The 57,671-nt window shown below is 70.8% G+C and carries 46 protein-coding genes (1 of these 46 running past the window's edge); 14 read left to right on the top strand and 32 right to left on the bottom strand.

Translation table 11 applies throughout. The features are described from left to right. Together ACFYWX_RS30750 and ACFYWX_RS30745 are read right to left on the bottom strand one after the other, a co-directional pair. On the bottom strand, positions 1-803 hold the 5' portion of the coding sequence (locus ACFYWX_RS30750; protein ID WP_389427808.1) for a cytochrome bc complex cytochrome b subunit. 631 nt of this gene lie to the left of the window's left edge; only the first 803 of its 1,434 coding nucleotides appear in the window; it begins with the start codon at positions 801-803; the stop codon falls past the left edge of the window. 229 nt (positions 804-1,032) lie between these two features. After that, positions 1,033-1,233 (bottom strand): hypothetical protein, encoded by a 201-nt coding sequence (locus ACFYWX_RS30745; protein ID WP_389427610.1) that lies wholly within the window; start codon positions 1,231-1,233, stop codon positions 1,033-1,035. A gap of 80 nt (positions 1,234-1,313) precedes the next feature. Between ACFYWX_RS30745 and ACFYWX_RS30740 the strand changes: the two genes are divergently transcribed. Next, entirely contained in the window at positions 1,314-2,321 is a 1,008-nt protein-coding gene (locus ACFYWX_RS30740; RefSeq protein WP_389427608.1) for a Ppx/GppA family phosphatase, read from the top strand. Positions 2,322-2,812: 491 nt separating this feature from the next. Here the strand turns inward: ACFYWX_RS30740 and ACFYWX_RS30735 are convergent, their stop codons facing one another. The 11 genes from ACFYWX_RS30735 to ACFYWX_RS30685 all read right to left on the bottom strand — a co-directional run bounded on the left by ACFYWX_RS30735 (position 2,813) and on the right by ACFYWX_RS30685 (position 12,807). Continuing rightward, positions 2,813-3,181, bottom strand: a complete 369-nt coding sequence (locus tag ACFYWX_RS30735) for a DUF3040 domain-containing protein (protein ID WP_389427606.1) — start codon at positions 3,179-3,181, stop codon at positions 2,813-2,815. 126 nt (positions 3,182-3,307) lie between these two features. After that, positions 3,308-4,885 (bottom strand): MFS transporter, encoded by a 1,578-nt coding sequence (locus ACFYWX_RS30730; protein ID WP_389427604.1) that lies wholly within the window; start codon positions 4,883-4,885, stop codon positions 3,308-3,310. After that, positions 4,882-5,361 carry a type II toxin-antitoxin system RatA family toxin gene (locus ACFYWX_RS30725; protein ID WP_389427602.1) on the bottom strand — a complete coding sequence of 160 codons (480 nt, stop codon included), beginning with the start codon at positions 5,359-5,361 and terminating at the stop codon, positions 4,882-4,884. The genes ACFYWX_RS30730 and ACFYWX_RS30725 overlap by 4 nt, the downstream gene beginning before the upstream one ends. 91 nt (positions 5,362-5,452) lie before the next feature. Then, entirely contained in the window at positions 5,453-6,583 is a 1,131-nt protein-coding gene (locus ACFYWX_RS30720; RefSeq protein WP_389427600.1) for an acyl-CoA dehydrogenase family protein, read from the bottom strand. Continuing rightward, positions 6,570-7,478, bottom strand: a complete 909-nt coding sequence (locus ACFYWX_RS30715; protein ID WP_389427598.1) for an alpha/beta fold hydrolase — start codon at positions 7,476-7,478, stop codon at positions 6,570-6,572. Before ACFYWX_RS30715 ends, ACFYWX_RS30720 begins: the two co-directional genes overlap by 14 nt. Continuing rightward, entirely contained in the window at positions 7,475-8,425 is a 951-nt protein-coding gene (locus tag ACFYWX_RS30710; protein WP_389427596.1) for a VlmB-like protein, read from the bottom strand. The genes ACFYWX_RS30715 and ACFYWX_RS30710 overlap by 4 nt, the downstream gene beginning before the upstream one ends. 25 nt (positions 8,426-8,450) lie before the next feature. Then, positions 8,451-9,428, bottom strand: a complete 978-nt coding sequence (locus ACFYWX_RS30705) for a bifunctional lysylphosphatidylglycerol flippase/synthetase MprF (protein ID WP_389427594.1) — start codon at positions 9,426-9,428, stop codon at positions 8,451-8,453. Next, the gene (locus ACFYWX_RS30700; RefSeq protein ID WP_389427592.1) at positions 9,425-9,877 is read right to left on the bottom strand and encodes a hypothetical protein; all 453 of its coding nucleotides are present in this window, start codon (positions 9,875-9,877) and stop codon (positions 9,425-9,427) included. The genes ACFYWX_RS30705 and ACFYWX_RS30700 overlap by 4 nt, the downstream gene beginning before the upstream one ends. 31 nt (positions 9,878-9,908) lie before the next feature. Beyond that, the gene (locus tag ACFYWX_RS30695) at positions 9,909-10,955 is read right to left on the bottom strand and encodes an SDR family oxidoreductase (protein WP_389427590.1); all 1,047 of its coding nucleotides are present in this window, start codon (positions 10,953-10,955) and stop codon (positions 9,909-9,911) included. Between the two features lie 52 nt (positions 10,956-11,007). Next, positions 11,008-12,204 (bottom strand): aspartate aminotransferase family protein, encoded by a 1,197-nt coding sequence (locus ACFYWX_RS30690; protein ID WP_389427588.1) that lies wholly within the window; start codon positions 12,202-12,204, stop codon positions 11,008-11,010. 99 nt (positions 12,205-12,303) lie between these two features. Then, positions 12,304-12,807 (bottom strand): SRPBCC family protein, encoded by a 504-nt coding sequence (locus ACFYWX_RS30685; RefSeq protein WP_389427586.1) that lies wholly within the window; start codon positions 12,805-12,807, stop codon positions 12,304-12,306. A gap of 298 nt (positions 12,808-13,105) precedes the next feature. On the opposite strand from ACFYWX_RS30685, the gene ACFYWX_RS30680 reads away from it, so the two are divergent. The 3 genes from ACFYWX_RS30680 to ACFYWX_RS30670 all read left to right on the top strand — a co-directional run bounded on the left by ACFYWX_RS30680 (position 13,106) and on the right by ACFYWX_RS30670 (position 16,559). After that, positions 13,106-14,503 (top strand): Tat pathway signal sequence domain protein, encoded by a 1,398-nt coding sequence (locus tag ACFYWX_RS30680; protein ID WP_389427584.1) that lies wholly within the window; start codon positions 13,106-13,108, stop codon positions 14,501-14,503. A gap of 51 nt (positions 14,504-14,554) precedes the next feature. Continuing rightward, entirely contained in the window at positions 14,555-14,821 is a 267-nt protein-coding gene (locus ACFYWX_RS30675) for a hypothetical protein (protein WP_389427582.1), read from the top strand. 88 nt (positions 14,822-14,909) lie between these two features. Next, complete coding sequence (locus ACFYWX_RS30670; protein WP_389427580.1) at positions 14,910-16,559, top strand: NAD-dependent malic enzyme; 1,650 nt, start codon at positions 14,910-14,912, stop codon at positions 16,557-16,559. 13 nt (positions 16,560-16,572) lie between these two features. Here the strand turns inward: ACFYWX_RS30670 and ACFYWX_RS30665 are convergent, their stop codons facing one another. The 3 genes from ACFYWX_RS30665 to ACFYWX_RS30655 form a co-directional block, all read right to left on the bottom strand. Next, positions 16,573-18,636 carry a discoidin domain-containing protein gene (locus ACFYWX_RS30665; protein ID WP_389427578.1) on the bottom strand — a complete coding sequence of 688 codons (2,064 nt, stop codon included), beginning with the start codon at positions 18,634-18,636 and terminating at the stop codon, positions 16,573-16,575. 110 nt (positions 18,637-18,746) lie between these two features. Beyond that, on the bottom strand, positions 18,747-19,832 hold the full coding sequence (locus ACFYWX_RS30660; RefSeq protein ID WP_389427576.1) for a sugar ABC transporter substrate-binding protein: 1,086 nt from the start codon (positions 19,830-19,832) through the stop codon (positions 18,747-18,749). Next, positions 19,829-22,360 (bottom strand): SpoIIE family protein phosphatase, encoded by a 2,532-nt coding sequence (locus ACFYWX_RS30655; RefSeq protein WP_389427574.1) that lies wholly within the window; start codon positions 22,358-22,360, stop codon positions 19,829-19,831. Before ACFYWX_RS30655 ends, ACFYWX_RS30660 begins: the two co-directional genes overlap by 4 nt. A gap of 479 nt (positions 22,361-22,839) precedes the next feature. On the opposite strand from ACFYWX_RS30655, the gene ACFYWX_RS30650 reads away from it, so the two are divergent. Genes ACFYWX_RS30650 through ACFYWX_RS30640 form a run of 3 tightly spaced genes read left to right on the top strand, consistent with a single transcriptional unit; the run spans position 22,840 to position 25,958 of the window. Further along, positions 22,840-23,937, top strand: a complete 1,098-nt coding sequence (locus ACFYWX_RS30650) for a substrate-binding domain-containing protein (protein ID WP_389427572.1) — start codon at positions 22,840-22,842, stop codon at positions 23,935-23,937. 45 nt (positions 23,938-23,982) lie between these two features. Further along, on the top strand, positions 23,983-24,756 hold the full coding sequence (locus tag ACFYWX_RS30645) for an ATP-binding cassette domain-containing protein (protein WP_389427570.1): 774 nt from the start codon (positions 23,983-23,985) through the stop codon (positions 24,754-24,756). Then, a complete protein-coding gene (locus tag ACFYWX_RS30640) occupies positions 24,750-25,958 on the top strand; it encodes a sugar ABC transporter permease (RefSeq protein WP_389427568.1) in 1,209 nt (402 codons plus the stop codon). Before ACFYWX_RS30645 ends, ACFYWX_RS30640 begins: the two co-directional genes overlap by 7 nt. Positions 25,959-26,064: 106 nt before the next feature. On the opposite strand, the gene ACFYWX_RS30635 is transcribed toward ACFYWX_RS30640, so the two are convergent. The 8 genes from ACFYWX_RS30635 to ACFYWX_RS30600 form a co-directional block, all read right to left on the bottom strand. Beyond that, positions 26,065-27,183: a transporter gene (locus ACFYWX_RS30635; protein WP_389427566.1), complete on the bottom strand. Its 1,119-nt coding sequence runs from the start codon at positions 27,181-27,183 to the stop codon at positions 26,065-26,067. Next, the gene (locus ACFYWX_RS30630) at positions 27,159-27,371 is read right to left on the bottom strand and encodes a FadR/GntR family transcriptional regulator (protein ID WP_389427564.1); all 213 of its coding nucleotides are present in this window, start codon (positions 27,369-27,371) and stop codon (positions 27,159-27,161) included. The genes ACFYWX_RS30635 and ACFYWX_RS30630 overlap by 25 nt, the downstream gene beginning before the upstream one ends. Positions 27,372-27,453: 82 nt before the next feature. Then, on the bottom strand, positions 27,454-29,601 hold the full coding sequence (locus tag ACFYWX_RS30625; protein WP_389427562.1) for a glycoside hydrolase family 127 protein: 2,148 nt from the start codon (positions 29,599-29,601) through the stop codon (positions 27,454-27,456). Between the two features lie 63 nt (positions 29,602-29,664). Next, complete coding sequence (locus ACFYWX_RS30620) at positions 29,665-33,852, bottom strand: Ig-like domain-containing protein (RefSeq protein WP_389427560.1); 4,188 nt, start codon at positions 33,850-33,852, stop codon at positions 29,665-29,667. Next, positions 33,819-35,798, bottom strand: a complete 1,980-nt coding sequence (locus tag ACFYWX_RS30615; RefSeq protein WP_389427558.1) for a glycoside hydrolase family 127 protein — start codon at positions 35,796-35,798, stop codon at positions 33,819-33,821. The genes ACFYWX_RS30620 and ACFYWX_RS30615 overlap by 34 nt, the downstream gene beginning before the upstream one ends. Positions 35,799-35,819: 21 nt before the next feature. Beyond that, positions 35,820-36,641 carry a carbohydrate ABC transporter permease gene (locus tag ACFYWX_RS30610; RefSeq protein ID WP_389427556.1) on the bottom strand — a complete coding sequence of 274 codons (822 nt, stop codon included), beginning with the start codon at positions 36,639-36,641 and terminating at the stop codon, positions 35,820-35,822. A 29-nt stretch (positions 36,642-36,670) separates the two neighbouring features. Next, positions 36,671-37,633: a carbohydrate ABC transporter permease gene (locus ACFYWX_RS30605; RefSeq protein ID WP_389427554.1), complete on the bottom strand. Its 963-nt coding sequence runs from the start codon at positions 37,631-37,633 to the stop codon at positions 36,671-36,673. 97 nt (positions 37,634-37,730) lie between these two features. After that, positions 37,731-39,047, bottom strand: coding sequence for an ABC transporter substrate-binding protein (locus ACFYWX_RS30600; RefSeq protein WP_389427552.1), 1,317 nt, complete (start codon positions 39,045-39,047; stop codon positions 37,731-37,733). Between the two features lie 393 nt (positions 39,048-39,440). Here ACFYWX_RS30600 and ACFYWX_RS30595 point away from each other — a divergent pair, with 393 nt between their 5' ends. The 3 genes from ACFYWX_RS30595 to ACFYWX_RS30585 all read left to right on the top strand — a co-directional run bounded on the left by ACFYWX_RS30595 (position 39,441) and on the right by ACFYWX_RS30585 (position 45,415). Then, a complete protein-coding gene (locus ACFYWX_RS30595) occupies positions 39,441-40,469 on the top strand; it encodes a LacI family DNA-binding transcriptional regulator (protein WP_389427550.1) in 1,029 nt (342 codons plus the stop codon). 162 nt (positions 40,470-40,631) lie between these two features. Continuing rightward, entirely contained in the window at positions 40,632-43,922 is a 3,291-nt protein-coding gene (locus ACFYWX_RS30590) for a discoidin domain-containing protein (protein WP_389427548.1), read from the top strand. Next, on the top strand, positions 43,919-45,415 hold the full coding sequence (locus ACFYWX_RS30585; RefSeq protein WP_389427546.1) for a family 43 glycosylhydrolase: 1,497 nt from the start codon (positions 43,919-43,921) through the stop codon (positions 45,413-45,415). Before ACFYWX_RS30590 ends, ACFYWX_RS30585 begins: the two co-directional genes overlap by 4 nt. Positions 45,416-45,470: 55 nt before the next feature. Here the strand turns inward: ACFYWX_RS30585 and ACFYWX_RS30580 are convergent, their stop codons facing one another. From ACFYWX_RS30580 to ACFYWX_RS30565, 4 genes are all read right to left on the bottom strand, one after another. Then, complete coding sequence (locus ACFYWX_RS30580) at positions 45,471-46,838, bottom strand: alpha/beta hydrolase (RefSeq protein ID WP_389427544.1); 1,368 nt, start codon at positions 46,836-46,838, stop codon at positions 45,471-45,473. Further along, complete coding sequence (locus tag ACFYWX_RS30575) at positions 46,835-47,635, bottom strand: hypothetical protein (RefSeq protein ID WP_389427542.1); 801 nt, start codon at positions 47,633-47,635, stop codon at positions 46,835-46,837. Before ACFYWX_RS30575 ends, ACFYWX_RS30580 begins: the two co-directional genes overlap by 4 nt. A gap of 25 nt (positions 47,636-47,660) precedes the next feature. Further along, positions 47,661-48,845: a PP2C family protein-serine/threonine phosphatase gene (locus ACFYWX_RS30570; RefSeq protein ID WP_389427541.1), complete on the bottom strand. Its 1,185-nt coding sequence runs from the start codon at positions 48,843-48,845 to the stop codon at positions 47,661-47,663. A gap of 98 nt (positions 48,846-48,943) precedes the next feature. Further along, positions 48,944-49,702, bottom strand: a complete 759-nt coding sequence (locus ACFYWX_RS30565; protein WP_389427540.1) for an IclR family transcriptional regulator — start codon at positions 49,700-49,702, stop codon at positions 48,944-48,946. A gap of 141 nt (positions 49,703-49,843) precedes the next feature. Here ACFYWX_RS30565 and ACFYWX_RS30560 point away from each other — a divergent pair, with 141 nt between their 5' ends. Continuing rightward, positions 49,844-50,971: an acyltransferase family protein gene (locus ACFYWX_RS30560; protein WP_389427539.1), complete on the top strand. Its 1,128-nt coding sequence runs from the start codon at positions 49,844-49,846 to the stop codon at positions 50,969-50,971. Positions 50,972-51,195: 224 nt separating this feature from the next. On the opposite strand, the gene ACFYWX_RS30555 is transcribed toward ACFYWX_RS30560, so the two are convergent. Further along, a complete protein-coding gene (locus tag ACFYWX_RS30555; protein ID WP_389427538.1) occupies positions 51,196-51,393 on the bottom strand; it encodes a hypothetical protein in 198 nt (65 codons plus the stop codon). A gap of 417 nt (positions 51,394-51,810) precedes the next feature. Here ACFYWX_RS30555 and ACFYWX_RS30550 point away from each other — a divergent pair, with 417 nt between their 5' ends. Together ACFYWX_RS30550 and ACFYWX_RS30545 are read left to right on the top strand one after the other, a co-directional pair. After that, a complete protein-coding gene (locus ACFYWX_RS30550; RefSeq protein ID WP_389427537.1) occupies positions 51,811-51,987 on the top strand; it encodes a hypothetical protein in 177 nt (58 codons plus the stop codon). A gap of 264 nt (positions 51,988-52,251) precedes the next feature. Then, a complete protein-coding gene (locus tag ACFYWX_RS30545; RefSeq protein WP_389427806.1) occupies positions 52,252-54,570 on the top strand; it encodes an N-acetylmuramoyl-L-alanine amidase in 2,319 nt (772 codons plus the stop codon). Positions 54,571-54,624: 54 nt separating this feature from the next. On the opposite strand, the gene ACFYWX_RS30540 is transcribed toward ACFYWX_RS30545, so the two are convergent. Then, on the bottom strand, positions 54,625-55,077 hold the full coding sequence (locus tag ACFYWX_RS30540) for a hypothetical protein (protein WP_389427535.1): 453 nt from the start codon (positions 55,075-55,077) through the stop codon (positions 54,625-54,627). A 273-nt stretch (positions 55,078-55,350) separates the two neighbouring features. On the opposite strand from ACFYWX_RS30540, the gene ACFYWX_RS30535 reads away from it, so the two are divergent. Beyond that, positions 55,351-56,019, top strand: a complete 669-nt coding sequence (locus ACFYWX_RS30535; RefSeq protein WP_389427533.1) for a YceI family protein — start codon at positions 55,351-55,353, stop codon at positions 56,017-56,019. Between the two features lie 42 nt (positions 56,020-56,061). Here the strand turns inward: ACFYWX_RS30535 and ACFYWX_RS30530 are convergent, their stop codons facing one another. Both ACFYWX_RS30530 and ACFYWX_RS30525 read right to left on the bottom strand, forming a co-directional pair. Then, positions 56,062-56,802, bottom strand: coding sequence for a DUF1775 domain-containing protein (locus ACFYWX_RS30530; protein ID WP_389427531.1), 741 nt, complete (start codon positions 56,800-56,802; stop codon positions 56,062-56,064). A gap of 174 nt (positions 56,803-56,976) precedes the next feature. Beyond that, positions 56,977-57,522 carry a hypothetical protein gene (locus ACFYWX_RS30525; RefSeq protein WP_389427529.1) on the bottom strand — a complete coding sequence of 182 codons (546 nt, stop codon included), beginning with the start codon at positions 57,520-57,522 and terminating at the stop codon, positions 56,977-56,979. Between the last annotated feature and the right edge of the window lie 149 nt (positions 57,523-57,671).

The raw sequence follows: 57,671 nt of genomic DNA, 5'->3' as shown, positions 1-57,671 counted from the left end.
GTCGAGACGACGTCCGCGCGGTAGGGGCCGTAGACCCAGACCGGGTTGATCTGCGCGATGCCGGCGAGCAGGGTCAGCACGCCGGCGACCATGAAGGACAGGCCGGCCGAGGACACCGCGAACTGGGGGACCATCGGCTTGCCGACGGCGTTCGCGTTCGTCTTGCCCGGACCTCGCCACTGCGTGTGCTTGAGGTAAAAGACGAGGGTCAGGTGGACCGTGACCAGCGCGATCAGCACGCCGGGCAGCAGCAGGATGTGCAGGCTGTACAGCCGGGGCACGATGTCCTGCCCGGGGAACTCGCCCCCGAACGCGAACATGCTCACGTAGGTGCCCACCACCGGCAGCGACAGCATGATGCCCTGGGCGATGCGCAGTCCCGTGCCGGAGAGCAGGTCGTCGGGGAGGGAGTAGCCCGCGAAGCCCTCGGCCAGGGCGAGCACGAGGAGGGTGACGCCGATCACCCAGTTGATCTCCCGCGGCCTGCGGAAGGCCCCGGTGAAGAAGATGCGCAGCAGGTGCACACCGATCGCGGCGACGAAGACGAGGGCCGCCCAGTGGTGCATCTGCCGGATGAGCAGGCCGCCGCGCACGTCGAAGCTGATGTGAAGGGTGGAGTCGAAGGCCGCGGACATGCGGATGCCCTGCAGCGGCACGTACGAGCCGTGATAGACGACCTCGCGCATCTCGGGTTTGAAGAAGAAGGTCAGCCAGACGCCGGTCAGCAGCAGGACGATCAGGCTGTAGAGCGCCAGCTCACCGAGGAAGAACGACCAGTGGTGGGGGAACGCCTTGCGCAGCATCCCGCCGCCCCCGTCGTACAACGGCAGCCGGGCGTCGACCGCGTCGACGAGCTTCGCGGTGGCCGCCTTCGCAGCAGCCCCGTCAGTCCGTTCGCGCTCCACGCGACGCCTCCCTCCGCGACCGGGCCACGCCCGTCATGGGGGATGCCTTGCCAGCGCCGCGCCGGGGAAGTGCCCGCGCCGGGCGAAACACCCGCCCGGCGCGTTGGTCACACCCGTTCGGACGACATCACTCGGAGGGGCGGCCCTCGGCGGTCCTGCGGTTGGCGTCCGGGCTGGGCGATATCGGGTCGCCCGTTCCGCCGCGCGTCGGCTCCGACGTGTCGACGTCGTCCTCCTCGCCCTCCTGCTCGAGCTCCTCCAGGACCTCCTCCGTCGCGTTTCGGGTCGGCTCCTTGTGTGTGTGACGGTGCTTCAGGATGTTTCGCATGGGCGCCGGGTACCCGAACATCGGTCGCTCATCTCCCCGGAGGCGCGCATTACGCACGCGCGTGGGGGTACGCAGCCACCATGCGTGTAGGAGTGGTGGACGCTGGGTCGAACACGGTGCGGCTGGTGGTCGCGGACGTGGAGGGCGGGGTGCCGCTGCCGGTGCACACCGCCAAGTGGAAGCTGCGGCTGTCCGAACAGGTGGCGCCGGACGGCCATATCGGCGACGAGGCGGTGGAGCAGCTGGCGCAGGCGGTGGAGGCGGCCGCCCGCAAGGCCCAACGGTGGGGAGCGGCGGGCCCGTTGGCGTTCGCGACCGCCGTCGTGCGGTCGGCGCCGAACCGGCTGGACGTGCTGCGCGCCGTGCACGACCGGACCGGGGTGCGGATGTGCACCCTGCCGGGCGAGGTGGAGGCCGAGCTCACCTTCCTCGGCGCGCGGCGCTGGCTGGGCTGGCGGTGCGGGCCGCTCGCCCTGTTCGACATCGGCGGCGGTTCCCTGGAGGTGGCCTTCGGGCGGGGGCGGCTGCCGGAGTTCGCGGCGGCGCTGCCGCTCGGCGCGAACCGGCTGACCAACGAGTTCTTCCGCACCGGGGACCCTCCCTCACCGGAGGAAGTGAAGGCGCTGCGGCGCAAGGTGCGCCACCAGTTGCGTGACGTCTCGGCCCGCATCCGCTGGGAGGGTCCGCGCACCGCCGTCGCCACCTCCAGGACGTTCCAGCAACTGGCCCGGCTGTGCGGAGCCGCGCCCGGGCGTGACGGTCCGTTCGTCAACCGTGTCCTGCACCGCTCCGACCTGCGCCGCGCCATTGACACCCTCGTCGCCCTCCCCGCGACCGAGCGTGCGCTGCTGCCGGGCATCTCCGCGCCGCGGGCCCGGCAGAGTCTCGCGGGCGCGATCGTCGGCCACACCGCCCTCAAACTGACCGGCATCCGGACCGTGGAACTCTGCCCCTGGGCCATCAGAGAGGGCATCCTGCTCCGCTACATAGAGGAGGGCCCCGACTGGTGGACCGGCATCGCCCCCCAGACCGACGGCGAGACGGCCCCTGGCACCGTGCCCCTGCGGGTGGCGGCGTCGACGAGCTGAACAGGGTGCCGGTGCGACGGCAGAGCGGACGACTATGCGTGCGCTACGGCGGCGCAGGCGGAGTTGAACACACCGCCTGCGCCGCCGCGGCGGAACCGAGCGCGGCGCGTGCCCTGCGGCGGCAGCACTGAGCACAGCACGTGTGCCCCGGCGGCACGACTGAGCACAGCGCGGTCCGGCGGCGGAGCTGAACACGACGCGTGCCCTGCCGCAGTGGAATTGAGCTCGGCGCATGTCATGCGGCGGCAGAACTGAGCACGATGCGTGCGCAGCGGATGCGAGCCGACCGGGTGCGTTGTCCTCTGCCGCGGCGAGCCGACCCCTGCGCGTTGTTGTTCCCTGCCGCGGCGAGCCGGACACGGCGCGTGTGCCGCCGGGCGGCGCGGCCGGGCCGCGACCGTGATGAGTCGGCCGGGAGGTCGGCGTGCGGTGGGGTGGGGCGGCCGCCGGGGACGCGGGCACCGGTCGGTCCGGGCCGCTCCCCGGGGAGATCACATCCGGCGTGGGTCGCGGTCGTCGCGGTGGGTCAGGCGGCGCAGCAGTCGGAAGGTCTGGAGCAGGGTGAGCGGCCACAGCGCGGCGAAGCACCACACGACGGCGGGGTCGGCGGTGCGGATGCCCAGCACCGCGAGGAGCACCGACGCGCACGCCAGTGCCAGGACCGACACGGCCAGCCACGGCCCGGTGGGCCTGCGGCGCTTCGCGCGGGCGAAGCGCCGCACGGCCGACCACGGCCCCGCGGGCCTGCCGCGCATGGCCCGCGCGAAGCGCCGGTCGCGTCCCAGCGCTGCCTCGATCCGCAGCAGGGCGAGGTGTTCGCCCGGCGACAGACGAACGTCGTCCGTGTCCCCTTCGTCCACGGCTGCCTCCTTCGAGCTCGGGTGATCCGCCCGCCGAGTGCCCCGGAACCCGCCACCCGAAGCAGGGTACGGGGCGTGCCATCCGGATCCGCCCGGGCCACACGGCCCGGCCGGTCTCGCCGGCGCCTACGCCACCTTCGGCTCCTGGCCGTCCGCCGTCGCGCCCGTCGGCTCCCGGCGGCTCAGCAGTACCGCCGCCGCCACCGCTCCCAGCGCCGCGCCCGCCGCCGCCACGAGGACGGCCGCGTGGAAGCCCTGGGTCATCAGGTCGCCGACCGAGCGCAGGACGTGCTCGCGCAGGGACGGCGACTGGGCGGGGATGTCGTTCAGGCGCCCGTGCTCGATGGCCTCGGCCAACTTCTCGCGGGCCGCGCCCGGCAGCGGGACCGCGGCCAGGACGTCGGGCAGGCCCGAGTGCAGCTCCCGCTGGACGAGCGTGCCGGACAGGGCCACGCCGAAGACGGCGCCGACCTGTCGGCAGGTCTGGGACATGCCCGATGCGACACCGGCCTGCTCCGGGGGCACGGCCGACAGCAGTGCCACGGTGGCCGGCGCCCCCACCACGGACACGCCGGCGCCGATCAGCACGAGCGGCCACCAGTAGGTGCCGAAGCCGCTGCCGGCCTCCATGCCCAGCAGCGCCACGAATCCGCCCGCCGCCACCAGCGACCCGAGGACGATGGCGAGCCGTGTCCCCAGTCGGCCGGCGACGGCCGGTGCCAGCACCGACGCCACGGTGATGGACACGGTCAGCGCCAGCAGCCGCAGCCCGGTCTGCACGGGGGTGAGCCCGTTCACCTGCTGGAGGAACAGGGTGAGCAGGAAGATGATCCCGAACAGGCCGAAGAAGCCGAGGAAGTTCACCGAGCAGGTCATCAGCACCACCCGGTTGCGCAGCAGCGCCAGCGGCAGCATGGGACTGCGAACCCGCCTCTCCCACCGCACACACAGCACGAGCACCAGCAGCGAACCGCCGAGCAGCCCGAGGATGCGCGCCGAACCCCAGCCCCGCTCGCCGGCCTCGATCAGCGCGTACGCCATCACGCCGATACCGGCGACGAACAACACCTGCCCGGTCCAGTCGATCCGCCGGCCCGCCGCTCCCCGCTCGCTGCGGGCCCCCGCGCCGAGCGGCAGCAGTCGGGCCAGGGCCGCGATGGCGACCACACCGATCGGCAGGTTGATCCAGAAGATGCTCTGCCAGGAGTACGCGTCCACGAGCAGCCCACCGACGATCGGCCCGGCGGCCAGCGCCACCCCGCCCACGCCGGCCCACACCGCCACCGCCGAGGCCCGGGCCCGTTCCTCGGTGTAGAGCTGGCGGATCAGGGCCAGCGACACCGTGATCATGACTGCGCCGAACACGCCCTGGACGGCCCGGGCCACGAGCAGCGCCTCGATGGTCCCGGACAGCGCGCACGCCACCGACGCGGCGGTGAATCCGACGAGGCCCACCAGGAAGACCCGGCCGCGTCCCAGGGTGTCGCCGAGCGTCCCCGCCGTGAGGAGGAAGCAGGCGAAGGTGAGGACGTAGATGTCGAACACCCACTGCAGTGCCGAGACCCCGATGTCCAGTTCGGACTGGATGTCGGGCAGCGCCACCCCCACCACCGTGCTGTCCAGGTAGACCATGACGACACCGGCGCAGATGAACGCCAGGCGCAGCGGGCGTGATCCGCGGCCATGCGCCGCCGGGGCGGTCACGAGCCGACGACCGCGGAGTCCCGCCGGCTGCTGGTGAGCTCGATCTCCTGGCCCAGGAGCCCGCGCAGGATGAGCCCGATGCTGTCGCTCAGCGCGCGCATGGCGACCGGGTTGATGATCGGCTCGAGGCTGGGGATGCCCATGTCGAACTCGCAGGCGAACAGCACCACGACGTCGGCACCGGCCTGCCGGACGTCCCAGGTGCCGACGAACCGGGCGAAGTCGCCGGTGAGCTGTTCGAAGGTGATCTGCCGGGCGGCGGCGTCGACGACGTCCCGCTCGGTCCAGGTCAGCACGCCGCCGCGGAAGTTCACGGCCCAGGCCGAGTCGACGGTGCCCGCCTCGTCGGCGGTCACCGTGACTTCGCGGACGGCGTCGGTGTGGTCGGAGTAGCGCTCGAAGTCACGGATGCGGTCGAACACCTGGTCGGCGTCCCGGTCGGACAGTAATCCCTCGACACGTATGAAGCAGGCCACTACGGGTTCCTCCGGTGCGATGATCTGATCTCGATGAGATGTCTCGGTACGTGGTGCTCGTGCGGCCGGTCCGCCCCGGGCCCGGCCCGGGTCAGCCGATGACCAGCGGGCCCCCCTCGAAGGCCATGCACAGGGCCGCCGCGGACGAGGCCCGGGACGGCGGATGGAACTTCAGGGCCGCGGCGCAGGCAGCCAGGTAGGACGTCTCGTCGCTGGAGACGTAGGACATGCCGCCGAGCGCCTCCAGGCAACGCGGCACCACGCGGTCGATGGTGTCCTGCACCGAGAACCGGCACACCAGTGACTGGAGCAGTTCGGCCTGGCCGACGGGGCCGTCCGCGTCCAGCGGTGCCGCGGCGCCCACGACGCCGCCCATCGCCGCCTCCAGTTCGACGAGGATCCGGGCCCGCTCGGCCGGGTCCGCCCTCCCACCGTCGAGGACACGCTCGGCGAGCGCGCTCGCCATGCCCAGGTACGAGGCCGCCATCATCAGCTCGAACCAGATGAAGCCCACGGTCTGGATGTCGTCCAGGCTGCCGTCATCGCCCAGTTCGGTGCGGACCACCATGTCCGGCGGGACCCGGACGTCCTCCAGCCGTATCTCGTCGCTCTCCGCGCCGGCCAGCGCGGCGGTGCCCCAGAACGGGTGCACCGAGATGCCCGGCGTGGCCGCGGGGACCACCGCCACGGCGAGTTGCGGGCCGCCTTCGGTGTCGAGCATGACGGAGGCGGTCAGCAGGTCCATCGACGCGGACAGGCTGCACGGTTTCTTGGAGCCGTTGAGGACGATGGCGTCGCCGTCCTGCCTGGCCGTGATCGAGGAGGCGAGGATCGACTGGCCGGACCTGCCCTCGGCGAACCCGGAGGCCATCAGCAGCCCCTGGTCGGCGACGGCTTCGAGCAGCATCCACTCCATGCCCTTGGTGACCTCGTACGCCTGGATCAGTCCGGCGACCGAGAAGTGGTGCATGGTGGTGGCCACCGCGAGGGACGGGCTGCGCGAGCCGATGGCGCGCTGCAGCCGTACGGCCTCCACGGCACTCGCGCCCAGGCCCCGGTGCTCCGAGGGAACCACCACCCCGGAGCCGCCCGCCTCCTTGAAGAGGGCGAGCGCGGGGCCCTGCGGCCGCTCCCGTTCCTGCAGGGTCAGGGCGGCCAGTCGGCCGTCCAGTCCCGGGAGGAACTTCTCCAGCGTCTGCCGCTCGCGTTCAAGAAACCGCATCGCCGTCTCCCCCTGAAGGTGCGTGCCATGACTGTCCGGTGAGGGTCTTGCCGATCCACCGGCCGATTTCGTCGGCGATCGGCTCCGACCGGTTGGCCCACGCCATGTGGCTGAGCCGTTCGCCGTGGTGCCACCGGGACACGTCGGCGCCGCGCAGCAGGCCGGTCAGCGCGTCCACGGCGCCGGGCGGGGCCAGCACGTCGCCTCCGACGGACACCGCAAGGACCGGCAGGCGCAGCGCACCGATCAGGTCCTCGTAGTCGACGTCGGCCCCGGCCGGGCGGTAGCGGCCGGTCCGGGCCATCCGGGCCCAGTCGCCCACCAGCACCCGGGACTGCCGTCCGGCGAAACGCAGTACGTCGCCCGGCCAGTAGCCGCGCACGCGGGCGACGCCCGCGACGACGGTGGTGCCGAGCAGCGGGATCAGCCCCGTGAGCCCCGGATACGTCCGGAAGTGCGGTGTACCGGCGGCCACGAGCAGCACGCCGTCCAGGTCGGCCGGGTTCCTGGCGGCGTACATCAGGCCGATCTGGCCGCCGAGGCTGTGGCCCAGGAGGAACACCGGGCTGCCCGGGGCCCGTTCGCGCAGGGCGGCGAAGACGGCCGGGTAGTCGACGGTGGCCAGCTCGTGGTAGCCGTAGCGGGCCGAGGCGTCCGGCCGGGGCCGGCTGTCGCCGTGTCCCCGCAGGTCGACCACGGCCACGCCGAGGCCCTGGGCCGCGAGGGTCGTGGCGAAACGCCGGTAGAACCGTGCCCGTACGCCGAGGGCGGGCCACACCACGACCAGGGGTTCGCCGGGCGCGCCCGGCCAGTGGTGCACCGCGAGTTCGGCGCCGTCCGGCAGCCCGACCGTCAGCCGGTCGGCCGCGGCCGTCTCGTCGGGACGATCGCTCACTCGCCCATCCCCATGTACGCGAGCCGGGCGGTCTGGGTCGCCCCGGCCCACTCCAGCGCGGTGGTGATCCGCTCCTCCGGCGTGCTGTCCAGCAGACGGCGTCCGGGCCAGATCTCGTGGTCGCCGATGACGTCGGCGATCTGCTCGATGCCCGCCTGGAACAGCTCCTCCCGGCGCTGGAGCACCGCGAACACCGGCAGGGTGCCCCAGAGTTCGTTGCCGCGCCGCACCACGTCCACGAGGTGTTCCTTGATACCCGGGTCCTGTTCGAGGCTGCGCCTGACGATCTCGCTGCCCACGGTCAGGTGCCGGATCTCGTCGATGCCGGCTCCGCGCTCGACGCTCGCCGCCGCCGGGTCGACGATCTTCCACTTGTGCTCGCTGAGCTCGCCGGTCGGCGCCAGCACCCCTTCGACGAGGATGGTCAGGACGGCGACCCCGGAGACGTACGGGTGCGGTCCGTTCATCACGTCGAGGCCGAACGCCTCCAGCGGGTCCAGGACGCCTCGCTGGTGCTCGCCCGCGTACTGCTCGATGACGTCGTCGAGCTCCGCCTGCGGGACGCCCACCTCGGTCATGTGGGCGCGGAACGCCTGCGCGTGCCGGGCCTCGTCCAGCAGCTGGGTGGCGTAGAACTCCATGGACTTCACGTCGGGCGCGTTGGCCACCAGGGAGGTGATGGCGCGCGCGGCCTTGTCCTCGGCGATGGAGCGGAAGGAGAACTCGAAGAGGAGGGCGTCGCGCAGGGGACCGGGCTTGAGCATGTACTCCGGGGTCGGGGCGTCCGGGTGGTGGCCGTTGACCAGGCCCTTGAGGGTGCCCTGGGCGACGTTGGCGATCCAGTAGTCGAGGTCGCACTGCTCGGGGCTGAGTCTGAGCTCACGGGCCCCCTCCAGCACGTTGGGCGCCAGGTCCCAGTCGGCCTCGGGTGCGATGTTCGACGTCATGGTCTCTTCCTCACGGTCGGTCGGTTCAGATTGCGTTGGTGATGCGGAACAGCTGCCACAGGGAGGACGGCCTGGGGCCGCCCCTGAAGGCCACGTACTCGGGTTCGATCACATGGGGCGCCCACTTGAGCTTGAACGCCTGCTGGGTGCGGGCCGGGTAGACGAACGCCCCTCGCTCGGCGATCAGTCTCACCATGCGGGTCAGCAGGGGGCTGGCCATGGTCGGCTCGGCGCCGAGTCCCGCGAACGGGGTCAGTCCGAGGTGGAGCCACTCGGCCTTCTCCTCGGCGAACGTCTCCAGCGCCGTGAAGTTGATCAGCTCGATGGTGCCGACCGAGGCATCCGGAGTACGCCGGGTCAGGTCGTACAGCCAGCCGGGGCGGGCGCCGTACGCGGGCGAGTAGGTGATGTAGCCGATGACCTTCCCGTCCCGTTCGGCCACGAACAGCCGCCGGTGCGGGGCGCCGCGGCCCTGGCGTTCGCCCACCAGGAACGTCATCCGCTTGACGTGCCAGCCCTTGTCGCGCAGCCACCTGCGGTCGATCTCGTCCAGCGCCGCGGGCTGCGCGAGCGCGGACACCTCACGGACCGTCACCCCTTCGCGCCGGGCCCGGGCCATGTTCTGCCGGATCTTGGCGAGGGCCTTGCCCCTGAGCGAGAACGCGCCCAGGTCGATGCTGTACGAGCTGCCCAACTGGTTGACGGTCCAGCCCTGTCGGGTGAACAGCTCCACGTCCGTCGCCCGCACCTGCGCCGCCACGAGCCGGCGCCGGCTGCCGACCACCCGTGCCTGGAACTCGGCCAGCAGGTCGGCGCGGTGCTCCGGCGGCGCGAACGGCCCGCCGAAGAGGAAGACACTGTTGCCGCGGCGCCGGTGGGCGACGACGCCCGGCACGGCCGCGGAGGTGAAGTGCTCGACCCCGTCGTTGTACGCGAGGAAACCGCTCGGGTGGTCGGCGTACGCGGCGAGGCCGTCCAGGGCGGCCGGTCGGGGGGCGGTCATATCGCGTGTGCCTCCGCCCGCTGCGCGCGGTGGGCCTTCTGCCTGCCGGTCTCGAAGTGCTCGAAGGGCAGGTCGATGGGCTTGGCGTAGTTGCCGAGCAGCCCCCGGTCGCCGAACAGGTGCAGCGGGACCACGAGAAGCGCCCACTCCGGCCGCACCAGCCACGCCCACAGCAGGATCACCGTTCCCGCGGTGATCCAGGTGTGCATCACGTTGTACAGGACGTGGAACACCGGGTGGATCCTGGCGTCCTTGGACAGCGTGTAGGCGATCAGGCCCGGGATGTAGCCGATGAGGTCGATGTAGAGGAACAGCAGGATCGCCGGACCCCAGCGCACCTCGTCGATGTGCCACAGGAAGGCGACCGCCGCCACCCCGAAGGCACCCAGGTACTCCGCGCGTGTCGTCAGGTAGTTCTGCCGGTGCCCGAAGGCCTGCTCGGCGCTCATGGTCATTCCCTCGCTCGTGACGCGTCGGCTCTCAGGCCGAGGCGTAGACGTCGTACCGGCTCTTGATCATGTGGCGCAGGGATGCCCGCCACGCCTCCTCGTTGGCCTTGACGTCCGCGGCCGCCTCGCAGCCGGGGATCTCGGCCAGCGACGTGGGGATCGGATAGTCGTGGAAGAGCACGGCGGTCATGTCCAGCAGGCGGTCGAGCCGGGTCGTCGCCCAGTCGGGCACCACGTCGAAGAAGGCCGGGCGCACCAGGCGCTCGACGATGTCCGGGGCCAGCACACGAAGGGGGTCGACGTGGAGGCCCTCGGCGGCCGCCTCCTCGATGATCAGTTCCACGAGCCGGTGGGTGGTGAGCGCGTGGGGGCCGCCGCTGAGCCAGTACTCGCCCGACCGCACGTCGGTGTCGAGCAGGGACACGATCGCCCGGGCCACCACGTCCTGCGCGACGAAGTCCACGTGGCCCTCGGGGGCGCTGGGCACGAAGGGCAGCCGGTTGCGCAGGACGTTGTGGGCGAACGTGTGCAGTCCCTGTGCCTCGGAGATCTCGCCGGTGACGGAGTCGCCGATGATGATCGACGGGCGCACGATCACGACCTGCGCGCCGCTGTCGGTGACGATCTTCTCGCCGGCCGCCTTCGACGACACGTACAGGGCGGGACTGCTGCCGGCCCGCCCGGTCTCGTCGCCGCCGGCCGCACGGATCTCCTCGAGACGTGCCACGTACGCGGTACTGACGTGGACCATCGGGGCGTCGGCGTCGAGAGCGAACCGCGAGATCTGCCGGGCGCCCTCGACGTTGAGGGTCTCCATCTCCTCGGCGGTGCCGCTGAACTTCACCATGCCCGCCGCGTGGACCACGACGTCCACGTCGGCGCAGAGCTCGCGGTAGGCGGCGGCGTCCAGCCCCAGCAGGGGCTTGGAGACGTCACCATGCACCACCCGGTCGCATCCGGCGGGGGGCCGGTGGTGGGCCAGGCCGATGACCTGGTAGCGGTGCAACTGCGGTATGAGGGCCGTACCGAGGACGCCGGCGCCCCCGGTCAGCAGGACGGTCTTGGTCGACAGGGTCATGTCGAGGCCTTTCGCAGCCCTTCGCGGGCCGTCGCGGAAAGTGCGGAAGAGGTCAGGAGAAGGTCTTCGCCATGGCCGTGAGGGAGCCGTCCACCGCTTCCAGCAGCTGGGCTTCCTCCTGCGGCGTGATGACGGCGGGAGGCGTGAGGCGGACCACGGGGTGCGCGTTGAGCGAGTGGTTGACCACCACGTGGCGGTCGACCATCTCCAGCAGCAACTCCCCGGCCTGGCTGGCGTCGGCGAGCTCGATGCCGATGAGCAGACCGGCACCGCGCACCTCGCGGACCAGGCCCGGTGCCCGGTCGGCGGCGATGGCGCGCAGGGCGTCCAGGAGCCGCGCGCCGATCTCGGCGGACCGGCCGACCAGCCCTTCGTCACGGATCACTTCGACGGTGGCGCGAGCCGCGGCCATCGCGATCGGTGCCCCGGAGTAGGTGGAGGTGTGCAGGTAGGGGTCGGCGTCGAAGGGCTCGAACGCCTCCGGGGTCGCCAGCGCGGCGGACACCGGTACGACGCCCCCGGACAGGGCCTTGCCGACGAGCAGCACGTCCGGCCGGACCTCGGCGAGGTCACAGCCCCACCAGGCGCCGAGCCGTCCCAGCCCGGTCATCACCTCGTCCACCACGAGGAAGGCGCCGTGCTCGCGGCACAGTGCGGCCACCTCCTTGAGGTAGCCCGGCGGCGGCAGGACGACGCCGGCCTCGCTCTGGACGGGTTCCACCACGACGCAGGCGTCGCCGTCGCCGGCCCGCAGCGCCTCGGCGAGCGCGGGGACGTCACCGAACGGGACGTGGGTGACGTCGGGCAGCAGCGGCCGGAAGGGGGTCTGGTAGAGGGCCTTCGCCGTCAGGGTCAGGGCGCCGAGGGTCTTGCCGTGGTAACCGTTCTCCATCGAGATCAGCCGGCGCTTGCCGTGCGCCCTGGCCAGTTTGATGGCCGCCTCGGTGGCCTCCGTGCCGGATCCGGCGAAGTGCACCCGCTCGAGCCCGGCCGGTGCCACGGAGACGAGCTCCCGGGCGGCCGGACCGACGGCCGGGTCGAGGAAGAGGCGGGTGGAAAGGGCTTGTTGTTCCGCCTGTCGCTGCACCGCCGCGACGATATGCGGATGTCCCGCCCCGGTGAAGAAGACTCCGTATCCCCCACAGTTGAGGAATTCCTGCCCGTCGGTGGTCACGACACGGGCTCCGGACGCGGACTGCTCGACCAGTCCGCCGAACATTGACGCCAGTTGACTGCGTCCCCTGCTCACGTACTTACGGTGCAGGGTGATCGCGTCATCGTCCTCGGAAAATCTTCCTTCTAACGAACCTGTGTTCATCTGTGAACTCCCCCGTTGAAAAGCGGCATTTCATATGCCGCTCGTCCGTGGATTCTTTCCACGTTCCACTGCCGCCTTGATCCTGGCCAGGGTCCTTCGCATGCCGTCCCGGTTGACCGCGGCACGGTGGGCGGGCGGCGTGCCGGTGAAGACGAGGCCGAGAAGCTTGGCGACCGGGGCGCTGCGTCCGGTCCGCAGGTCCTCCCAGTACTCCGTCACCAGGCTTTCCCCCTCCCGGTCCTCGAAGCGGTAGCCCCACAGTGCCACCGGCATGCCGAACGTCCGGACCTCGAAAGCGAATTCGCGCGCATGTTCGGCGCGCACGACCGTACATGAGGTGAACCAGAACCACAAACGTCGGCGATTGAATCCGATGAAGCGGGATCCGGCCTGGAACTTTTGATTCCGAGACCAGACGCCGACACATTCCGGGCTCCACTCGCCCATGCGACGGACATCACTCACGGCCAGATAAACGGAATCGGCCGGAGCGGAAATGAGAGCGCTCTCCTCGACCTTCCCTCGCTGGTCCACCGGGTCTCCAAACATGCCGGGAGGTGCGCCAGAACTCATCTTTGAATGTGCAGGATTTGACAGTCCTTCACTATAGCGGTGATCAATGACGGGTCAACAGTGGAGCTGGGAATTCCGCTTTAATCTAGGGAAGCCTCGGGATGAGTTCAAAGCGGCGCGAATGTATGAATTGGACAGCAAAGACGCAGGGCGGTTGGTGACTTGTGACGTTGACCCGGGCCCGACCCCACAGCACAATGAGCGCGCGTCTGTGAGAGCGCTCTCAACCGCGACCTCAACCGCGACTTCGAGGAGACCCATGAACGGCAGTAAAGGCCCGCTGCTCAGCCGCCGTGCGCTCATCGGCACCGGACTCGGTGCCGGCGCCGCAGCCCTGACCGCGACCGGCGCCGGCCCGGCCGCTGCCGCTGCCGCTGCCGCTGCCGCGGAACGTGCCTCGACCGCCCCGCGCCGCGCGTACGCCTTCCTCGCCGCCGCCACGGACGCCTACCCGGAGCACGGCACCATCCGGCTGGCCCAGAGCTACACCGACCAGGCCGGCCTGTTCAGCACGGCGTTCACCTACGACAACGCCCTCGCCGTCCTGGCCCACCTCGCCTCCCGCACCGAGGGCGCCCGTTCCCGGGCCGCGGCACTCGGTGACGCGCTCCTCTACGCCCAGGCCCACGACCCGGGGTACGACGACGGCAGACTGCGGCAGGCATACAACGTCGGCCCGTACACCTTCTACGACGGTTCGCCGCAGCCGGACGGCTTCGTCAGGGCGGACGGCACGGCCAACGTCGGAACCCAGTTCGGCTTCACCGGCACGGCGGTGGGCGACATGGCCTGGGCCGGCATCGCGCTCAGCGCGCTCGCCCAGCGGACCGGCAAGCGGCGCTTCCTCACCGGCGCCGTGCGGATCGGCCAGTGGATCGAGCGCGTCGGCCGCACCGACGAGCCCCTCGGCGGCTACAAGTTCGGCGTCAACGGGGCCGATGAGAAGCTGCCCTTCACCTCGACCGAGCACAACACCGACCTGATCGGCCTCTTCGGAGCGCTCGCCAAGCTCACCGGGGACCGGGTGTGGCGGGAGCGGCGCGCGTGGGCGGCGGCGTTCGTGAGAGGCATGTGGGAGCCCTCCGGCGGCTTCTTCTACACCGGCACCAACGACGGCGTGACCGTCAACAGGTCGCCGATCCCCGAGGACACCCAGACCTGGACCCACCTCGCCCTCGCCTCCCCCGCATACGCCCGCTCCCTGGACTGGGCCGCGACCGAACTCGCCGTCTGGGACACGGCCGACCGCCGCAACAGCACGGTCCCCGTGGGCCAGTCCTACGAAGGCGTCACCTTCAGCTCCGCGAGTCTCCTGGCGAACGAGGACGCCCCGATCGCCGAGGGGCAGCCGAGGCCCGACCGGGGCGGCGTGTGGTTCGAAGGCACGGCCCACCTGGCCCTCGCCCTGCGCGACCGCCGCGCGCCCGGGGACGAGGCCCGCGCCCGGCGGCTGCTCGCCTCCGTCGAGCGCGCGCAGGACCTGCTGGGCGGCGGCCAGACCATCGGGGGCAGGCCGGTCGCCGAGCGGTCCGGAGTCGTCTCGGCCAGCAGTCCGCTCGACACCGGTTTCGGGTTCGGCTACTACCCCTACCGGCACACCGGAGCCACCGCCTGGTATCTGCTGGCGGCGGCACGCGCCAACCCGCTGCGGGCCTGATCGGAAAACCGTTCGAAGTGGCCGCGCCCCCTCCGTACACTGCGGCCCCATATGAAGCGTCACGTCGAATTCACCGAGCGGGCGGGAAGACTCCGCGACTACCTCCCACCCGACGACCGTGAGCGGCTGCTGCGACTCGCCGAGGAGCTCGCCGAGGAACCCTACGGCCCCCGCACCCACCTCGCCTTCCGGAACGACGAGGTCACCCGCTCCATCTGGTCCGACGGCCTCAACGTCATCTACGTCGTGGCCTGGAACGCCGTGGTCGTCGTGGACACCGACATCTACGACGCCGCCCGGGGCTTCAACGAGGTGTGACGACGAGGCGCGCCGCCCGGGCCCGGTTTGCGTTCCGCGCCGTCGGGAAACCGGGGACCGGACGAACCCCCCGTCGGAGGGAGCGCGTATGTCCTCGCGCCGCGACGAACCCCACGGCCGCGCCCTGCTGAGCGACGCACTGCGCAACAAGGGCGTCGCCTTCACCGAGGAGGAACGGCAGAAGTACGGCCTGGTGGGCATGGTGCCGCCCGGTGTGCTCTCGCTCGAGCAGCAGACCGGGCGGGCCTGGGAGCAGCTGAGCTCCCAGGACGGCGACCTGGCGAAGAACGTGTACCTGGAGCAGCTCCACGACCGCAACGAGGTGCTGTACCACCGGCTCCTGGCCGACCACCTGACCGAGCTGCTGCCCATCGTGTACGACCCGACGGTGGGCGAGGCGATCAAGCGGTACAGCCACGAGATCCGCCGCCCCCGCGGGGTGTTCCTGTCGGTGGACCGTCCGCAGGACGTGCGGCCCGCGTTCGAGGCACTGGAACTGGGTCCGGACGACGTCGACCTGATCGTGGCCACCGACGCCGAGCAGATCCTCGGCATCGGGGACTGGGGCGTCGGCGGCATGCAGATCTCGGTCGGCAAGCTGGCCGTCTACACCGCCGCCGCCGGCATCCACCCGGGCCGGTCGATCCCGGTCGTGCTCGACGTGGGCACCGACAACCAGGCGCTGCTCAACGACCCGCTGTACGTGGGCAACCGGCACAGCAGGGTGCGCGGGAAGGACTACGACGCGTTCGTCGCCGCGTATGTCGACACGGTGCGGGAGCTGTTCCCGCACGCCCTGCTGCACTGGGAGGACTTCGGCCCCGGCAACGGCCGCCGCCTGCTGGAGACGTACGGCGGGAAGGTCTGCACGTTCAACGACGACATGCAGGGCACCGGCGCCATCGCCCTGGCGTGTGTGCTGAACGCGGCGTGCGTCTCCGGCACGCCGATGCGCGAGCAGCGGGTGGTGGTGTTCGGCGCGGGCACGGCCGGGGTGGGCATCGCCGACCAGCTGCGGGACGCGATGGTCCGCGACGGCCTGAAGCACGACGAGGCCACCGCCCGCATCTGGTGCGTGGACCGGCAGGGCCTGCTGCTGCGGTCCACCGAGGGACTGCGGGACTACCAACGGCCCTACGCCCGCCCCGACGACGAGTGGGACGACACACCGGCCGGGCTCCAGGAGGTCGTGGACCGGGTCCGTCCGACGGTTCTGGTCGGCACCTCCACCGTGCACGGGGCGTTCACCGAGGACGTCGTCCGGTCCATGGCCGCGCAGGTGGAGCGGCCGGTCGTGCTGCCGCTGTCCAACCCGACCGAGAGGATGGAGGCGCAGCCCGAGCAGGTGCTGAGGTGGACCGGCGGCAAGGCCCTCGTCGCGGCCGGTGTTCCGCTGCCGCCGGTGGAGCTGGACGGCACCACGTACGTCATCGGCCAGGCCAACAACGCGCTGGTCTACCCCGGGCTCGGGCTCGGCGCGGTCGTGGCGCGGGCCTCCCGGGTCACCGACGGCATGCTCCAGGCCGCGGCCGAGGCGGTGGCGGACCTGGCCGACCCGTCCGGCCCCGGCGCGCCGCTGCTGCCGCAGGTGGAGAACCTGCGCGCCTCGTCCGCGACGGTGGCGACGGCGGTCGCCCGCCGCGCCGCCGCGGACGGGGTGGCGGGCACCGATCTGGACGACGTGGTCCAGCAGGTGCAGGACGCCATGTGGGAGCCGGAGTACCGATCGGGCCGGTGACCGTGCTCGTGGGTCAGCTGCTGTGGACGCCCACCTCGTACAGCGAATAGCCCCAGTCGGTGCCGCGGTCCAGGCCCTGGACGCGGACGTAGCGGGCGGGTGTGCCGGTGAACCGGGCGGTGTCCAGGCCGCCGTCGCTGGAGGTGGTGGACCAGGCGGTGTGCCAGTTCACGCCGTCGGTGGAGAGGTCGATGCGGTACGACTTCCCGTACGCGCGTTCCCAGTCGAGGGTGACCCGTCCGACCAGGTTCGTGGAGCCCAGGTCGGCCTGCCACCACTGGTCGTCGCTCCAGTCGCCGGCCCAGCGGGTGCCGGTGTCACCGTCCACGGCCCGGCCGGGCGCGTAGCTCGTGAACGGATTCGACTCGGACGAACTCGCCGTCGCCGAGGCGCCCTTGGCGAGGTTGACCCCGGCCTGGTGCTTCTCGGAGGCGCCCCAGGTGCCGAGGTAGGACTCGGCGCCGCGGAAGAGGTCGTCGACCACGTCCTGGCCGCCGACGAGCCGGATGTCCTCGATCCAGTCCGGGACGAGGCCGTAGTGCGCGGCTCCGTCGGTGTTCAGGTCCCAGGTCCGCTGTCCGGTGGTCTGCCGGTCGATGACGGAGCCGCCGTCGACGCTCTTGAAGGGGTATGTGACCTTGTGGGCGGCGTCCGCGCCACGCGGGGCCGGCCAGCCGCCGACGCCGTTCATGTCGGTGCCGTAGCCGTAGCCCACGTCGTACTTGTCGCGCAGGGCGTCCGTGCGCTTCGCCTCCGCGCTGAACTGCTCGGAGCCGTGCATGTACTGGGCGACGAAGCCGCCGAGGCCGTAGACCCGCTCGGTCCAGTCGATGTCCATCCAGCTGTGCGAGGAGAGGACGCCGGGGTAGGACGCGGCCTCGAAGATGTCGAGGACCCGGCCGGTGGCCTTGACGCTCATGTGGTCGATCTCGAGCATCATCTTGCGTTGCATCATGCCGCGCACGGCGTACTCGCCGAGTGCGGTGAGCCCGCGGGTGTTGCACTGGGCGTCCGCGGCGTAGGAGGGGACCTCGACGCCCGCCGGGAGTTCCTTCTCGGCCTCGGGAGCCGCGGCACCGCCGATGGGGTTGTCGTGCTGGGGGCCGGTGCACTTCTCGGTCTTCCAGAAGGTGCCGGTCGACAGGAACTGCCCTACGTTGATGGCCGTTCCGAGCCCGCCCTCGTCGAAGCGGACGCCGCACAGCGCGTTGTCGAACTTGTGGCACAGGAACATGCTGCGCACGCCCAGCGCGTACAGCTCGTCCAGGCCTTTGTCGATGTCGGCCTGGCTGCACTGCGCGATGTCGAGGACCTGCTTGCAGCCGAAGGGCTCGGAGGTCTCGACGCCCAGGATCACCGCCAACTTGCCCTGCTTGACGACGTCTCGGGCCTGTGCGCTGTCGGTGACGATCCGGAACCAGCCCTTGCCGGTGCCGCCGTACATCTTGTCGACGTAGGCCTGGAGGTCGTACGTCAGCTTCGCCTGGAGGCGGATCGAGGTCATCTCGTCGCAGCTGCGGTCCTTGAAGAAGTACACCGAGCAGATCACGCCGTTGGTGACGAGGTCGTTGACGAGCACCCGCTGGCCGCCGCGCCAGGCCCGCTCCACCCAGGCGTAGTAGTTCTGCTGGTGGGTCAGCGAGTTGTACCTGGGCCAGTCCTTGAAGGTGGGCCAGCCGACCGGATCGTGCTTGCCGTCACCGCCGTTGGTGATGAAGTCGAAGATCGCGAGGGAGCCGTCGGGGTAGTGCTCGGGACAGTCCTTGAGGGCGTCGGCGATCCCCGCCTCGGAGAACGTCCTGCCGCAGATGAGCCGCCCGCCGAAACCCTCGTTGGCGAAGAGGTGGTCGTGCGCGTCGACGAACCCGCGTACCTCGCCTGCGGAGTTCGTGCCCGTGAACGGCTCCCCCGTGACGTTGATCTGCGAGTCGGGCGCGGGTCGTGCGGTCGGCGTCCACCAGTCGGCGGCGGCGGCCGAACTCGGCGTGGGGCCGAGGGTCATGGCCAGCACGAGTAGGAGCAGCGAGACGACGGTGACGTCTTTGCGGCTGCGGTACGGGCGTCGAGCACTGGTCACTACCCACGTCCCCTGGATTGTCATGAGCTGCACAAGATGGTGGGACGAGGATCACCGCTGCCGCATGCCGCGTCAATACTTCGAGGTAACTTCCCGGGGGAGTCGGCCTTTCACTCCACCAGCCCGGCCTTCTCGCAGGCGGCGCGCAGCCTCGAGGGGCAGATCTGGTTCACCGTGTACACGCCGTCCTTGACGAGGGCCTGTTCGATGTTGCCGACCGTCACCGCGCGCGGGGTGAGGAGGACGGCGGGAATGTTCCGGGTGGTGGGGCTGTCGAACGTCGTCGTGGCGATGTCGCGGACGTCCTCGCCGCGGCCCAGCGCCACGGCCATGGCGGCGGCCGCGTCCGCTTCCTCGTCGAACGGCTTGTACACCGTCATGTACTGCTCGCCCTTGACGATGCGCCGCACGGCCGCCAGGTCGGCGTCCTGTCCGGTGACGGGGGGCAGAACCCGGACGCGGGCGCTCTTGAGAGCGGAGATGACACCCGCGGCGATGTCGTCGTTGGCCGCCAGCACGCCGTCGATCCGGTTCGGGCCCAGCGCGGCGATGGCCGCGGACATGTTGGTGTGGGCGTTCTCCGTGCTCCAGTTCAGGGTGTCGTACGACCTGCTGATGTTCACCCGGTCCGTGAGGACGGAGAGCGCGCCCCTGCGGAACCAGGCCGCGTTGGCGCTGATCGGATCGCCGTTCATCATGACGACGTCCCTGCCTCTCCCCCTCTCCCCCACGGCCTTCAGGAGCGCCTCGCCCTGGAGCCGGCCGACCTGTGCGCCGTCGAAGCTGACGTAACCCGAGATCGGGCCCTCGGCGAGCCGGTCGTAGGCGACGACCGGGACGCCCTCCTTGCGGGCCTCCTGGATCGAGGAGCGCAGCGCCCGGGCGTCGGCGGCGCCGAGGATCAGGACCTTGACCCCCTTGGTGATCATGGAGACGATCTGCTGCCGCTGCCTCGCCGCGTCGCCGTCGGCGTTGGCGTACTCCAGGCTGCAGCTGGGACAGATCTCCTTCACCCGCTTCTCGATCAGCGGCTTGTCCGATTTCTCCCAGCGGGGGGTGGCCCGGTTGGGGAGCAGCAGGCCGACGGTGAAGCCGTCCGAGCCCTCCCCTCCGCCCTCTCCGCCGCAGGCGGCCGTCGACATCGTCAGCAGCCCCGCGACGAGCACCGCGAGCCCCTGCCACACACGGGACCTCATGGCAGATTCCAGCCTTCCCTCCGGGGCCCGGCTTCCGCCGGAGCCGGCTCGGGCTGCGGCACGAGGATCTCGCTCCACACCTGCTTGCCGCCGGCCACCGGCACCGTGCCGAAGGACTCCGCCATCGCCTCGACCAGGAGCAGGCCCCGGCCGCCGGTGGACTCCCAGTCCACGATCACCGGCTTGGCGGGCGCCCGCGGCGAGGAGTCGCTCACGCTGACCCGCACGCGGTCCCCGCGCAGCACCAGATCGACACGGACCGGGCCCTGGGTGTGCACCAGGGCGTTGGTGACCAGTTCGGACACGACCAACAGCACCGCGTCGGACGCCTCCTCGACCTTCCACCTGCGCAGGGTGCGCGAGGTGAAGCGGCGGGCGTGCATCACGGCGTCGGGCAGCCGCCACACCGCCCAGCCGGCCCGTATCGGCCGGCTCTCCATGCCGTCGTAGCGCAGCAGCAGCAGGGCCACGTCGTCCTCACGACGGTCGAGCTCGCCGAGCAGTTCGTCGGCCATCCGCCCGGGATCCGCCGGATCGGCCGCGGCGAGCGCGGCACGCGTGCGGTCCATGCCCTCGTCCAGGGGCAGGTCGGCGGCCTCGACCAGGCCGTCGGTGACCAGGGCGAGCACCGTGCCGGGGGCCAGGGCGACGGCGGTCATGGGGAACTCCGCCTCCGCGAGGATGCCCAGCGGGGGCCCGCCCTCGACCTGCACCTCCTCGGTGGCGCCGTCCGGATGGCGGACCAGCGGTGCGAGGTGCCCGGCCCGGACGAACAGGGTGTTGCCCTCCTCCAGGTCCAGTTCGACGTAGCAGCACGTGGCGAACAGGTCGGTCTCCATACCGACGAGGAGACGGTTGGCGTGCGAGACGACCACGTCGGGCGGGTGGCCCTCCACCGCGTACGCCCTGACCGCCGTACGCATCTGACCCATGATCGTGGCCGCTCCGGCGCTGTGCCCCTGCACGTCACCGATGACCAGCGCCACCCGGTCCTCGGAGAGCGCGATCACGTCGTACCAGTCGCCACCCACCTGCAGGCCCCGCCGGGCGGGCAGATAGCGGGCGACGGCCGTCCCGCCGGGCAGCTCTGGAAGGCGTCGGGGCAGCAGGCTGCGCTGGAGCATCGTGGCGAGTTCCTGCTCGGCGTCGTGCGCGTGCGCCCGCTGGAGGGCCTCCCCGACCAGTGCCGCGGTGGCGGTCAGCAGGGACCGCTCCTCGGGGACGAACTCGTGCGGCTGGTCCCAGCCGACCAGGCACACACCGGCGGTCCTGCCCTTGGCGGGAAGCGGCAGGACGGCCAGGCCCCCGCTGCCGATGCCCGCGAGGCCGGACTCGAGGACCGTACCGGCGGGCCACAGGTCCATCCGTCCGTCCCGCAGCGCCATCTGGAGCGTGGGCAGGCCGCTGACCGACGCGTCGGGCCACTCCGAACGCCACTCGGAACGCCAGATCTCCGGCCAGGCCTCGGGCTGCGGCGGGTCCAGCACGGTGACCATGAGCCGGTCGTCCTGCAGCTCGGCCAGCGCCACGCGGTCGGCGCCCAGCGGCTCGCGCAGCGCGGTGACCACGACCCGGCTGACGTCACTGACGGTGGCGGCGTCGTCGAGCGCGGCGGTCAGCCACTGGATCCTGGACACGTCGTCGGCGCTGCGGCGCAGGACCGAGGTCGCCGTCACCACGCCCAGCACCTGCTCCGGCCGGTCGTCGGTGCCCGTCGCGACCCGGCAGCTCAGGCTCAGCCAGCGCATCTCGCCGGTGGGGCGGCGGACCCGGAACTCCAGCTCGCGCCTGCCGAACGCCTGGGGGGACGGCTCCAGCACTGACATCAGCGCGTGCATGTCCTCCGGGAGGGCGTGCGCGAGGAGGGTGTCGGCCTTGCCGTCGAAGTCGTCCGGCGTGATGCCGACCAGGTCGAGCAGGGTCTCGTCCGCCTCGATGAGGCCGGTGTCGGGCACCAGGACGAAGGAGCCGACGCGCAGGCTGCGCAGCGCCGGACTCAGCAACGGCGGCTCCGCGGGCCGGCCGTTGGGGTGGAGCAGGTCGGCGACCGCGTCGGCGTACCGCTCCAAAAAGCCCCGCTGCTCGGCTTCGAAGCCGCTCGTGGAGGCACCCATGACGACGAGGCAGCCCAGCCGTTCGCCCTCCCGGCCGAGGGGCAGCGCACCGAGTGAGACGTCCCCTCGGGCCGGCGTCGGCCCGCCCTCGGAGTAGGAGGCGAGCGTCGCGGGGTTCAGCCACACGGGCCGGTCGGCGCGGGAGGCGTGCGCCGCGGGCGAGTCACCGGACAGCTGCAGCTTGGCCGGCAGCCCGTACTCGGCGGTGGCGGATCCCAGGGTTTCCGCCAGCAGGAGCTCGGCGTCACCGGCGTCGGGCACGTAGAGCGCCGCCAGCGCGACTCCGGCGAACGTCAGGGCCCGGTCACTCACGGCGGCCTCTTGCGCCGGGGGCGGTGAACCGGTGTCCACAACTCCCGCCTCGGATACTCGCGACTGCGAGACTCCGGCCCGGGCAGGGCCGTCATGAGGCATGTCCGCAACCTACCTCCCGTCCATGCCGCAGGTGCCGACAGGATGAGATCGGGGCACCCACACACCAGAATCGCATAAACGGGCCAACCGGACAGAACTACTCGAATCCATGATGGGCTTCGGCTCTCTCGGTGGCCGGAGGTGCTGGGCTCGCAGATCACCGTGGCCGGTGTCAGACTGACGACGTGGTCGACGCGTGGCACGGTGAGGAGGCCCGAAGGCGCCATGCTCGATGCGGGAGCCGACTGTATCGGGCGGGTCGGGCGAAGGCCCCACCCCGCCGGGGCGGGCGACGCCGCGCCGCGACCGACTGAGCCGCAGCCGCGTGTGCGGGCAGGGATGTGGACCGTCACCGCGAGCGCCCTCACGCGGCCTCACACCCGGCCCGGCCGACCCGGCCTCGCAGCCCCGGTACCGCGATGCGCGCGTGCCGTCTCCCCACCCGTGCACCGCGTCGGCGGACAAGGGAGGTCCCGCACATGAAGGCCTGCATCCGGGACGCGGCCCTCGCCATGGCCGCGGTCTCGACGGCGGTCGCTCTCGCGGCCTGCGGGGCGAGCGGCGGGAACGACTCCGTCGGAGGGGACCCGCCGACGATCGGTCTGCTGCTGCCGGACGCCACCACGGCCCGCTGGGAGACACAGGACAGGCCCCTGCTCGAGAAGGAGATCGAGAAGCTGTGCGCCGACTGCGCGGTCGAGCACGCCAACGCCAAGAACGACGTGGCCATCCAGCAGGAACAGATGGACTCGATGATCACCAAGGGCCTCGACGCCATCGTGCTCGTGGCCGTGGACGCCCGCTCGCTCGGCCCCGCCGTCAGGAAGGCGGACCAGGCGGGCATCCCGGTCATCGCCTACGACCGCCTCGCCGAGGGCCCGATCGCGGGCTATGTCTCGTTCGACGGCGAGGAGGTCGGCAAGCTCCAGGGCGGGGCGCTGCTGAAGGCCATGGGCGCCGACGCGGACAGTGGGGACGACCGGCAGATCGTCATGATGAACGGCGATCCCAGCGACCCCAACGCGGTGTCGTTCAAGAAGGGCGCGTTGTCCGTGCTCCAGGGGAAGGTGAAGATCGGGAAGGCCTACGACACGCTTCAGTGGAGGACGGAGAATGCGAACACGAACATGTCCGGCGCCATCTCCGCCCTCGGTGTCGGCAACATCCACGGGGTCTACGCCGCCAACGACGGCCTCGCCGCCGGCAGCATCTCGGCCCTCAGGGCGAACAAGGTCAGCCCGCTGCCTCCGGTCACCGGGCAGGACGCCGAACTGGGAGCGTTGCGGCGCATCATCGGCGGCGACCAGTACATGACCGTCTACAAGCCCTTCGCCCCCGAGGCGGCCGGCGGCGCCGCCCTGGCCGTGGCCGCGGCCCGCGGCGAGAACCTCGACCGGGTCGCCGACGACAAGGTGACGGCCGACGACGGGAAGGTGGTCCCGGCCGCCATGCTCAGCCCGGTGTCCGTGACCGTCGACACCATCAAGGACACCGTGGTGAAGGACGGCGTGTACACGGTCCAGCAGATCTGCACCCCCCAACTCCAGGCCGCCTGCGCCAAGGCCGGGCTGACGTGACAGGGCGGTCCCGGCCGCTCCGGGGCCCGGGAAGGAGATGGTTCCGTGCCGAGTCCCCCCTTGTTGGCGCTGCGCGGCGTGTGCAAGCGCTTCGGCGTCGTCGACGTCCTGACGGACATAGAGCTGGAGATCCACGCCGGCCAGGTCGTCGCGCTGCTGGGTGACAACGGGGCCGGCAAGTCCACCCTGGTCAAGGTGATCTCCGGGGTCACGCCCGCGGACAGGGGCGTGATCGAGTGGGAGGGCCGGCCGGTCCCCATCAGGCGTCCCCACGACGCGCGCGATCTCGGCATCGCCACCGTCTACCAGGACCTCGCGCTGTGCGGGAACCTCGATGTCGTCGGCAACCTGTTCCTCGGGCGGGAGATCCGCCGGTTCGGGTTCCTCGACGAGGTGGAGATGGAGCGCAGCTCCCTGGACCTGCTGAAACGGCTCACCAGGGGCGTCCCCGACCTGCGCGCCCCGGTCGTCTCGCTCTCCGGCGGTCAGCGGCAGACGGTCGCCATCGCCCGTTCGCTGCTCGGAGAGCCGCGGGTCCTCCTTCTGGACGAGCCGACCGCGTCCTTGGGCATCGAGCAGACCGGTGAGGTCCTCGACCTCGTCGACCGGCTGCGCGACCGCGGCCTGGGCGTCCTGCTCATCAGCCACAACATGGGCGACGTCAAGGCCCTCGCGGACCGGGCCGCCGTGCTGCGGCTCGGCCGCAACAACGGCTTCTTCGACGTGAACACCGCGTCCCAGGAACAGATCATCTCCTCCATCACCGGCGCCACGCAGAACGTGCCCCGCCGGATGGTCCCCCGGGAGGCGGGTTGGTGAAAGGGAAGCGCTTCGCCCGGGCCGTGGAGGGCTGGGTCGCCGTCTTCCGGCGCAAGCTGAGCGCCGGTGAGCTGGGCTCCCTCCCCGTCGTCCTCGTCCTCGCCGCCATCTGGATCGTCTTCCAGTCCCTCAACCCGAACTTCCTGTCGCCCCGCAACCTGTCCAATCTCAGCGTGGACATCGTGGGCACGGGGCTCATCGCCGTCGGCATCGTCTTCGTGCTGCTGCTGGGCGAGCTCGACCTGTCGGTCGGCTCGATCAGCGGACTCGCCGCGGCGATCTTCGCGGTGCTGAACGTGAACAACGGCGTGCCGGAATGGCTGGCCCTCATCGTCGCGGTGCTCGCGGGAACCGTGGCGGGAACCGTCCAGGGCTACTCCTTCGCCAGAACCAGGGTGCCGGCGTTCGTCGTCACCCTCGCGGGGCTGCTCACCTGGAACGGCCTCATGCTGTCCATCCTCGGCACCAGCGGCACCGTCAACCTCGACGAGAACGGCCTGATCGCCAAGCTGACCAGTCACTACTTCACCAACGACGTGGCCGCGTACGGCGTGGCGACGGTCGGCGCGGGCCTGGTGTTCCTCGTGTCGTACCAGGACCGGAGGCGCCGCCGGGCCGTCGGCATGCCGCACCGCTCGCTGCGGAGCATCGTGGTGCGCACGGGGGTCCTCGCGGGGATCGCGTTCGCCGCCGCGTACGTGCTCAACCGCTTCCAGGGGTTGCCGCTTGCCCTTCTGATCTTCCTCGTGGTGGTGGCCGGCCTCGACATCCTGCTGCGCCGTACGCACTACGGACGGCAGGTCTACGCCCTCGGCGGCGGCGTGGAGGCGGCCCGGCGCGCCAGCCTCAGCGTGACGCGGGTGCAGACGGCGGTGCTCGCGATCTCGGGCACCATGGCCGCGGTCGGCGGCCTGTTCCTGGCGTCGCGCATCACCTCGGTGAGCCAGAGTTCGGGTTCGGGCGTGCTGCTGCTCAACGCCATCGCGGCAGCCGTCATCGGCGGTACCAGCCTGTTCGGGGGACGCGGCACCACCTGGTCGGCGGTACTCGGCATGCTGGTCATCCAGTCGATCGCGTCGGGCATGGCGATCACGGACACCCCCGCCGCCGTCCAGTTCATGATCACGGGAGGGGTGCTCTTCGCCGCGGTGGTCATCGACTCGCTGTCGCGCCGCTCGCAGGAGGCGCACGGGCGGGCGTGACGGACGCGTCTCGGCGGCGAGGTGGCCTGTTCCGGGTGGCCCGGGCGATGACCTCGCCGTCCCGGGGACCGCCCTGCGGTCCCCGGGACGTTCGGCGAAGCGAGCCTCAGACCAGTGGCCGGAGGGCGGCGGTGAGAGCGAAGCCCGTGCATCCCATCAGGGTGGTCAGGACCGTCCAGGTGCGCAGACCGGAGGCCACGTCGAGGCCGGCCAGCTTGGTGAACATCCAGTAGCCGGCGTCGTTGATGTGCGAGAGGGCGAGGGCGCCCGCGCCCATGGCGAGGGCCACCAGTGACAGCTGACCTGTGGACAGGTCGGCCCGCTGCAACAGGGGGGTGAGAATGCCGGCGCTCGTGATGAGGGCCACGGTCGCGGACCCCTGGGCCGCGCGCAGCGCGAGCGAGGTCAGGAAGGCCAGCAGCAGGACGGGGAAGCCGGTGCGCTCCAGGACGTCGGCGATGGCGTCGCCGATGCCGCCGGCGACCAGCACCTTACCGAAGACACCGCCCGCCCCGGCGACCAGGATGACCATGGCGACGGGCGGCAGCGCGGAGCCCATGACCTCGGCGATACGCGCCCGGTCCCAGCCCCGGCGGGCGCCCAGGAAGTAGCCGCACAGGGCGACGTCGATGAGCAGGGCCACCATCGGGGCGCCGAGCACGGTGAGCACGGCGCGGAGGGTGGAGCCCTCGGCGAGGGCGTTCTGGCCGATCGTGCCGAGCAGGATGAGGAGGATCGGTGTGACGATCAGCGTGAGGACCATGCCGAAGGAGGGCGCCGGGACGTCGGTGTCGGAGGTGACGGGTCTGGCCAGGACGGCGGTGGCCCGTCCTTCGCCCTCGGGTGTGCCGGGGCCGGAGGGAGTCGCGTCGGTGTCGGTGCCGGACGCGCCCGGCGGCGAGGTCTCCTCGGAGTCGGGGGTGCCGTAGACCTCGGCGTGCAGCGCGGGGTCCATCGGGTACGCGCGTCGGGTGATGCGGCGGGACGCGAGGTAGCCCAGCAGGACCACCACCACGGTGACCGGGATGCCCATCAGCAGGACCAGGCCCTGGCTCGCGCCGATCGCCTCGGCGACCGCGCCGGGGTGCGGGGGCAGGAAGGCGTGCACGGTGAGCATCGCGGCACCCATCGGCAGCGCGTAGACCAGCAGCGGCTTGCGGGAGGCGCGGGCGACGCCGTACGCGATCGGCATCAGGATGATCAGGCCGACCTCGAAGTGGTCCACCGGTCCGGCGGGTTGACGTAGGTGCCGCGGCCGCGCACCACCCGGACGTCGTTCTGCGCACGCAGCTGCTTGACCGCCTCGCGCACCGTCAGCCTGCTGATCCCGCCCATCGCCGACAGCTCGCCCTCGGGCGGGAGGGCGGAGTCCGGCGGGTACTGGCCGTCGATGATCGCGGTGAGCAACTGCACCCCGGACCGAAGAACTCCTGTCGCTTCGAGGAGCGGGAGCGCGCCCGGGGTCCGGCCGGACCCCGGGCGGCAGCTCGGTGCCTCAGTGCCTCAGGTTCGCGCCGACCGCGGCTGCGACGACGCGGTCCCGCTCGGCGCGGGTGAACAGTCCCTCGGACAGCCATCCGTCGGCGAGGGTGCGCACCGCCCGCACGAAACTGCCGGAGGTCGTGAACGGGGCCTGCTGCCACAGCACGTCGAGGAAGGTCGCACCGTCGGCGCGGGCGCGGTTCGGTACGCCCGAGTCGGCCGTGCCGAACACGACGACGGGTTCGGCACGCTTGAAGTAGGCGTGGTAGCGGGTGTCGTCGGCGATGTGGAAGGGGGCGAGGGTCAGCCCGTGCGTGGTGAAGTGCAGCGGGCGGCCCTCGGGGCGGATCACGTCGGCGAGATCGCCCCGGAGCGTGAAGTCCTTGTAGAAGGAGAACGTACGGAACCCCGCTTCCGGGCTCCGCGCGACCAGCAGGACCGGACCGAAGAACACCGACTGGACGGTGGGATCGTCCAGGGCCCTCTCGATGCGCAGGCGGTACGGAGCGGAGATCCTCACCCGGTCACCGCGCCGCCAGTTCCTGCTCAGGGTGAGGTAGCTGCCGGGCACCGCCTCGACGCGCTGCCGGACCCCGTTGACGGTGACGGTGAAGCCTCCCGTGGCCCAGGACGGCACCCGCAGTCTCAGGTCGAGCTGCCCTCCGCCCTCGCGGAACGTCAGGGTGCGCACCCCCTCGGCCGGGTAGTCGCTCGTCTGCTCGATGACGAAGCCCCGCTCCGGCCAGCGCAGCGTCGAGGCGAGGTAGAGGTTGACGTACAGCGCGGTGCCGTCGGCGGAGCGGAAGTACACCGAGTCCTGGTACTTGGTGTGGTTCTCCATGCCGGTGCCGCCGCAGCAGGTGCCGGTGTTGTCGTACTCGCGCACGACACCCGGACCCATGCCGACGAAGTAGGTGACCTCCGGGCTGGTCGTGCTGGGGGCGTCCCGGCGGGAGGCGAGGATGTGGTTGGTCAGGCCCCGCTCGTAGTAGTCCATGTACGCGGGATCCGGCTCGTGGAAGAACAGCTGCCGGCTCAGCTTGAGCATGTTGTACGTCGCGCAGGTCTCGGCGTTCTTGTCGTCCAGAGTGGCCACGATGGCCCCCCGGGCCCGGAACATCTCGCCCTGGCCCGTGCCGCCGTGGCTGTACATCCGAGGGTCGACGACCATCCCCCAGAAGTTGCGGGCCGCGGCGGCGTACCGCTCCTCCCCCGTGTGGTCGAACAGCCGCACATAGCCGGTGAACTGGGGGATGTGCTGGTTGGCGTGCCGGCCGCTCAGGATGTCGCGGTCCTCGGCGCAGGCGTCCAGCAGCGCGGTGTTGTCGAAGCAGCGGGCGGCCGCGAGGTGCTCCTGCCTGCCGGTGAGGGCGTACAGGTCCGCCATCACCTCGTTCATCCCGCCGTACTCACCCGCGATGTAGATCGACCACATGCGTTCCAGCTGTGCCTTCGGCAGACCGCCGAGCCGGCTGTGCACCCAGTCGCCCATCTTCGAGGCGATGGTCAGGGCCTGCGCGTTCCCGCCCAGGGTGTGCGCGTCGAGGAGACCGCGCATGATCTTGTGGCAGGTGTAGTACGGCGCCCAGACGGTGGGGTACGTCGTGTAGCTCTCCAGCAGGATGAACTGGGTCTCCGGGTACGCCGCCAGGAAGCCGGGGTGGCTCGGTTTCGGCGAGCCGTGCGCCGCCAGGGCCTGCTGGCACTCGCCGAGCGCGCCGACCAGGTAGTCGAGCTTGGTCTTGAGCGCGGCCTCCCTGGTGTCGGCGTACGCCTGGGCGATCAGGGTGAGGAAGTGGCCGCCGAAGTGGCCGCGCAGGTTGCCGTCGGAGGTCTCCCAGCCGCCGGGCGGCCGGGCACCGCGGGTGTCGAGTCCGGCGTTGGCCCGGAAGACGGCCAGGATGCGGTCGGCCGGGTAGGACCTGGCGTAGTCGAGCATCAGGTCGCGCTTGCGGCGGAACACGCCGTCGCCCAGGGTCACTTGGTCGAGGGCGAAGGGGCGTACGGCCCAGGTGGGCGGCGGGGCGGGTGCCGCCGACGGGGTGGCCGCCGGCGAGGCCGGGGCGGCATGGGCCGGGGTGGCCGCGTGTACGAGGGGTACGGCGGCCGCCGTACCGGCTGCGAGACTCAACAGACGGCGGCGGGTGGGGGGTTGGGACATGCTCGGTCTCCGATCGTCGGTCGTCGGCGGGCATGGGCGGTCATGGGCCGTCATGGGGCGACCTCATGAAGGGGCGGTCACGGTGACGGTGGCCGTGGCCCGGTACGTGGTGCCCGCCACAGTTCCCTTCACCTCGAAGGTCCCCGGGCCCGCGTACCGGTCCGGATCCACCGGGTCCCAGGTCACGGGGACGCCGCTGTCCTTCGAGCCGTCGTTGTAGGTGGCGACGACGGTCGCCGGAAGCGTGGGCGCCCGGCCGGCCCGGGTGGTGATCCGCTCCTCCGCGAGGCTGGTGATCTCGACCGCGTCGGTCTGGCGCACCCACACGGTCGCGGTGACGGGCTGCGCGGTCCGGTCGGCGAGCCCGGTGATCCGTACGCTGGTGCCGCCCTCGGCGACCTGCTCCTCGGTGAGGGCGGGCCAGGCCACGGGCGAGCGTGCCGTGGAGCCGTCCGAGTACACCAGCGTCACCTCACCGGGCAGTTCGGGGATCTTGCCGCGCGGGGTGGGGACGTGGACCTCGCGCACGGCCTCCGGCGTCTCGGCGTACACCTTCCACTCCTGCACACCGAGGGCCAGGTTGGGATGCCCGGTCAGCCGGGCGCGCAGGGCGGTCGTGGTGACGGGCGTGAAGGTGGTCCGGTTGTAGCGGTCCTCCTCGGTGCCGTAGCCGCTGGGCGAGGCGACCTCGCGCCAGGTGTCTCCGTCGCGGTACTCGATGACCCAGGAGGCCGGCACTCCGACGCCGTCGTCCGCGCCCGGCTGGGCGTCGCGGAAGAAGTACAGGTCGGAGCCGTCCACGCGGACGGGGTCGTCCCACGTGTACTGGACCCACTGGGTGCCCTTCTGGGGCCAGCTGCCCCAGCGCGGTGCGTCGGAGGACGAGGCGGGTTCGCGGCCGTCGTTGATCGCGGCGACCGACTCCCAGCCCGAGGTGTAGGACGCCGTGGGTGTCGCGGACTGGGCCACGTTGACCTGCCCGTCGGAGAGCCCTTCCGCCTCGACCACGACCTTCTTCGACGACTGCGACGTGCCGTCGGTGGCGGTGAGTTCGAGGGTGTAGGTGCCCGCCTTGGTGAAGCGGGCGACGGTGGTCGGGGCGTTCGGGGTGTCGAGGATGACGGTGCCGTCCGCCGGGCCGTCCACCGCCCTCCAGGAGGAGGTGAGCTTCCGCTCCGGGAGCCCGTCGTCCTCGACGATCCCCGTGAGCCTGACCTGGCCGGGGCGGCTGAATGTGGTGTCCCGCCACGCCTCGACGTACGGCGCGTGGTTGCGGGCCGCCGGGAGCCGGACGCCGGTGGCGAACGCCTGGATCTCCTTCAGTCCGCTGGAGTGCCCGTCCCGGTGGCGCATCAGCACCCGCAGCTTCTGCGTGGTCACCTTGCGGAAGCGCACCTCGTTGAGGTTGGCCCTCGGATTCACCGGTGACTTGACCGGTCCGGCCACGTCCTTCCACCGCCCGCCGCCATCCTGGTACTGCACGGTGTAGAGGGCGGGCTCGGCGTACCCGCCCGGCCGTTTGTCGCTGTAGAAGTAGAGCCGGACGTCGTCGACCCTCCGTGGCCGCCCGAGGTCGATCTCGTACCAGTCCTCGGCGTTGCCCGACCCGCGCGCGCCCCAGTAGGGCTCGTTGACGGTGAAGCCGTCGACGGCGCCGGCCACGCCTCTCCCCTGGGCCTCGTAGGAGGCGCGGGCGGTGGCGCCGGCGGCGAGGTTCTCCTCCGCCGCACCGGTCAGGTCCCGGCCCGCCTTGGCGAAGAGGTCGGTGACCCGGTCCTTCGGGCCGTACTCGACGTCCTGCGGCTCGGCAACTTCCGTACGCAGACCGGTCGTTCGGGCCTTGGCCCCTCCCCCGTCGGGGAAGGTGACCTTGCGGGTGACGGGGTCGTAGACGAGGTGGGTGAGGCGGTCGGCGGTGAGGGCGAGCTTCCCGTCGAGGTAGAGGGAGTACCCCTCGGGGACCCGCTTGCCGTACGGCCGTTTCCCGTCGCCGGGCTGGTCCCACAGCACGGCCACGTCGGTGCCGCGGTAGTTGATGTCGGTGACGGCGAAGTGTGACCAGTCGACGTCGATCGGCCACAGCTCGATCTTCCGGTCGTCGCGCGGCCGGAAGCCCATCGCGTCCTCGATCACGGTCCAGTTGGTGGTGCCGAGGATGGTGTGGTGGATCCAGGAGCGGTAGCCGATCTTCTGCGGGTCGGCGCTGCCGTCGGACCAGAACTCGTTCTGGTCGGGCCACCGGTTGTCACCGTCGACGTAGTGGGACCAGGCGTTCCAGGACAGCAGCTTCTTGTACCAGGTGTTGTCGATGTACTTGTTCGGATACTTCCGCAGCACCGAGGAGAGGAAGCGGAAGGTGACGGTGGAGTTGATGACGGAGAAGTTGTTGCTGCCCGGATGCCCCTGCTCCGCCGCCTCCGCCTTGTCGGCCTGGTTCGCCGTGAAGAACGGGAAGACCGGGTACTGCTTGTCGTCGGCCCACAGCCGCAGGGCTTCCAGGTACTGCGGGTCCTCGTCCGCCGTGGGCATCAGGCCCACGCTGTACGGGTAGTAGTTGTTGATCTCCTTCCAGGGCACCAGGGTGTCGCTGGCCACGTGCCGGTGCTTGAGCAGCTTGTCCTTCGGATCCCACAGGTACTTCAGGACGCCGTCCTTCACCCGCTCGGCGATCCCGCGCATCTCGTCGGCCTTGGCGGTCTCGCCGAGCACGTCGTACGCGCGGGCCGCCGCCGTGGCGTTGCTGTAGACGTACGCCGACTCGGCGCGGTCCATGTTCCCCGGCTTCCAGTCGAACGACACCGCGTCGGCGTCGTTGCCGGTCATCGCGCCCCAGTCGTACTCGATCAGCCCGTTGCCGTCGTGGTCGTAGTTCTCCAGCTGGCCGCGGACGTCCTTCTCCGCGTACCGGGCGAGGTTGCGCGCGATGCCGTCGGGGCCGCCGTGCACCTGGTAGGAGCGCCAGGCCGCCTCGGAGATGTACTGGGTGTAGCTGTTGGACCAGTTCTCCGGGTCGCCGGGGTTGTCGGTGTACTTGCCGTTCTTCGACACCTCTCCGGCCGACACCCACGGGCCGTACGAATAGCTCGGGTCGCGCAGGTACTTGAGGTCGTCGACGAACATGCCGACCGTCAGCGCGATGGCGTTGTTGTAGCCGAGGACGCCCTCCATGGAGGTGGGGAACTGGTAGTCGTTGCCCGGGATGTCGGCGTCGAGGAAGTTGTAACGCAGCAGCCACCAGCGGTAGTAGAGCGTCTTCTCGATGTTGTCGTCGGGGACGTCGAGGTAGGGCAGGTTCTCCCCCCACCAACGGTTGTACGTCTGCACGTGGTTGCGGAACGCGGCGGCCGGACTCGCGGTGCGCACGGCGGCGTACTCCGTGCGCGAGCGGGCGATCTCCTCGGTGACGAAGCCGAGTTGGACCTTGGTGGTGAGGGTGCGGCCCGCGGGCACGGTGAGGGTGCGCGTCAGGGCCTCACCCCCGGGGCTCTCGGGGACGAAACCGTCGCCGCTGAACCGCGGGAAGACCGTGGTGAGGTTGTTCTTCGCGGCGACCGCGCCGGTGAGTTCACGGCCTTCGGCGTTCGTGGTGTACGGGGACGAGGCCCGCAGCGTGATCGCGCGGCGCGCGGAACCGCTGTTGGTGAGCGCCAGGTTCGTCACGGCCACGTTGGCGTCGGTGATGAACTTGGTCTGCGTGACCTTCAGGCCGGTGGCCTCATGGGTGAACTCGCTGCGCCAGTAACTGGGGGTCTGGGTGCGGGCGTCGGTGTCCTCGCGGAGCGTCAGGTCCTGGCCGTCCACGGACAGGTTCACCGTGTACGCCGACCGGTTGTCGATGCTCTCCCAGTACGCGACCTTGCCGGCGAACCCGAGCCGGGAGGGCTCGTGCTCCTTCATGAACACCGCCCGGCCCCGCGTGAACAGCCAGTCCCCCGACGGGTCCTCGCCCTTGCGGGCCAGCATGCGGTCCATCCAGAAGTCGGTGCCGTCGCCCGCCTTCCGGTCGGCCTCGTACTGGGCGCGCAGGGTGCGGTGGGTGGTGAAGCCGGCCGGTAGTTCCGGCACCGGGTGCGCGGAGCCGGAGTAGACCGGGTAGCCGATGTCCGCGTTGTCCGCCGTGGCGGGCGAGGCGGCGGCGAGTGAGGCCAGCAGCCCCAGGGCCAGCGCTCCGGCCAGGGTTGTGCGGTGGTGCCGTCTTCTCCACGGTCCGTACATGACTACCTCCCGGGAGGCGTTGTCGTCGGCAGCCACACCCGCATCGTCGAGGGGCCGCGGTTCGCCCAGGAGTGGTAGGGCACCAGGACGATCCCGGTGCGTTCGGCGGCGGGTGCGGAGGCGTCGTCGAGCGGCCGGTACGGCCATGCGGCGTCCGGCGCCGGCTCCGGTGCGGCCAGTTCACCGGGCACGACAACGGTGTCGTCCGGCCCGTCCTGCGGCTCGGCGGACGGATCCACCCGTACGGCGTCGACCTCGCGCCCGTCGGGCAGGTCCACGGACTCGGCGCAATAGACCAGCGGCCCCCGCTGGACGGCCAGCGTGCCGCGCACCGCGTCGACACGCGGATCGGCGCCGGTCCAGCGCGGGGCCACGGGCAGTTCGAGCCGGATCTCGTCGCCGGGCCGGAAGACCCGGGTGACCTCGGCCGTGCCCGGCTCGACGGCTCGGTGTACGCCGTCCGGGTCGACCAGCCACGCGGTGGCGCCCTGTGTCCACGAGGGGACGCGCAGGGACAGGGTCCACGGGTGGTCCGGGGACCGGCCGATCCGCACGGTCACAGCCCCGCCTGACGGGTAGTCGGTGCGAACCCGCAGCGCGAGGCCGTGGCCTCCGGCGAGGGTGGTGGCGATCTCCGCGTCGGCGTACTGGTGCAGCTGGATGCCGTCGTCGTCCGCCGTCGCAAGGTATGCGGGCAGCTGGGCCAGCGTCCGCGCCACGTTGGTGGGGCAGCAGGACACCGCGAACCAGGGGGCGCGCAGGCTCGACTCGGCGCGCGGGCTGTCGGCGTCCAGCGGGGCTGCGGTGCCTCGGCGGCGCCGATGGAGGGTGTTGGCGTAGAAGAAGGCCCGGCCGTCGTCGGAAGGGGAGGTCGCGACCACGTTGAACAGGGTGCGTTCGGCGAGGTCGGCGTAGCGCGGGTCGCCGGTGGCGAGCAGCAGCCGCCAGCTGAGCATCACGGAGGCGACGCCGGCGCAGGTCTCCGAGTAGGCGCGGTCGGGCGGCAGCACGAAGTCGTCGCCGAAGGACTCGTCCCGGTGGTGCGAGCCCATGCCGCCGGTCAGGTAGGTGCGGCGGGCGACCGCGGCCTCCCACTGCCGTACGACCGCGGCGAGCAGGTCCTCGTCGCCGGTCTCCACGGCCACGTCGACGGCTCCGGCCGCGAGGTAGAGGGCGCGGACGGCGTGGCCGCGCAGCACCGTGGCCTCGCGGACGGGCATGTCGTCCTGGAAGTAGGCGCGGCCGAACTCGATGTCGGCGAGCGTGCGGTGTCCGCGCCGGTCGACAAAGAGCGCGGCCTGGTCGAGGTAGCGCTGCTCCCCCGTCGCCCTGGCCAGTTCGACCAGGGCCGTCTCGATCTCGGGGTGTCCGCACACGCCCTCGATGCCGCCCGCGCCGAAGGTGGCGCAGACGTGGTCGGCGGCCCGGCGGGCGATCTTCGCCAGCTCGCCCTCGCCGCGGGCGCGCGTCTGGGCCACGCCCGCCTGGATCAGGTGCCCGTAGCAGTACAGCTCGTGGCCCCATTCGAGGTCGCTGTAGCGGGGCTGCTGTCCGGGGCGGCCGAAGGCGGTGTTCAGATAGCCGTCGGGTTCCTGGGCGGGGGCGATGGTCTCGGTCAGTGCGGCGATCTGCGCGTCGAGCGCCGTGTCGGCTCCGGACCCGGCGGCCCAGGCCATGGCTTCGAGCAGCTTGTAGACGTCGGAGTCGGCGAACTCGCGGCCGCGCCGGTCCCGGTGGATGCGGCCCTCGACGGCGGCGGGGAAGTTGCCGATCCAGCCGACGCGTTCCATCCAGTGCCGGCAGTGGTCGAGTGTGGCGGTCGCGTTGACCTGCCGACGCCGGTCCCAGAAGCCCCCGGTGATCCTGACCTCGTCGAGTCCGAGCGGCCGCAGCCGTCCCCGGCTCGGCGCGACCGGCAGGACGGATGACCGCGCCGTGTTCTCCCTCACCAGTTCATGCCTTCGGTACGTCCCTTCAGTCATCTGTGTGTGTCGGCGGGCGCTTCAGCCCTTGAGCGCGCCCGACATGAAGCCCCGTACGTAGTGCCGTTGCAGCAGCAGGAAGAGCAGGAGGCAGGGGACGGCGAGGACCACCACACCGGCCTCGGTGGCGCCGTAGTCGACGGCACCCATGCTCTGCTGCCGCAGGTTCGCGACGGCCAGCGGCAGGGGTGCCTTCTCGCTGTCCGAGATGAGGATCAGGGGCGCGATGAAGTCGTTCCAGGCGGCGAGGAAGGCGAAGAGTCCCACGGTGATCAGCCCCGGTCGCACCGCCGGGAGGAGGATGCGGCGCAGCGCGCCCGCCGTGCCGCAGCCGTCGACGAGCGCCGACTCCTCCAGTTCTCGCGGCACCGCCTCGAAGGAGATCCGCATCATGAAGGTGGCGAACGGCAGTTGGAACATGGCCAGGACGAGACTCAGCCCGATCAGCGAGTTCTGCAGGTGAAGCCTGCCGAGCAGGACGTAGAGCGGGATGAGGAGCGTGGCGTACGGGACCATGAGGATGGCCAGCGTCAGCAGGAACAGCAGGTTCTTGCCCGGGAAGTCGAAGCGGGCGAAGGCGTAGCCGCCGAGCAGTGACACCCCGAGGGTCAGGGCGACGGTGAGCGCGGAGACGAGGGTGCTGTTGAGGAGGTACCGCCACAGGCCGGCGTCGTAGTCGAGCAGTGTGCGGTAGTTGCCGAGGCCGTAGCCGGACTCCTGCGCGGTGCCGGGCTGGGCGCTGACCGAGGCCCAGGCGTTCCACAGCAGGGGGAAGAGGAAGATGACGGCCAGACCTCCGGCGACGACGTAGTACGGCGTCCGGCCGAGGGCGCGCGTGAGCACCGTGGAGTCCCTTCGTAAAGCGGTGGAGGTCATGACTCGTCGTCGCGGCGCAGGCCGCGGAACTGCAGGGCGTTGAGCAGAAGCAGCGCCCCCAGCACGAGGATCGACAGGGCCGCCGCGGTGCCGAGGTTCAGCTTCTGGAACGCCTCGCGGTAGATCAACTGCACGACGGTGACGGTGCTGTTGTCCGGTCCGCCCTTGGTGAGGACGAAGAACTGGTCGAACGCGAGCAGGGATCCGGTCACGCAGAGCAGCAGGGACAGGGCGAGCGACGGCCGCAGCAGGGGCAGTGTGATGGAGCGGAAGATCTGGGCCCGGCTCGCGCCGTCCATGCGTGCCGCCTCGTACACCTCGTGGGGGATGCGCTGGAGGCCCACGAGGAGGATCAGCATGTAGAAGCCGGCGAACTTCCAGACGACGAGGAACACCGTCGACAGCAGGGCGGACGTCGGCGTGCCGAGGAAGGACACCGGGTCGTCGACGAGCCCGAGTTTCTCCAGGATGCTGCTGAGGGGGCCGGTGGTGGGGCTGTACAGGCCCCAGAACAGCAGGGAGGCGGAGGCCAGTCCCAGGGCGCCGGGCAGGAAGTAGACCGTGCGGAAGAAGCCGGCGCCGGGGCGGGACTCCTGCACCAGCAGGGCCAGCAGGAGCGCCAGACCGAGGAGGACGACGGTGACGATGACGGTGTAGAGGAGGGTGAAGCGCACGGCCGGCCAGAACAGCGGGCTGTCGGTGATGTCGGTGTAGTTCTCGGGGGCGTTGCCGCCCTGGTCGCCCGCGAGCAGCGGCCAGTCGCTGAGCGACATCTGCCCGACGAGCAGCAGGGGCAGCAGGAAGAAGACGGCGACGAACAGGGCCGTGGGGGCCGCGTAGCCGAGCCCCTGGACCTTGCGGGACCGCCACCATGCCGCGGAGGTACGGGGGCGGTCTGCCGGGCGTCGCGGTGGGGCCCGGTGCTCGGCGGCCGCTCGGTCGGGCGCCTTCACCTGCATGGCTCTCCTCTGCCGTGTGACGTGGGAGGGGTCGTGCCTGGGACAGGTCGTACGGGTGCCGGGTGCCGGTTGGCGGGTACCGGTTGTCGGGTGCCGCTCAGTCGGCGAGTGAGGCGCTGACCGCCTTGTTGTCCTTCTCCACCGACGCCCCGTCCCCGAAGACGGCGTCGCGCATCAGGCTCAGCCAGGGCCCGTTGGGGTCGTTGAAGGTCTGCCCGAACTTCAGCGCGTACGGGGTACGGCCGTCCGCCACGAGCTGGTTGATGGCGACCAGGCGCGGGTCCGCGTCCGAGTACTTGTTGGACGCCAGGTCGGTACGCGCCACCACGTCCTTGTGGGCGGCGACCACGTCGACCTGTGCCTCGTCGCCCAGTGACCAGGCGAGGAAGTTCCAGGCCTGGTCGGCCTTCTTGCTGGTGGCGGAGATGCCGACGGCGTCACCGCCGACGAAGGTGGACTTGCCGCCGTCGGGTCCGGGGATGGGGGCGACGCCGAGGTCGAGGTCCTTGGGCATCAGGCCCAGGGTGGTCGACGGCATGGGCATCACGCCGACCTTGCCCTTGGGGAAGACGCCGGTCCAGGTCGCGCCCGTCTCGTCGCGGGCGCCGGGGGCCACGATGTCGTCCTTCACCCAGCCGCGGTAGGTGTCGTAGACCTTCTTCGCGGTGTCGGAGTCGAGCTTCGCCTCGGTGCCCTCCTCGTTCAGCACCTCCTGGCCCGCGGCCCAGATCGACGGCCACCAGGTGAAGACGCCGCAGCCGCCGCAGTTGCCGCCGAAGAAGGTGCCGCTGACGTCCCCGCCGAGCGCGTCCACGGCCCGGGCCTGCTGGTCCCATTCGGCCAGGGTGGTGGGCGGCTTCGCGGGGTCGAGCTTGGCCTTCCGGTAGAGCTCCTTGTTGTAGAAGAGCACCGAGAGGTCGAGGGTGTGCGGCACGACGTACTTCTTGCCCTCGTACGTACCGGCCTTGATGTGCGACTGGGCCAGCTTGTCGGCGAAGGGCAGGGCGTCGACGCGTGCGGTGAGGTCGGCGAAGAGCCGGCTGGAGGTGTAGTTCGGGACGAACACCACGTCGGAGGCGAAGAGGTCGGGGAGGTCGCGGGAACCGGCGGCGGCACCGACCTTGGCCTGGTAGTCGTCGGTGGGGATGACGGTGAGGTCGATCTTGTTCTTGTGGTGGGCGTTGTACGCCTTGACCAGGGCCTCGCTCTGGGGTCTGGTCGCGGCCCGCGTCCACATCGTCAACTCGCTGCCGTCGTCGACACCCTTCGCGTCCGCCGCTGCACCCCCTCCCCCGCCGCCCGAACCGTCCTCCCCCGACCCGCATGCCGTGACGAGGCTCGCGGCGGCGAGCAACGCGACGGCACCGGTGAGGAGTCGGCGTATCTGTCCACGTGGTGCGGTCGTGCTGCGCATGACGATCCCCCTCGACAGAAATGAACCGAAAAGGCTTTCTGAAAACTAGGACTCACCTCACTGCCCGTCAATCCCCTTGCACAGACCGTCTTCGCGAGTCTCGCCGAAACCGGCGAAAACGCACTCGCCGCACCGGGACCGAAACTTCTCGCGTACGGTTTTAGGGGTCCTTGCACTATGAGCGCCCGATCAGGTCGCGTGGTCTGGTGCCGTGCATCGCAAGGCGCCGGAGAGCCCTTGATGGGGGTCCCCCCGCTCGAGCGAAGCCGAGAGTGGGGGAGGAGCTACCAGGGCTTTTCGGCAACGCGGCGAGGTGCGGTGCCAGGCCGCGCGACCCGGGCGGGCATAGTGCAAGGACCCCTTAGGCACGCGGCGCGAGACAGGAGACCCCTCATGCCCCAGGCCACCGGCCCCTCTCGTTCGCATCCCGCCACGCTCGGCGACGTCGCCCGGCTGGCGGGCGTGTCCATCGCCACCGCGTCCAAGGCCCTCAACGGCCGCAGCCAGGTGCGCGCCGAGACCCGGCAGCGGGTCATCGAGGCGGCCGAGCGGCTGTCGTTCCGGCCCAACCAGCTGGCCCGCGGCCTGCTCGCCGGGCGCACCGGCACGGTCGGTCTGCTCACCAGCGACCTGGAGGGCCGCTTCAGCATCCCGATCCTCATGGGCGCCGAGGACGCCTTCGGCGCGGGTGAGGTCGCGGTCTTCCTGTGCGACGCCCGTGGCGACGCGATCCGCGAGCAGCACCACGTCCGCGCGCTGCTCGGGCGCCGGGTCGACGGTCTCATCGTGGTGGGCAGCCGGACCGACCCGCGGCCGTCGCTGGGCCGGGAGCTGCCCGTCCCGGTCGTCTACGCGTACGCGCCGTCGGACGATCCGGCCGACCTGTCCATCGTCCCCGACAACGTCGACGCCGGCCGGATCGCGGTGGAGCACCTGCTCGCCTGCGGCCGTACCCGGATCGCGCACATCACCGGCGACCCCGGGTACCTCGCGGCACGGGAACGGGCCGAGGGAGCCAGGGCCGCGCTCGCCGACGCCGGTCACGCCCTGGTCGGCGAACCTCGGTTCGGGGCCTGGTCGGAGGGCTGGGGGCGGGCGGCCACCGCGCTGCTGCTCGACCGGCACCCCGACGTGGACGCCGTGCTGTGCGGCAGCGACCAGATCGCCCGCGGCGTCATGGACGTGCTGCGCGAGCGCGGCCACAGCGTGCCGGAGGAGGTGGCCGTCATGGGCTTCGACAACTGGCAGGTGCTGACGTCCTCCTCCCGCCCGCCGCTGACCAGTGTCGACATGAACCTGGAACAGGTCGGACGCGCGGCCGCGCACGCGTTGTTCACCGCGATCTCGGGGGCGCGCCGCTCAGGGATCGAGGCGCTGCCCTGCCGCGTGGTGATCCGGGGGTCGACAGCGCCGCTGTCCTGAACGCCACGGTTCGCCAAAACGGGCCCCACCCATCCCTCTTGACACTTCCTCAGCTCGCTCCTACGTTGCGAAAACCTTTTAGGTCGTTTCCGTGCTCTTCGGTTCATGAACGTCGGCGCCATCGCGAGCAAACGCTTGTTGTCAACTGGACAGGGAGCCCCGATGAGAAGACCGCACGCCCTCCTGGTACGACGCCGACGCACGAGGTGTCTCCTCGTCGCGCTGGTGCTCAGCGTCTGTTCCGTCGTCACCGCGACCCCGGCCGCGGCGGCGCAGACCATCGGGTTCCCCACCTTCAGCGGACCCGCGATCCCGGCACCGCCCGTCGCCCACACGACGGGCGACATGATGAAGGCCATCTACGACGCGGAGAGTTCGGGCACCGACTTCTGGATGGACCGCCTGCTGGCCCGCTCCGGCAACGACCCGGCAGGACCCTGGCTGATGAGCCGTGGGCGGGCCGTCTTCATGAAGGAGCACGACCCCTCCAAGCTCGGGTTCGGCGGCAAGGTCGCCTACTGGGAAAGCATCAACGACAACAGCGCCTACACGGTCGCGATCAGCCCGGGCACCTTCACGGAGCAGGTCTCCCAGCGGTGGCAGGCGCCCAGCCACTGGAAGAGCGTCCACACCAGCGGCTCGATCACCGTCAACCAGACGAAGTTCGTCACCGAGAACAACGTCGCGGTGACCAACCTGTCGATCAAGAACAACGGCTCGAGCTCCACCACACTGCAGTTGCGGGCGACCTCCCCGTACGCCACCACGGGCACCGGCAGTGAGCTCACCGGACAGGTCGACGCCAAGAACAACCTCACCACCATCCGCCCCCGCCTCACCGGCGACGGTTTCACCGTCTCCAGCGGTGGGCTGGGCCGCTCCGTGACGATCGCGGCCGGAGCCACGGTGACCACCAAGGTGGTCATGGGCTTCGTCACCGACGAGATCCCCGACTCGCTCACCGAGTACAACGCCTACGCGGGCTACTCCCCCGCGACCGCGTTCGCCACCCACGTCAAGGCCTACAACCTGTGGTGGGCGCAGAACGTGCCCTACATCGACGTGCCCGAGGCCGCGATCAAGAAGAACATCTACTACCGCTGGTGGCTGATGCGCTTCAACAACCTCGACGCCGACATCCCCGGGCAGACCTTCCAGTTCCCGACCTCGACCGAGGGCGTCCTGGGCTACAACAACGCGATCGCGCTCACCCAGCCCATGCACATCGACGACCTCAAGTACCTGCGCAACCCGTCCTACGCCTACGGGGACTGGCTCAGCGTCGGCCAGACCTCCAAGGGCGGCCGCTTCCTGGACAACCCGGGTGACCCGGAGAACTGGTCCAACAGCTACACCCAGTACATCGCCGAGGCGGCCTGGAAGAGCTACCAGATCCACGGCGGCCAGCCGGCCATCGCCGGCAACCTCGCGAAGTACGCCGAAGGTGACGTCAAGGGCCAACTCGCTTACTACGACCACGACAACAACAAGCTGATCGAGTACGACTGGGGCGCCCTGACGGGCAACGACGCCGACGCGGTCTCCTTCCACTGGAAGCCCGGCAACATGGACCGCGCCGAGTCCGCCTACCAGTACAGCGGCGCGCTCGCCGCCGCGCAGGCCTACGAAGCGATCGGCAACACCGCCAAGGCCACCGAGATGCGCACGCTCGCGAACCAGATCAAGGACGCGATCGTCAACGTGCTGTGGAATCCGAACCGGCAGCTGTTCGAGCACCGGCTGAAGTCGACCAACGAGTGGGTGCCCTGGAAGGAGATCAACAACTACTACCCGTTCTCGGTCGGCGCCGTCCCCAACACCGCGACCTACAAGCAGGCGCTGCGCCTGTACGACGACCCGGCCCAGTACCCCGTCTTCCCCTTCTACACGGCCAACCAGGTCGACAAGAAGGCGGCGGCCGACGCCGGGAACCCGGGCTCCAACAACTTCTCCACCATCAACTCCACCGTCCAGTTCCGGCTCTACTCCTCGGTGCTGCGCAATTATCCCAACTCCTGGATGAGCGCGACCGACTACAAGAAGCTGCTCTACTGGAACACCTGGGCGCAGTACGTCGGCGGCAACACCCAGTGGCCCGACGCCAACGAGTTCTGGGCCGACTGGAACGGCAGTTCGATCGACTACCGCTCCTGGATCCACCACAACATCCTCGGCAGCAGCAACTGGACCGTCATCGAGGACGTGGCCGGGCTGCGGCCGCGCAACGACGCGAAGGTCGAGCTCTCCCCGATCAACATCGGCTGGGACCACTTCACCGTCAACAACCTCCGCTACCGGGGCGCCGACCTGTCCATCGTCTGGGACGACCCGGCCGACGGCGTGGTGCGCTATCCCGGCGTCCCGGAGGGCTACTCGATCTACGTCAACGGCAACCGGGTCGCCACCGTCAACTCGCTCGTGCCCCTCACCTGGGACCCGGCCACCGGCGACGTCACCACGAGCGGCACGGTCACCCACCACACGGCCGTCCCCGGTCTCAAGGCCCCCAACCAGGTCGTGCAGGACAGCCCCCGGCTGGTCGACATGTTCGCCAAGGCGGGCGTGGACCTCACCGCCGACCTGACCAACCTCGCCTCGGGCGCGACGGTGTCCGCCTCCCACACCGGCTCCGGCAGCAACACCGCGGGAGCGGTCGACGGGTATCCCACCAACGAGCCGTTCTGGGGCGCCGGCGGCTCGGCCAACAGCCAGGACTGGTACGAGCTGAACCTCGGCACCGCCCGCACGCTCAACGAGGTGCGCCTGTACTTCAAGGACAGCCGCCCGGCGAGCACCACCTACCGGGCCCCGTCCGCGTACACCATCCAGTACTACAACGGCAGTTCCTGGGTGAACGTACCCGGCCAGACCAAGAGCCCGGCCACGCCACGGGCCAACTACAACCTGGTGCAGTTCCCGGCGGTCAATGCCCAACGTGTCCGGGTCCTGGCGACCAACGCCTCCGGGGCCAGGACGGGCCTGACCGAGGTGAAGGTCTTCAACCGCGGTGGCGTCCAGCCACCGTCCAACCTGGCGACGTCCGCGACGGCGTCCGCGTCGTACACCTCCTCCTGGGAGAGCGTCACCGCGGTCAACGACGGGATCGACCCGCCCTCTTCGAACGACACCGTGAACCCTCGCTGGGGCACCTGGCCGGAGTCCGGGCAGCAGTGGGCCGAGCTGACCTGGCCGTCGGCGAAGACCGTCGACAAGGCCGAGGTGTACTTCTTCGACGACGACCAGGGCATCGACATGCCCGCCTCGTGGAAGATCCAGTACTGGAACGGCAGTGCCTACGTCGACGTTCCTGGTGCGAGCGGCTACCCCCTGGCCAAGAACCAGTACAACACCGTCACGTTCACCGCGACGAACACCACGCGACTACGTGTACAGCTCACCAGTAACGGCACCAACTCCGTCGGCCTCCTGGAAGCAAAGGTGTACGGCCCGTGACCCGTTCCAGATGTCTGTCCGCGCTCATAGGCGTACTCACCATGGTGGTCGCCTTCCTGGTCGCGCCTCCACCCGCTGCCGCAGCCGTCACGTTCACCTCGACCGGGGTGAACCAGAACGGCGGCAACTGCCTCGACCTGCCGAACAGTTCGTCGACGAACGGAACGCAGCTGCGCGCGTTCACGTGCGGTTCCGGAGCGAACCAGAACCTCGGCTTCACTCCCGTCTCGGGGACGAGCGACACCTACACGATCACCACCCAGTCCGGTCAGTGCGTCGACGTCTACGGCGCGTCCACCGCGGACAACGCGGCGATCATCCAGTGGCCCTGCCACGGCGAAACGAACCAGCAGTGGCGGCTCACGCCGGTGTCGGTGAGCGGCACCGACAAGACCTTCAACCTGGTCTCCGTCAGCTCCGGCAAGTGCATCACCCCCAGCGGCGGTTCGTCGGCCTCCAACACCAACCTGGTGCAGCTGCCGTGCGCTTCCGCGAACGGCAGGGTGTGGCGGCTGCCCGGCTTCACGGGCGGCGGTACGGGCACGAAGACCTTCACCAACCCGCTCGCCCAGCGCGGGCCCGACCCCTGGCTGACGTACTACAACGGGTACTACTACCTCGCCACCACGACGTGGAACTCGACGGTCACCATGCGCAAGTCCCCCACCCTGGCGGGGCTCGCCACGGCCAACGAACAGGTGGTCTTCAACCTGACCCGGCCCAACGGGGCCGGCACGATGTGGGCCCCGGAGTTCCACCTGCTCGACGGCCCGAACGGGAAGCGGTGGTACTTCTACTACACGGCCGGGCGGGAGCCGTACGACCTGGGTACCCAGCGCATCCACGTACTCGAGAGCGCGGGCCTCGACCCGATGGGGCCCTACACCTTCAAGGCCGACCTGCTCGACCCGACCCAGGACAACACCTGGGAGCTGGACCCGGGCATCCTCCAGCTCAACGGCCAGCTCTACCTGCTCGGCACCTTCTACAACGGCTCGCAGCCGATGTTCATCCGGCCGCTGTCCAACCCGTGGACCGCCGGCGGCACCCGGCGGGTGCTGTCCACCCCGACCTACAGTTGGGAGACGGTCGGCGGCGCGGTCAACGAGGGCGCCGAGGTGCTTCAGCGGAACGGCAAGACGTTCATCGTCTACTCCGCGAGCCACTGCTCCACGCCCGACTACAAGCTGGGCATGCTCACCTACAACGGCGGTGACCCGCTCAACTCCTCCTCGTGGGTCAAGTCGCCGAACCCGGTCTTCCAGCGGTCCAACGCCAACGGTGTGTACGGGCCCGGCCACAACGGCTTCTTCAAGTCGCCCGACGGCACCGAGGACTGGATGGTCTACCACGCCAACAACTCCGCGAGCGGCGGCTGTGACATGAACCGTTCCACCCGAGCGCAGAAGTTCACCTGGAACGCCGACGGCACGCCGAACTTCGGTACGCCGGTGGCCCTGGGCGTCACGCTGCCCGCCCCGTCGGGGGAGTAGCCGACCCCGTCATCAGCGGGGCATCCTGTGGGATGCCCCGCTGATGCGCGTCGCCCTACCTCAGTCCTGCGAGGAACGGTGCGAGGGTGCGGGTCAGGGTGTTGTGCGCCGGGGCGGCGAACAGCGGGTCGAGGTGGTTCATGCCGTTGTCCGTCTCGTACGTCCCGTACGGGATACGGGAGTTGGCGACGACCTCACGTGCCGCCGACACGATCGTCCCCTTGGCGTAGCTCGTCTGGAAGGCGTAGAGCGGGGTGTCCAGGTCCGCGGTGTGGAACAGCCGCAGACCGAGCGAGCGGGCCAGGCCGGTGTCCGCGTAGGGGTCGGTGACGTCGAGGTCCACCGACAGCCGGGCCGGCCAGTACCACTCCCAGACGGTCGGTTCCGGGCCCGCGTACGCCGTCGCGACGCGGCTGACGGGTGTGATGCCGGTGTCGATCCACCCGCGTACGTCACCGCTGTCGGCGAGGTGTCCCGAGTGCACGCTGATGTCGTTCGGCCAGCCGAACCCGGTGTCCACCAGGGTGCCCAGCAGTCCGGCGTTGGTGACGGGGACGGGCGGTCGCAGCGCGTCGGGCATGCGGGGCTGCAGGACCGAGCGCCCCTGCGGGTCGGTGTGCGCGTACCAGCCCGCGAGTTGGTACCAGATCTGGGTGCTCTCCGCCCGGGAGCCCAGCCCGACGGCGCTGAGGGTCAGGTCGAAGACCGCTCCCCCGTCGATGGCCGCCAGCCGCTCCCGCACCTCCTCCGGTGCGTTGTGTATCGGCTGCCCCGTCCCGTCGAACGCCCCGCGTACGCCACCGTCGACGAGTACGAGGCCCGCGAGGTCCCGGTGTCCGGGGTGGCCGTCGAAGTCCCAGGCGGCGTACGCCATCGTGGTGGTGGCGCCCCAGGAGTGGCCGCCGAGCACCACCCGGCGCCGGCCGCCGCGGGAGGCTGCGTCCACGACCGTGCGCAGGTCCGCCACGGTGCGGGCGAGGCCCCAGCGCGCGGCGAAGGCGGAGTCGGCGGGGTCGTGCGAGCGGTAGTGGCCGTCGAGGTAGTACGCGGCCGGGTCGGCGGTGGTGAATCCGGCGCGGTCGGCCAGGTTCTCCTCGCGCCGGTCGAACGCCCACACCTGCACTCCGGGCACGGCCCGGACGAGGTCCCGGGCGAGCAGCCGGAAGTCGTTCGCGGCGCCGAACATGCCGGGCACCAGCACCAGGACCGTGTGCGCCGTGTCGGGGCCGACCTTGAGCACGTGCACCCGGTCCGTCCCGGCCGGGCCGCCCCCGGCGCCCACGGCCAACGGGACGTACGGCTCGCGGTCCGCCCCCGGGTCCCGTCGCCCGGCGCCGGAAGCCGGACCGGTCACGGCGGACGTCAGGGCGAGCCCGCCGACGATCCCGCCGAGCACCGCTCTGCGGGACGGCCCTCCCGTCATGAGGCGCACCCGCCCACGCGCTTGCCGCTCAGCGCCACGTCGTCCATGCGGACGTCGTACGAGGAGGGGGTGGGGTCGGCCTGGTACAGCTGCCATCCCAGCTTGAGCCTGTCGAAGCGCGGGAAGACGAAGTCGTCGGCCGTGCCGCCGTGTTGCTTCGTGGAGACCGTCAGGTCGGACTGCTCCGCGCCGTTCAGATAGACGGTGACGCGGTTGTCGGTGGCGTCGAGGTGGAACTCGACGCAACTCCATGTCCCGGCCGTGGCGGGGGCGGAGGTCTTCCATGCGGTCCAGTCGCCCGTGGGGCCCAGGTCGGAGCCGACGCCCCAGAAGTTGCCCCGGTCGGTGGGAGCGTACTGGCCGCCCAGCGGACGTACCAGCGTGGGGGTGCCGGAGCCGGAGGCCTCCGCGATGGTCCAGTGCGCCCAGTCGGGGGCCTTGGGGAACCGGTCCACGCGCAGCCGCAGCCGGGCCCAGAAACTGTTGCCGGCGGGGGCGAGGTCGGAGAGGACGAGGAAGGCGCGGCCGTTGCCTTCCGTGTGCAGGCGCAGCTCGCGGCCGTGGCCTGTGGTGCTGCGTTCGACGGTCAGCGAACCGTTGGAGGTGTCGGTGGTCCAGCCGCGCCCCGCGGTGACGGGCCCGAGGGGCAGGCGGTCGAAGTTCTCCCGGACGAAGGCTCCGTGCGGGGCTCCGTGCGAGGTTCCCTGCGGGGCGGGGGCGGCAGAGGCGGTGGGGGGTATCGCAAGCAGCGTGGCCGCCGCAGCTAACGCGGCGGCGAGCTTCCTCATGCGTGTCATGGGGCCAGTCTGCAACATTGAAAGCTCAAGCAACATAGGCGACTTGAGTCTCAGAGGTCACAGCGACGGTCGGCTTGCGGATCAGCAGCAGCGCCGCGTCGTCGTGCAGTCGCCCGCCCACGTGCGCCAGCAACTCGTCGTGGAGACCGGTGAGGGTGCGCGCCGGCTCGTCGGACACATGGCGGGCCAGCCCTTCCACGAGCGGATAGAACGCGCGGTCGCGGTCGCGGGCCTCGATGACCCCGTCGGTGTAGAGCAGCAGCTGGTCGCCGTCGGCGAAGGGCAGCACCTGGAGGCTGGGGGTCTGGTCCGTGAGGGCGCGCAGCCCGAGGGGAGGTGCCGGATGCGTGGGCTCGACCCCCTCGACCGTGCCGGTCGCGCGGACCAGCAGCGGAGGCGCGTGGCCGCAGTTGACCACCTCCAGCTGCCCGTCGCGGGGATACCCGGCGACCACGGCGGTCACGAAGTCGTCGCCCCCGAGGTTGCGCGCCAGGCTCCGCTCGATGCGGTCGACGACGGCGAGCAGGTCGGGCTCGTCGTAGGCGGCCTCGCGGAAGACACCGAGCACGAGCGCGGCGGTCCCGACGGCCGGCAGGCCCTTGCCGCGCACATCGCCGACGATCAGCCGCACCCCGTACGGGGTGGGTATCAGCGCGTAGAGATCCCCGCCGATCCGGGCCTCGGCCGCCGCGGCGCTGTAGCGGACGGCCACCTGGAACGGTCCGACGGTCGCGGGCACGGGCTTGAGCAGGGCGTGCTGGGCGGTCTCCGCGACCGAGCGGACGGCGGCGAGGACGCGTTCCCGGCGCCGGCGCAACATGCCGGCCAGGCCACTGGCCAGGGTGACGGCCACCAGGGCGGACAGGACGGCCACCAGCTCGCGGCCCGGAGCCCCGTCCCGGATGCCGAGGGCCGCGCCCAGCAGCGAGGCGAGGAGACCGACGCAGAGGACACCGCGGGGCCCGTTGGTGGTGGCGGCCAGCGCGGGGCCGGCCGCGAGCAGCGGCAGCCAGATCAGCCCCGCTCCGCCGACGAGGTCGACCAGCACGACGACGGAGACGATCAGTACGGGCAACACGGGCAGGACGGGCATGCCGACGGACAGCGGGGCGACGGCGCGCCTGCGGGCCGACGCCACGGGACGGGCCACTCGATTACGGAACAGTCGCATCGGCCAGGGGCCGCCACCATGGTCTCGGGCCTGACTCATGTCTCGTCCGCTGTCCTCACCGGTAGGGGGCACTCACCCGGAATGTCCGTTTCACCCAGGAAACGGGTTCAGCCGGGGTCGTCACAAGGAGCGGGATTTCAGATAGTGAGCGACAGGCCCCGGGTCACACGGCTCGCGGTCGGCAGCAGCCGCCCCCGGATCTCCTCCAGCCGGGCCAGCCGGTCCGCCGGGAGCGAGACACCGAGCGAGCCGAGCGTGTCCCCGCTGTAGACGGGCACGGCGACGCAGACCGTACCGAGGGAGTACTCCTCCAGGTCCGTGACGGCCGGGGCCACGGGTGAGGTGTCGAGCCGCCGGATCAGTTCCGGTTGGCTGGTGATCGTCCGAGGAGTGAGATCGGCGAGCTGGTGCCGGGAGAGGTAGTCCTTGCGGGCCTCGTCGTCCAGCTCGCGCAGCACGGACTTGCCCAGCGCGGTGGCGTGCCCGGCATCCTCGAATCCCACCCACAGGTCGACGCGGGGCGCCCGGGGACCGTCGACGATCTCGGCGACCCGGATCTCGCCGTCCTCGTAGAACGTGAGGTAGGCGGCGGTGGCGAGCTCGTCCCGCAGCGCGGCGAGCGTGGGCCGGACCCGGCTGAGCAGCGCCTGCCCACGGCCCGTGGTGTGCAGCGCCTGGATCTTGTCCCCCAGGACGAACCCGCCGTCGGCCAGCTTCCGCACGTATCCGTCGTGGACCAGCGTCCGCAGCAGGTGGTACGCGGTGGCCAGGGGCAGCCCCGTCTCCCGCGCCAGCTGTTTCGCCGGCGCGCCGTTCTCGTGCGCGCCCACCGCCTCCAGCAGCCGGAACGCCCGCTGCACGGAGGTGATCAGCGTAGGCCCGTCGTGCCCAGCCATACGACCAGCGTGCCCCGGCCGCCCGGCCCAGGCAAGGCGCGGTCCGTCGCGAGGACCCCTGACATCACCCCGCGTCTGTGAGCTGTGCAACGCCCTCTCCCGGTGGTGTTTACGTCCGCCGCAAGTGGTGAGGCGGCCGGGATGCCGGACAGCCTCACCCCAGCAGCGACTCCCGCCGGACATTTATCGGTCGACGACGCGGCGACGCGCAGAACAACCACCGGGCCCGGGCGGCCCAAGCAGCGTGACGCGTTCTTCGACAACGCCAAGTACCTGGCCATCGTGCTGGTGGCCATGGGGCACGCCTGGGAGCCACTGCGTTCCGGCAGCCGCAGCGTCACCGCGCTCTACACCGTCGTCTACGCCTTCCACATGCCGGCGTTCATCGTCATCTCCGGCTACTTCTCGCGCGGCTTCGACGCGAGCCCGCGGAAGATCATGCGTCTGGTCACCGGGGTCGTCGTCCCGTACGTCGTGTTCGAGACGGCGTACTCCCTCTACACCCGGTGGGCCGAGCACGTACCGGACCGCCAGGTCAGTCTGCTGGATCCCCTGTACCTGACGTGGTTCCTGGCGGCGCTGTTCATCTGGCGGCTGACCACCCCGCTCTGGCAGAGCCTGCGGTGGCCGCTGCCGTTCGCCCTCGGCATCGCGATGCTGGCGACGCTGTCGCCGTCCATCGGCGGCGACCTCGACCTGCGGCGGACGCTGCAGTTCCTGCCCTACTTCATCCTGGGCCTGTGCCTGCGGCCGGAGCACTTCCGGCTGGTACGCCGCCGTGAGGTGCGCGTCCTGGCCGTACCGGTCTTCGCTTGTGCGCTCGCCGCGGCGTACTGGGCGGTCCCGCGGTTCGACTACGCCTGGTTCTTCCACCGCGACAGTGCCGTGGAGCTGGGCGCGCCCGCCTGGTACGGGCCCATGATGACGCTGGCCGTCTTCGGCTTCTCCCTGACTCTGGTGGCCTGCTTCCTGGCCTGGGTGCCCGGGCGCCACACGTGGTTCACCGTGCTGGGGGCCGGCACGCTCTACGGGTACCTGCTGCACGGCTTCGTCGCCGTCAGCGCCAACCGCTGGCACTGGTACGGGCCCGCCTGGATCCACGGCCCGCTCGGCGAGATCACCGTGACGCTCGTCGCGGCCGCAGTCGTGACCGCACTGTGCACACCGCCGGTCCGGCGAGCCCTCCGCTTCGCGGTGGAGCCGAGGCTCGACCGGGCGTTCCGACGCCCCCCGGCCGAACCGGCTCGCGCGGCGTCGGCCGAACCGTGAGTGCCGGGACACGACCGGGCCGCCTCGAGCGGGGGCGCGCGCGAGACGGCCCGGCGATCGGGCGATGACCTGGGCCAAGACCCAAGTACGAGTAAAGGACAGGCAAAAGCAGCTGGTCAAGTGACCAACATGCGCCAAGCTGCAGCAGTTTTCAGACGTGGCGATCAAACCGACGGGCCCCGGATCACACGATCCGGGGCCCGTGGGGCAGAAGCAGGCCGTCGTCAGCCGGCGGCAGCGTGGATGCTGCCGCCCGCCACGAGCCCGTCGGTCGAGCCGACCGCCAGGAGGTCGGCGCAGACGTCGCCGAGCGGCGTCTCGAGGTTCAGGCCACCGGCGCCACCGGCAACAAGGCCGCCGGAGACGGCGTCAAGGGCGGCGTCGGACATCTCGGCTGTCTCGACCTGAGGGGCAAAGTTCATGGCGAGCGGTTCCCTTCGGATAAGCACTTCTGAATGGCAGAGTTCGCCAGATTCCCGCACGGGAATCGTCCCGGCGACGTGAGCCACGCGCTGGATCAAAGCATGCTGACGAAGGGACGGCCAGCCGCCCGGCGCTGGACCGGCATGTATCGCAAAGGCCGACTTCACCGGTGTGACAGCGCGATGACCGAACACACCGACTCCTTCACACGGCCCGCCACGCCATTGCACGCCCGGCTGTTGTCGCCGCCTTCCAAATCGCCCCGTCATGAACACTGTTCGAGTTCCGCGCGCCCTGCCCGTGAACGGTGTGCAGGTTTGCTGGATATTCCATATGTGCCCGAAATCCCGGACGTTCTGGGGGCGTGTAACGTGGCGGCGCCTCATGTCGCGGACTCACAACGAAGGATCAGCCCCATGACACCCCAGACGAGCGGAATCGACCGTCTGCCCATCTACGACAGTCTGGTGCGCGAGCAAGGCGACGTCGTGTCAGAAGTGCGTGAGGTGGCCGAACAGATGCTGCTCCAGGCGGCGCAGGCGCTGCGGGGACATCACGGGCTTCAGCCGCGCGTGACGACACCGGACGCGTAAGCCCCACCTTCTTCGTCACCCCCTCCCCGAGCAGCAGCTCGGCCGCACCTCGGCGGCGCTTATGCAGTGACCTGAGTCACAGCAAGCCCTTCCCCGTGATGTTCGTCGGTCGGAGTGCGCTGGACAGCTCGGGCCATCTTGTAACGGGTGTGCCTCCTGTGCATTCGTCTGTCGGCCTGGTCGGACTGATCGGACTGGCCGGCCTTCTGTGGGGGTGGATTCGTCGTGAGTCGTCGTGCGTCGCGCGCGTACAGACCGCTGGGCCTGAAGCGACGGGCGTGGTTCACGCTCGGCGCGGTGATCCTGGGCGGCGGGGGTGTGGTGACGTACGCCGTGGCCTCCCCCTCGGGCGACCCGGGTGCCGGAGGCCGGGCCAAGCGGCCGGTGAAGGTCCACGCCGTCGCGCTGAAGGGCACCGGGGGCGACAGGCGGGAACTGCCACGTACGGACACCGAGCAGTTCTCGCTGCTCGGCGTCTCCTGGACGGGCGCCACCAAGAAGCTGGACGGTACGGCGCAGGTGCGCACCCGCAGCCGTGCGACCGGCGACTGGAGCGCCTGGCAGGACCTGGAGCTGGACGTCGACCCGCTGGACGACCCGGGCCCCGGTGTGCGCGGCGCGTCCGAGCCGCTGTGGGTCGGCTCCTCCGACGGCGTCCAGGTGCAGGTCGTCCGCAAGAACGGCACCGCCGGTCCGTTGCCGAAGGGCCTGGAGGTCAATCTCGTCGACCCGGGCGTGGTGACCGACGCCGAGGCCGAGGCGGGCGCCGACGGCACCGAGCCGGCCGCGTACGTCGCCGACGAGAGCCCCGGCACCACGACCGCCGCACCCTCCGACTCCGCCGGTCCGACCGACGGCACCACGGCCACGCCGACGGACAACGGCACCGCCACCCCGACGGACAGCCCCACGGCCACCGCGACCGACGCCGAGACCACCTCCTCCGCCTCCCCCACCCCGAGCGACATCTCACCGACGGCCACCCCCACCGACTCGGCCTCCGCGTCCCCCTCGACGAGCACGTCCGCGAGCCCCTCACCCACCACGCCGACCGCACCGCCGTCCACCGTGCCCGAACCGCCGATCACCTCGCGCGCGGGCTGGGGCGCCGACGAGTCACTGAGCCCCGACCCGTCGGAGTACAACGCGGACGTCAAGGCCGTGTTCGTCCACCACACCGACGGAAGCAACGACGAATCCTGCGCCACCTCCGCGTCGATCGTGCGGGGCATCTACGCGTACCACGTGCAGGTCAACGGCTGGAACGACATCGGCTACAACTTCCTGGTCGACAAGTGCGGCACCATCTTCGAGGGCCGCAAGGGCGGCGTCGACCTGCCGGTGCTCGGCGCCCACACCTACGGCTGGAACCGCGAGTCGACGGGCATCGCGGTACTCGGTGACTACACCTCCACCGGTGCCTCCAACGCCGCCCTGGCCTCCGTCGCCCGCATCGCGGCCTGGAAGCTCGGCCAGTACGGCGGCGACCCCGCCGGGACGGTCCAGCTCACCGCGGGCGCCACACAGACGAACTACTTCGGCACCGCTTTCACCGCGGGCGGCAAGTACACCTTCCAGCGGATCTCCGGACACCGTGACGGCTTCAACACCGAGTGCCCCGGCAGCTCCCTCTACGCCCAGCTGCCGACCATCCGCGCCTGGGCGGCCGGGCCTGTGCAGGGCCTGAAGGTCACCTCGGTCGCCGGCGCGGCCCTCTCCGGCTCGACGTACTACACCAAGGGCGCCGTCACGCTCCACTGGACGACCACGACGCCGGCCTCGCTCATCTCCGGCTTCCAGCTGCTGGTCGACGGCAAGACCGTCGCCACCGCCTCCGGCACGGCCACCTCCGTCGGCACGACCCTGGCGCTGGGCGGCCACACCGTCGCCGTACGGGCCGTGCACCAGTCCGGCAGGACGACGACCACGGCCGCGCTGAACGTCGTGGCGGAGACGACCGCACCCACCTTCACCACGGCGCCGATACTCTCCCTGCGCACCGGCACCGTCAACACCAGCGCCGTCCCGGTCACGCTCGGCTGGAAGGCCACCGACGACAAGGCCCTGAGCGACGTGCGGCTGCTGGCGCCCACCACCGCCACCTTCGGCCCGACCACCACCAGCTCCAGCCGCACCGCCAAGTCCGGCACCGCCACGACCTGGTCGATGCGGGCCTACGACTACGCGGGCAACTACCGCACGTCCTCCCCCTCCTACACGCCGGTGATCCTTCAGGAGACCTCGGCGACCAAGGCGGGCAGCTGGAGCAGCCGTTCCTCGTCCAGCTACCTCGGCGGCGCGTCCTACTCCAGCGGTTCGAAGGGCGCCGCTCTCACCTGGACGTTCACCGGTCGCTCCGCGGCCTGGGTGGTCTCCCGGGCCTCCACCTCAGGGCAGGCGTACGTGTACGTCGACGGCGTCAAGGTCAGCACGGTCGACCTGAAGTCCGCCACGACCCTGTACCGGCAGGCGATCTGGACCAGGACCTGGTCCGGCAGCGCCAAGCACACCGTCAAGATCGTCGTGGTCGGCACGAGTGGCCGCCCGACCATCACCACCGACGGCCTCGTCTACATCAAGTAGGCAAAGAGCACGCCGTGCGGGCGGAATGCCCGTCCGCACGGCAGGCGGTGGCCGTCACGACGCGCTCGGCGCCGGGTTCACGCCTCCCAGTTGCTGAACGGTCCCGCCGAGCTTGGACCGGAGCCCGCCCAGCTGCTCCGGTTTCGCGGCGACGACCCAGCGCGTGCCGACGAGATAGGTGCCCCCGTAGATGCTGGCGCTGTCCAGCCAGGTGTCCTTGTACTTCTCCTCGGGGAAGGTCGTGATGATGTAGTCGGCCTTCTTCGCGTGGCACACGCCCTCCCGCAACTCGTCCGCATCGATGCGGATCTTGGCCGTGCAGCCGATGAGTCCGGCGATCACCTCCACCTTCGCCGGGGCCACCACACCGGCCGCGGGGGCGGCGGACACCTCCGTCGGCTCACTGTCCGCCGACGCGTCGTCATTGCTTCCGCTGCAGGCCGTGGCCAGGGGAAGAAGGGCCAGACTCGCTGTCAGGGCGACGCCGCGCGCCAGTTGCTTGAACACGTGCCTCTCCGTATCCGGGCGTTCCTGCCCGCGTCGGCGGCCAGGTGTACGACAGGAGATACGGGTGAACGCCCGCGCCTGCTCAGACGTATTCGAACTCGCTGGGGCATCGCGGTGGAATGGCCCGTGGGGGATTCCATGGCGAGCATGTGCGGATCGTGTAGTCGTCGGCCGCGAATTGACGGCGTATAAGCCTCTGAATGCCGATTCGGCCCTCCGTGACGCTTCAAGCAACCTTGCAGCAATATCGGTCATGCAGTAATTACGTGAATCATGAACTTGTTCACCCGCGCTGCGTCCCTGCGCCGCTCGGCACCCCCCGCCGCTCCACAACACCCCGCCGATCCCTCGGCGTTCGCCTCATCCGGCCGGCCCGACCCCTCCCTTGCCGCGCTGTCCGGAGCATGGATGATCGACCCCGCCCACAGCCGGATCGGCTTCTCCGTCCGGCATGCCATGGTGACGACCGTGCGTGGGGCTTTCACGGAATACGAGAGCCGTCTCCACTTCGACGGCCTCGACCCCGCGCGCTCGCGGGCCGAGATCGTGCTGTCCACCGCCAGCGTCGACACCGGTGTGGAACAACGCGACGCCCATCTGGTCCACCGTGACTTCCTGGACGCCGCGTCCTATCCGCGGATGCGGTTCAGCAGTACCGCGGTGCAGCTCGCGAGCCCCGAGGTGTACCGCATGACGGGCGACCTCACCATCAAGGACCGGACCCGTCCCGTCGTCCTGGAGCTCACCTACATAGGACAGGTCACCGACCCGTTCGGCTACGAACGGGTCGGCTTCGACGGCACCACCACCATCAACCGTTCCGAGTGGGGCCTGACGTACAACGCCCGGCTGGCCGAGGGCGGCGCCATGGTGAGTGAGAAGGTGCGCCTCCAGTTCGACATCGCCGCGATCCGCGCCGATCCCGCGCAGAGCGCACTCTGACCGAGGTGGGGCAGGCCCCGGTGACGCCCGCCCCACCAGCCATCAGGAGCCGCTCGGGGACCGGCGGCTCCTGAGCCACCAGGCCAGGCCGCCCAGGGCGAGTACGCCGACGGCGATACCGACGGGGACGGCGGGGGACATGCCGTCGTCGTCCTCGGTGCTGTCCGCCGCCTTCGCCGAGGTCTCCGGGGTCGGTGACTCGCCCGTCGGCGTCGGCGTCGGCGTCGGCTCGGCGGAGGCCGTGGCGGTGGGGGTGGGACTGACCACCTTGGCCCCGGGGGCGGCGGCCTTCAGCGCGAGGCGCGGGGCGGGGTGGCCGTGGCCGTCGTCGTCGCCGCCGCTGTCGTCCAGTTCGATCCAGCGGTCGACCTCTCCGTCGCTGTAGCTCTGGAGGGTCTTGAAGACCAGTGACTTGGCGTCGGGCAACTGCCGTACGGTGACGACGTACTCGGCGTCCTCCCCCACGGCGAGCTTCGCCCCCGAGACGGTGTAGCCCCGGTCGGTGGGGGCGAGCTTCCACCCCTTGGGGCCCTCCTTGTAGGTGATGTCGCCCGGGGTGATGCCCTCGGGCAGGATCACCTCCAGCTTCGTGATGCCGGCGGAAGCGGACTCCGACTCGGCGGTGAAGGTCAGCGCGACGTTCTGGGCGAGGGCGCGGGCGCCTTCGGCCTCGACCTCCGTATGGGCGGAGGCCGGTCCGGCGGTCGCGACGGCGGCGGCGAGCGCGACCGCCGTGAGGACGCCGAGGCGGCTTGCCGCGTGCGCCAGGTTGGTGCGGGACACTTCGGACTCCTGAGGGGTACGGGGCCAGACCCCGGGTCGCTCGACAGCGGCCCGGGAGAACAGCTGCGGTTCGCTCAGGAAGTCGGAACGCCGGGAAGGAAAGTTCCCGATGCGGCCAGGTGATCCGCGTCACAGGTATTGCCGACGATCCCGCGCCGGACCACCGCCCGGCCCTCAGCCCCCGCACTCCGTGATGTCGTCCTCGCAGTCCTGCACGTCCTCGGGGGCGACGGTGTTGAGTCGCCAGAGGACGAGACCGTCGGTGTCCCGCTTCGCCGGTGCGATCGTGGCGGTGAAGGGGGCACCGGCGGGGATGTTGAACTGGTCGGCCTCACGGTCGCCGCACTCCACGTCCCACTCGCTCTCCGCGTCACCCCGCGTGAGGGTGAGCGCGAGGGTGTGCGGCGCCGCGGCCTGACAGGCGATGTCGAAGGTGTAGGGCCTGTCGCCCTTCGCCTTGAACGTCCTGTCCAGCCCTTGCGCCAGAGCGGCCATGCCCGAGTCCTCTCGGGAGGCCCCCTCGGGTTCGACGGCGTTCAGCGCGCGCGTGGCGCGCTCCATCGCGTCTTCCTCGTCCGCCTTCCCCTCCCAGGTGGAGGGCTGCGACACGGACGGGGTGCCCCCGTCCTGCGCCTCCTTCGGCTCGCGCGTCTGCTCCGTGCAGCCGGCGGTCAGGGCCGCGAGGGTGAGGACGACGGCGAGAGTGTGCCGTGCGCGCATGTGGCTCCAGTCGTGTGTGCGGACGTGGGGGGGGGGGGGGGGGGGGGGGGGGGGGGCGGGGGGGGCGCGGGGGGGGGGGGCCGGGGGGGGGCGGGGGGGCGGGCGCGGGGGGGGGGCGGGGGGCGGGGGGGGGCGGGCGGGGGCCGCCG

Source organism: Streptomyces sp. NPDC002888 (assembly GCF_042888465.1).
In the GTDB taxonomy this organism is placed as follows: Bacteria; Actinomycetota; Actinomycetes; order Streptomycetales; family Streptomycetaceae; genus Streptomyces.
This window is presented reverse-complemented; position numbering and strand designations above follow the sequence as displayed.

What these genes read in the sequence shown, in the direction of transcription:
- ACFYWX_RS30650 (WP_389427572.1), top strand. Translation starts at nt 22,840, where the DNA reads ATGAAGGCCTGCATCCGGGACGCGGCCCTCGCCATGGCCGCGGTCTCG.
- ACFYWX_RS30605 (WP_389427554.1), bottom strand. Translation starts at nt 37,633, where the DNA reads ATGCAGGTGAAGGCGCCCGACCGAGCGGCCGCCGAGCACCGGGCCCCA.
- ACFYWX_RS30700 (WP_389427592.1), bottom strand. Translation starts at nt 9,877, where the DNA reads ATGAGCGCCGAGCAGGCCTTCGGGCACCGGCAGAACTACCTGACGACA.
- ACFYWX_RS30710 (WP_389427596.1), bottom strand. Translation starts at nt 8,425, where the DNA reads ATGACGTCGAACATCGCACCCGAGGCCGACTGGGACCTGGCGCCCAAC.
- ACFYWX_RS30560 (WP_389427539.1), top strand. Translation starts at nt 49,844, where the DNA reads ATGCCGGACAGCCTCACCCCAGCAGCGACTCCCGCCGGACATTTATCG.
- ACFYWX_RS30575 (WP_389427542.1), bottom strand. Translation starts at nt 47,635, where the DNA reads ATGACACGCATGAGGAAGCTCGCCGCCGCGTTAGCTGCGGCGGCCACG.
- ACFYWX_RS30550 (WP_389427537.1), top strand. Translation starts at nt 51,811, where the DNA reads ATGACACCCCAGACGAGCGGAATCGACCGTCTGCCCATCTACGACAGT.
- ACFYWX_RS30745 (WP_389427610.1), bottom strand. Translation starts at nt 1,233, where the DNA reads ATGCGAAACATCCTGAAGCACCGTCACACACACAAGGAGCCGACCCGA.
- ACFYWX_RS30565 (WP_389427540.1), bottom strand. Translation starts at nt 49,702, where the DNA reads ATGGCTGGGCACGACGGGCCTACGCTGATCACCTCCGTGCAGCGGGCG.
- ACFYWX_RS30600 (WP_389427552.1), bottom strand. Translation starts at nt 39,047, where the DNA reads ATGCGCAGCACGACCGCACCACGTGGACAGATACGCCGACTCCTCACC.
- ACFYWX_RS30695 (WP_389427590.1), bottom strand. Translation starts at nt 10,955, where the DNA reads ATGACCCTGTCGACCAAGACCGTCCTGCTGACCGGGGGCGCCGGCGTC.
- ACFYWX_RS30660 (WP_389427576.1), bottom strand. Translation starts at nt 19,832, where the DNA reads ATGAGGTCCCGTGTGTGGCAGGGGCTCGCGGTGCTCGTCGCGGGGCTG.
- ACFYWX_RS30595 (WP_389427550.1), top strand. Translation starts at nt 39,441, where the DNA reads ATGCCCCAGGCCACCGGCCCCTCTCGTTCGCATCCCGCCACGCTCGGC.
- ACFYWX_RS30555 (WP_389427538.1), bottom strand. Translation starts at nt 51,393, where the DNA reads ATGAACTTTGCCCCTCAGGTCGAGACAGCCGAGATGTCCGACGCCGCC.
- ACFYWX_RS30590 (WP_389427548.1), top strand. Translation starts at nt 40,632, where the DNA reads ATGAGAAGACCGCACGCCCTCCTGGTACGACGCCGACGCACGAGGTGT.
- ACFYWX_RS30740 (WP_389427608.1), top strand. Translation starts at nt 1,314, where the DNA reads ATGCGTGTAGGAGTGGTGGACGCTGGGTCGAACACGGTGCGGCTGGTG.
- ACFYWX_RS30580 (WP_389427544.1), bottom strand. Translation starts at nt 46,838, where the DNA reads ATGACGGGAGGGCCGTCCCGCAGAGCGGTGCTCGGCGGGATCGTCGGC.
- ACFYWX_RS30670 (WP_389427580.1), top strand. Translation starts at nt 14,910, where the DNA reads ATGTCCTCGCGCCGCGACGAACCCCACGGCCGCGCCCTGCTGAGCGAC.
- ACFYWX_RS30680 (WP_389427584.1), top strand. Translation starts at nt 13,106, where the DNA reads ATGAACGGCAGTAAAGGCCCGCTGCTCAGCCGCCGTGCGCTCATCGGC.
- ACFYWX_RS30525 (WP_389427529.1), bottom strand. Translation starts at nt 57,522, where the DNA reads ATGCGCGCACGGCACACTCTCGCCGTCGTCCTCACCCTCGCGGCCCTG.
- ACFYWX_RS30570 (WP_389427541.1), bottom strand. Translation starts at nt 48,845, where the DNA reads ATGAGTCAGGCCCGAGACCATGGTGGCGGCCCCTGGCCGATGCGACTG.
- ACFYWX_RS30625 (WP_389427562.1), bottom strand. Translation starts at nt 29,601, where the DNA reads ATGTCCCAACCCCCCACCCGCCGCCGTCTGTTGAGTCTCGCAGCCGGT.
- ACFYWX_RS30615 (WP_389427558.1), bottom strand. Translation starts at nt 35,798, where the DNA reads ATGACTGAAGGGACGTACCGAAGGCATGAACTGGTGAGGGAGAACACG.
- ACFYWX_RS30720 (WP_389427600.1), bottom strand. Translation starts at nt 6,583, where the DNA reads ATGCGGTTTCTTGAACGCGAGCGGCAGACGCTGGAGAAGTTCCTCCCG.
- ACFYWX_RS30655 (WP_389427574.1), bottom strand. Translation starts at nt 22,360, where the DNA reads ATGCCTCATGACGGCCCTGCCCGGGCCGGAGTCTCGCAGTCGCGAGTA.
- ACFYWX_RS30675 (WP_389427582.1), top strand. Translation starts at nt 14,555, where the DNA reads ATGAAGCGTCACGTCGAATTCACCGAGCGGGCGGGAAGACTCCGCGAC.
- ACFYWX_RS30705 (WP_389427594.1), bottom strand. Translation starts at nt 9,428, where the DNA reads ATGACCGCCCCCCGACCGGCCGCCCTGGACGGCCTCGCCGCGTACGCC.
- ACFYWX_RS30535 (WP_389427533.1), top strand. Translation starts at nt 55,351, where the DNA reads ATGAACTTGTTCACCCGCGCTGCGTCCCTGCGCCGCTCGGCACCCCCC.